Source organism: Rhodococcus mengyinensis, from assembly GCF_048381435.1.
GTDB lineage: Bacteria > Actinomycetota > Actinomycetes > Mycobacteriales > Mycobacteriaceae > Rhodococcus_F > Rhodococcus_F opacus_D.
Window position 1 is genome coordinate 1 of record NZ_JBLWIT010000060.1, and the last position, 43,304, is coordinate 43,304.

Annotated in this window: 43 protein-coding genes and 2 pseudogenes; 20 read left to right on the forward strand and 25 right to left on the reverse strand. The window is 66.0% G+C overall.

Going from position 1 to position 43,304, the window contains the following annotated elements; genetic code table 11:
• The 4 genes from ACNJ7E_RS12360 to ACNJ7E_RS12375 form a co-directional block, all read left to right on the forward strand.
• Window positions 1-965 (forward strand): SRPBCC family protein (locus ACNJ7E_RS12360; RefSeq protein ID WP_418340020.1); only part of this gene is annotated, 965 nt, incomplete at its 5' end.
• Window positions 962-1,345, forward strand: coding sequence for a gas vesicle protein GvpJ (gene gvpJ, locus ACNJ7E_RS12365; protein ID WP_280783769.1), 384 nt, complete (start codon window positions 962-964; stop codon window positions 1,343-1,345). The genes ACNJ7E_RS12360 and gvpJ, both read left to right, overlap by 4 nt.
• Window positions 1,345-2,121, forward strand: coding sequence for a GvpL/GvpF family gas vesicle protein (locus tag ACNJ7E_RS12370; protein WP_280783768.1), 777 nt, complete (start codon window positions 1,345-1,347; stop codon window positions 2,119-2,121). Before gvpJ ends, ACNJ7E_RS12370 begins: the two co-directional genes overlap by 1 nt.
• 4 nt (window positions 2,122-2,125) lie before the next feature.
• Window positions 2,126-2,365 carry a gas vesicle protein GvpG gene (locus ACNJ7E_RS12375; protein WP_105423879.1) on the forward strand — a complete coding sequence of 80 codons (240 nt, stop codon included), beginning with the start codon at window positions 2,126-2,128 and terminating at the stop codon, window positions 2,363-2,365.
• 558 nt (window positions 2,366-2,923) lie between these two features.
• Here ACNJ7E_RS12375 and ACNJ7E_RS12380 read toward each other — a convergent pair.
• From ACNJ7E_RS12380 to ACNJ7E_RS12430, 11 genes are all read right to left on the reverse strand, one after another.
• The gene (locus tag ACNJ7E_RS12380) at window positions 2,924-3,724 is read right to left on the reverse strand and encodes an SDR family NAD(P)-dependent oxidoreductase (protein ID WP_280783767.1); all 801 of its coding nucleotides are present in this window, start codon (window positions 3,722-3,724) and stop codon (window positions 2,924-2,926) included.
• 25 nt (window positions 3,725-3,749) lie between these two features.
• Window positions 3,750-4,772 carry a sugar ABC transporter substrate-binding protein gene (locus ACNJ7E_RS12385; protein WP_280783766.1) on the reverse strand — a complete coding sequence of 341 codons (1,023 nt, stop codon included), beginning with the start codon at window positions 4,770-4,772 and terminating at the stop codon, window positions 3,750-3,752.
• Window positions 4,769-5,782 carry an ABC transporter permease gene (locus ACNJ7E_RS12390; RefSeq protein WP_280783765.1) on the reverse strand — a complete coding sequence of 338 codons (1,014 nt, stop codon included), beginning with the start codon at window positions 5,780-5,782 and terminating at the stop codon, window positions 4,769-4,771. The genes ACNJ7E_RS12385 and ACNJ7E_RS12390 overlap by 4 nt, the downstream gene beginning before the upstream one ends.
• The gene (locus tag ACNJ7E_RS12395) at window positions 5,779-6,777 is read right to left on the reverse strand and encodes an ABC transporter permease (protein ID WP_418340021.1); all 999 of its coding nucleotides are present in this window, start codon (window positions 6,775-6,777) and stop codon (window positions 5,779-5,781) included. Before ACNJ7E_RS12395 ends, ACNJ7E_RS12390 begins: the two co-directional genes overlap by 4 nt.
• Window positions 6,770-8,323, reverse strand: a complete 1,554-nt coding sequence (locus tag ACNJ7E_RS12400) for a sugar ABC transporter ATP-binding protein (protein WP_418340022.1) — start codon at window positions 8,321-8,323, stop codon at window positions 6,770-6,772. The genes ACNJ7E_RS12395 and ACNJ7E_RS12400 overlap by 8 nt, the downstream gene beginning before the upstream one ends.
• Window positions 8,324-8,582: 259 nt before the next feature.
• The gene (locus tag ACNJ7E_RS12405) at window positions 8,583-9,365 is read right to left on the reverse strand and encodes an SDR family NAD(P)-dependent oxidoreductase (protein ID WP_120661805.1); all 783 of its coding nucleotides are present in this window, start codon (window positions 9,363-9,365) and stop codon (window positions 8,583-8,585) included.
• Between the two features lie 75 nt (window positions 9,366-9,440).
• A complete protein-coding gene (locus tag ACNJ7E_RS12410) occupies window positions 9,441-9,830 on the reverse strand; it encodes a nuclear transport factor 2 family protein (RefSeq protein WP_418340023.1) in 390 nt (129 codons plus the stop codon).
• 49 nt (window positions 9,831-9,879) lie between these two features.
• On the reverse strand, window positions 9,880-10,956 hold the full coding sequence (locus tag ACNJ7E_RS12415; RefSeq protein WP_489686833.1) for a maleylacetate reductase: 1,077 nt from the start codon (window positions 10,954-10,956) through the stop codon (window positions 9,880-9,882).
• Entirely contained in the window at window positions 10,953-11,849 is an 897-nt protein-coding gene (locus ACNJ7E_RS12420; protein ID WP_280783760.1) for an intradiol ring-cleavage dioxygenase, read from the reverse strand. Before ACNJ7E_RS12420 ends, ACNJ7E_RS12415 begins: the two co-directional genes overlap by 4 nt.
• Window positions 11,850-11,863: 14 nt before the next feature.
• The gene (locus ACNJ7E_RS12425) at window positions 11,864-12,589 is read right to left on the reverse strand and encodes an SDR family NAD(P)-dependent oxidoreductase (protein WP_280783759.1); all 726 of its coding nucleotides are present in this window, start codon (window positions 12,587-12,589) and stop codon (window positions 11,864-11,866) included.
• A 44-nt stretch (window positions 12,590-12,633) separates the two neighbouring features.
• Entirely contained in the window at window positions 12,634-13,485 is an 852-nt protein-coding gene (locus tag ACNJ7E_RS12430; protein ID WP_280783758.1) for a sugar phosphate isomerase/epimerase family protein, read from the reverse strand.
• A gap of 256 nt (window positions 13,486-13,741) precedes the next feature.
• On the opposite strand from ACNJ7E_RS12430, the gene ACNJ7E_RS12435 reads away from it, so the two are divergent.
• Together ACNJ7E_RS12435 and ACNJ7E_RS12440 are read left to right on the forward strand one after the other, a co-directional pair.
• Window positions 13,742-14,392, forward strand: coding sequence for a cupin domain-containing protein (locus tag ACNJ7E_RS12435; RefSeq protein WP_280783757.1), 651 nt, complete (start codon window positions 13,742-13,744; stop codon window positions 14,390-14,392).
• A 993-nt stretch (window positions 14,393-15,385) separates the two neighbouring features.
• The gene (locus ACNJ7E_RS12440) at window positions 15,386-15,589 is read left to right on the forward strand and encodes a DUF8462 domain-containing protein (protein WP_280783756.1); all 204 of its coding nucleotides are present in this window, start codon (window positions 15,386-15,388) and stop codon (window positions 15,587-15,589) included.
• A gap of 488 nt (window positions 15,590-16,077) precedes the next feature.
• Here ACNJ7E_RS12440 and ACNJ7E_RS12445 read toward each other — a convergent pair whose 3' ends face one another.
• From ACNJ7E_RS12445 to ACNJ7E_RS12460, 4 genes are all read right to left on the reverse strand, one after another.
• On the reverse strand, window positions 16,078-17,115 hold the full coding sequence (locus tag ACNJ7E_RS12445) for a YihY/virulence factor BrkB family protein (RefSeq protein WP_280783755.1): 1,038 nt from the start codon (window positions 17,113-17,115) through the stop codon (window positions 16,078-16,080).
• A gap of 658 nt (window positions 17,116-17,773) precedes the next feature.
• The gene (locus ACNJ7E_RS12450) at window positions 17,774-18,574 is read right to left on the reverse strand and encodes a ZIP family metal transporter (protein WP_418340024.1); all 801 of its coding nucleotides are present in this window, start codon (window positions 18,572-18,574) and stop codon (window positions 17,774-17,776) included.
• A gap of 686 nt (window positions 18,575-19,260) precedes the next feature.
• Window positions 19,261-19,461 carry a hypothetical protein gene (locus ACNJ7E_RS12455; RefSeq protein WP_280783754.1) on the reverse strand — a complete coding sequence of 67 codons (201 nt, stop codon included), beginning with the start codon at window positions 19,459-19,461 and terminating at the stop codon, window positions 19,261-19,263.
• Between the two features lie 166 nt (window positions 19,462-19,627).
• A complete protein-coding gene (locus ACNJ7E_RS12460) occupies window positions 19,628-20,176 on the reverse strand; it encodes an STAS domain-containing protein (protein WP_280783751.1) in 549 nt (182 codons plus the stop codon).
• A 372-nt stretch (window positions 20,177-20,548) separates the two neighbouring features.
• Here ACNJ7E_RS12460 and ACNJ7E_RS12465 point away from each other — a divergent pair, with 372 nt between their 5' ends.
• The 3 genes from ACNJ7E_RS12465 to ACNJ7E_RS12475 all read left to right on the forward strand — a co-directional run bounded on the left by ACNJ7E_RS12465 (window position 20,549) and on the right by ACNJ7E_RS12475 (window position 22,284).
• Window positions 20,549-21,067, forward strand: coding sequence for a MarR family winged helix-turn-helix transcriptional regulator (locus ACNJ7E_RS12465; RefSeq protein WP_280783750.1), 519 nt, complete (start codon window positions 20,549-20,551; stop codon window positions 21,065-21,067).
• A gap of 5 nt (window positions 21,068-21,072) precedes the next feature.
• Window positions 21,073-21,915 (forward strand): EamA family transporter, encoded by an 843-nt coding sequence (locus ACNJ7E_RS12470; protein ID WP_280783749.1) that lies wholly within the window; start codon window positions 21,073-21,075, stop codon window positions 21,913-21,915.
• A 120-nt stretch (window positions 21,916-22,035) separates the two neighbouring features.
• Window positions 22,036-22,284: a DUF6480 family protein gene (locus ACNJ7E_RS12475; protein WP_005256658.1), complete on the forward strand. Its 249-nt coding sequence runs from the start codon at window positions 22,036-22,038 to the stop codon at window positions 22,282-22,284.
• A 32-nt stretch (window positions 22,285-22,316) separates the two neighbouring features.
• Here ACNJ7E_RS12475 and ACNJ7E_RS12480 read toward each other — a convergent pair whose 3' ends face one another.
• The gene (locus tag ACNJ7E_RS12480) at window positions 22,317-24,671 is read right to left on the reverse strand and encodes an ATP-dependent DNA ligase (RefSeq protein ID WP_280783748.1); all 2,355 of its coding nucleotides are present in this window, start codon (window positions 24,669-24,671) and stop codon (window positions 22,317-22,319) included.
• Between the two features lie 592 nt (window positions 24,672-25,263).
• Between ACNJ7E_RS12480 and ACNJ7E_RS12485 the strand changes: the two genes are divergently transcribed.
• A complete protein-coding gene (locus ACNJ7E_RS12485; RefSeq protein ID WP_280783747.1) occupies window positions 25,264-25,911 on the forward strand; it encodes a superoxide dismutase family protein in 648 nt (215 codons plus the stop codon).
• Between the two features lie 183 nt (window positions 25,912-26,094).
• Here ACNJ7E_RS12485 and ACNJ7E_RS12490 read toward each other — a convergent pair whose 3' ends face one another.
• The 4 genes from ACNJ7E_RS12490 to ACNJ7E_RS12505 are packed head-to-tail and all read right to left on the reverse strand — an operon-like array spanning window position 26,095 to window position 30,090.
• Window positions 26,095-26,925, reverse strand: a complete 831-nt coding sequence (locus ACNJ7E_RS12490; protein ID WP_280783746.1) for a glycosyltransferase family 2 protein — start codon at window positions 26,923-26,925, stop codon at window positions 26,095-26,097.
• Window positions 26,922-27,926: a glycosyltransferase gene (locus ACNJ7E_RS12495; protein ID WP_280783745.1), complete on the reverse strand. Its 1,005-nt coding sequence runs from the start codon at window positions 27,924-27,926 to the stop codon at window positions 26,922-26,924. The genes ACNJ7E_RS12490 and ACNJ7E_RS12495 overlap by 4 nt, the downstream gene beginning before the upstream one ends.
• Window positions 27,923-29,041 carry a glycosyltransferase family 4 protein gene (locus tag ACNJ7E_RS12500; RefSeq protein WP_418340025.1) on the reverse strand — a complete coding sequence of 373 codons (1,119 nt, stop codon included), beginning with the start codon at window positions 29,039-29,041 and terminating at the stop codon, window positions 27,923-27,925. Before ACNJ7E_RS12500 ends, ACNJ7E_RS12495 begins: the two co-directional genes overlap by 4 nt.
• On the reverse strand, window positions 29,038-30,090 hold the full coding sequence (locus ACNJ7E_RS12505) for a glycosyltransferase family protein (RefSeq protein ID WP_418340026.1): 1,053 nt from the start codon (window positions 30,088-30,090) through the stop codon (window positions 29,038-29,040). Before ACNJ7E_RS12505 ends, ACNJ7E_RS12500 begins: the two co-directional genes overlap by 4 nt.
• A 736-nt stretch (window positions 30,091-30,826) precedes the next feature.
• On the opposite strand from ACNJ7E_RS12505, the gene ACNJ7E_RS12510 reads away from it, so the two are divergent.
• The 3 genes from ACNJ7E_RS12510 (at window position 30,827) to ACNJ7E_RS12520 (ending at window position 34,734) form a co-directional block, all read left to right on the forward strand.
• Window positions 30,827-31,276, forward strand: a complete 450-nt coding sequence (locus ACNJ7E_RS12510) for a hypothetical protein (RefSeq protein WP_418340027.1) — start codon at window positions 30,827-30,829, stop codon at window positions 31,274-31,276.
• A gap of 159 nt (window positions 31,277-31,435) precedes the next feature.
• The gene (locus ACNJ7E_RS12515; RefSeq protein ID WP_418340028.1) at window positions 31,436-32,710 is read left to right on the forward strand and encodes an ATP-grasp domain-containing protein; all 1,275 of its coding nucleotides are present in this window, start codon (window positions 31,436-31,438) and stop codon (window positions 32,708-32,710) included.
• Complete coding sequence (locus ACNJ7E_RS12520) at window positions 32,710-34,734, forward strand: CocE/NonD family hydrolase (protein ID WP_280783740.1); 2,025 nt, start codon at window positions 32,710-32,712, stop codon at window positions 34,732-34,734. Before ACNJ7E_RS12515 ends, ACNJ7E_RS12520 begins: the two co-directional genes overlap by 1 nt.
• Window positions 34,735-35,125: 391 nt before the next feature.
• On the opposite strand, the gene ACNJ7E_RS12525 is transcribed toward ACNJ7E_RS12520, so the two are convergent.
• Complete coding sequence (locus tag ACNJ7E_RS12525) at window positions 35,126-36,058, reverse strand: NADP-dependent oxidoreductase (RefSeq protein ID WP_280783739.1); 933 nt, start codon at window positions 36,056-36,058, stop codon at window positions 35,126-35,128.
• Window positions 36,059-36,356: 298 nt separating this feature from the next.
• Between ACNJ7E_RS12525 and ACNJ7E_RS12530 the strand changes: the two are divergent.
• A pseudogene (locus tag ACNJ7E_RS12530) lies at window positions 36,357-37,170 on the forward strand (SDR family NAD(P)-dependent oxidoreductase).
• Window positions 37,171-37,274: 104 nt separating this feature from the next.
• Here the strand turns inward: ACNJ7E_RS12530 and ACNJ7E_RS12535 are convergent.
• A complete protein-coding gene (locus ACNJ7E_RS12535) occupies window positions 37,275-37,631 on the reverse strand; it encodes a glutamate--cysteine ligase family protein (protein WP_280783738.1) in 357 nt (118 codons plus the stop codon).
• 383 nt (window positions 37,632-38,014) lie between these two features.
• Between ACNJ7E_RS12535 and ACNJ7E_RS12540 the strand changes: the two genes are divergently transcribed.
• On the forward strand, window positions 38,015-38,344 hold the full coding sequence (locus tag ACNJ7E_RS12540) for a helix-turn-helix domain-containing protein (protein ID WP_280783737.1): 330 nt from the start codon (window positions 38,015-38,017) through the stop codon (window positions 38,342-38,344).
• Between the two features lie 182 nt (window positions 38,345-38,526).
• On the opposite strand, the gene ACNJ7E_RS12545 is transcribed toward ACNJ7E_RS12540, so the two are convergent.
• On the reverse strand, window positions 38,527-38,766 hold the full coding sequence (locus ACNJ7E_RS12545) for a hypothetical protein (RefSeq protein ID WP_418340029.1): 240 nt from the start codon (window positions 38,764-38,766) through the stop codon (window positions 38,527-38,529).
• Between the two features lie 214 nt (window positions 38,767-38,980).
• Window positions 38,981-39,068, reverse strand: a pseudogene (locus ACNJ7E_RS12550) (Hsp70 family protein); the annotation flags it as partial.
• A gap of 352 nt (window positions 39,069-39,420) precedes the next feature.
• Between ACNJ7E_RS12550 and ACNJ7E_RS12555 the strand changes: the two are divergent.
• Window positions 39,421-39,615: a hypothetical protein gene (locus tag ACNJ7E_RS12555; RefSeq protein WP_283331766.1), complete on the forward strand. Its 195-nt coding sequence runs from the start codon at window positions 39,421-39,423 to the stop codon at window positions 39,613-39,615.
• A gap of 89 nt (window positions 39,616-39,704) precedes the next feature.
• The gene (locus tag ACNJ7E_RS12560) at window positions 39,705-40,031 is read left to right on the forward strand and encodes a hypothetical protein (protein ID WP_418340030.1); all 327 of its coding nucleotides are present in this window, start codon (window positions 39,705-39,707) and stop codon (window positions 40,029-40,031) included.
• 154 nt (window positions 40,032-40,185) lie between these two features.
• Here ACNJ7E_RS12560 and ACNJ7E_RS12565 read toward each other — a convergent pair whose 3' ends face one another.
• Window positions 40,186-40,707, reverse strand: a complete 522-nt coding sequence (locus tag ACNJ7E_RS12565) for a MerR family transcriptional regulator (RefSeq protein ID WP_280783732.1) — start codon at window positions 40,705-40,707, stop codon at window positions 40,186-40,188.
• 127 nt (window positions 40,708-40,834) lie between these two features.
• Between ACNJ7E_RS12565 and ACNJ7E_RS12570 the strand changes: the two genes are divergently transcribed.
• The 3 genes from ACNJ7E_RS12570 to ACNJ7E_RS12580 all read left to right on the forward strand — a co-directional run bounded on the left by ACNJ7E_RS12570 (window position 40,835) and on the right by ACNJ7E_RS12580 (window position 42,445).
• The gene (locus tag ACNJ7E_RS12570) at window positions 40,835-41,257 is read left to right on the forward strand and encodes an Hsp20/alpha crystallin family protein (protein WP_105419949.1); all 423 of its coding nucleotides are present in this window, start codon (window positions 40,835-40,837) and stop codon (window positions 41,255-41,257) included.
• A gap of 69 nt (window positions 41,258-41,326) precedes the next feature.
• Window positions 41,327-41,650: a hypothetical protein gene (locus tag ACNJ7E_RS12575; protein WP_280783731.1), complete on the forward strand. Its 324-nt coding sequence runs from the start codon at window positions 41,327-41,329 to the stop codon at window positions 41,648-41,650.
• 405 nt (window positions 41,651-42,055) lie between these two features.
• Window positions 42,056-42,445 carry a J domain-containing protein gene (locus ACNJ7E_RS12580; RefSeq protein WP_280783729.1) on the forward strand — a complete coding sequence of 130 codons (390 nt, stop codon included), beginning with the start codon at window positions 42,056-42,058 and terminating at the stop codon, window positions 42,443-42,445.
• Window positions 42,446-43,304 lie beyond the last annotated feature (859 nt).

Below are 43,304 nucleotides of genomic sequence, written 5' to 3' on the forward strand. Positions count from 1 at the left end.
GCGGTAAGGGCAAGAAGCTCAAGTTGACCAATATCGTCGAAACGATCGATGTCGGTGTCCCGGTCCAACTGGCGTATAACCAGTGGACCCAATTCGCCGACTTTCCCTCCTTCATGAAGAAGGTCGAGCGGGTGGAGCAGGAGGCGGACGAGAAGCTCGAGTGGAAGGCTCAGATCTTCTTGTCGCACCGGACCTGGGAAGCGTCGATCATCGAGCAGGTTCCGGATGAGCGGATCGTGTGGCGCTCGAAGGGTGCCAAGGGTTTCATCGACGGGGCGGTGACGTTCCACGAGGTGACTCCCGATCTCACGCGCATCGTTCTGATCCTCGAGTATCACCCGAAGGGCTTGTTCGAGAAGACGGGAAACCTGTGGCGTGCACAGGGGCGACGAGCACGGCTGGAATTGAAACACTTTGCACGCCATGTCATGACGCAGTCCATTCTCCATCCTGACGAAGTCGAGGGCTGGCGCGGGGAGATCCGGGACGGCAAGGTAGTCGAACCCGAGGATGCCGAGGACAACAACGAGGAACCCGCTGACGACGAGACCGACGAGTACGAGGAGGAGGAGCCGGAGGAGGAGACCGGCGAGGACGAGGAGGAGGAGCCGGAGGAGGAGACCGGCGAGGACGAGGAGGAGGAGCCGGAGGACGAGACCGGCGAGTACGAGGAAGACACCGCCGAGGCGGAGGAGGAGCCGGAGGACGAGACCGGCGAGTACGAGGAGGAAGAACCCGAGGAGGAGCCCGCGCCGCGCCGGCGTCCCGAGCCGCGGCGGCGTCGTCCCCGGAAGGCCGCAGCAAAGAAGGCCCCCGCGAAGAAGGCCCCCGCGAAGAAGGCCCCCGCAAAGAAGACCACAGCGAAGAAGACCACAGCGAAGAAGACCACAGCGAAGAAGACCCCTGCAAAGAAGACCGCAGCGAAGAAGGCAACGCCGCGGCGTAGGAGAGGAGCACGCGCATGACCACGGCCGGTGGACCCAGCTCGAGCAGTCTCGCCGACGTCATCGACACCATCCTCGACAAGGGCCTGGTGATCGACGCGTACGTGCGAGTCTCGCTGGTCGGCATCGAACTGCTGACGATCGACGCCCGCGTTGTTGTCGCCAGCGTCGACACCTACCTGCGGTTCGCGGAGGCGGTGAACCGGCTCGAGATCGGCAGCGAGCCGAAGGGGCTGTCCGAGATCGTCTCGGGTGCCACCGAGGGCGGTGCCAAGCACAAGACGAAGGGGGCGCTCGAATCGGCGGGGGAGAAGCTCGGCGGCCTCCTCGGGGGCGGGGAGGAAGAGGAAGAACCAGAGCGAGAACGAGTGTCGCGCAGGTCGACGCGAGGTGACCGGTGATGGCTACCTCGGAGCAGACGAAGAAGACGACCGGTGTGTATGTCTACGGCATCGTCCCGGCCGACGTCGAGGTCGCCGAGGATGCGACCGGGGTCGCGGACGGCACCGTGGAGGTGATCACTCAGGGTGACATTGCCGCCCTGGTGAGCGGACTGTCGGTGGATCGGGCGCTCGGGGCGCCCGGGGACCTGCGGGCGCATGCGGATCTGCTGGACGGGGTGGCCGGGGTGGCGCCGGTGCTACCGCTGCGGTTCGGTGCGGTGCTCAGTGACGCCGACGCCGTGCAGGAGGAACTGCTGTCGGCGCACGCGGACGAGTTCAGTTCTGCGCTCGAGCAATTGGCGGGCAAGGCCCAGTACATCGTGAAAGGCCGGTACGTGGAGAAGGCGATCCTGCGGGAGATCCTCGACGAGGACGATCAGGCGGCGGCGCTGCGCGAGGAGATCCGCGACAAGTCGGAGGACGCGAGCCGGCAGGCACGGATGGCCTTGGGGGAACTGGTGAGCAACGCGATCGCAGCCAAACGCGAACAGGACACCCGCAGGGTCGTCGAGGCGCTCGACGATCTCGCCTCGTCCGTGAACGTGCGCGAACCCACGCACGAGGAGGAGGCCGTGCAGGTGGCGCTGCTCGCCGATGTCGAGCGTCAGGACGAGCTCGAACAGGTGCTCAGTGCGCTGGTCCAGGAGTGGGACGGGCGGGTGGAGATGAAGCTGCTCGGACCGCAAGCGGCATACGACTTTGTGGTCACCCCGAAGCCTGAGGGGCAGGGCTGAAGGCATGGGTCTGTTCTCGTTCATCGTCACCTTGCCACTGCAACCGGTCAAAGGGGTGATCTCGCTGGCGGAGTTGATCCAGCGGCAGGTCGAGCAGGAGTTGCACGATCCGGCGCGCGCCCGCCGGGCGCTCGAGGAACTCGAGGAGGCCCGGGAACGTGGTGAGATCACCGAGGAAGAGGAAATGCAGGCGCAGCAGGCGATCCTCGACCAGATGACGGGCGGTGGCGAATCCATCCCCTGACTGAGTAGGGCAAACACGGCAGCACCGAGACCCGATCCGCCGCAACGGCGGAAACGAAAGACGGCTGCCAGCCTTATCAGAGGGTGAGGGGAAGGCCAGCCGCTTCGGCGCACCGGATCCGTTCCTCGATACTGCCAGGATCGTCACCGCGCGCGAGACCGGTGCTGATGGCGGCGGCAATGGCGCGGGTGCGTCCGTGGTTGTCAACACACTTCTCGTGCAGGTCACGCCTGGCAAGAATCCGACCCTCCTGTCCTCGACCGTCGGTCAGTCGATGCGCTCAGCGAGCCGGTATGGACGAGAAACGTTTGTGTGAACCGTAAATCGTGTCAGTCCTGCGGGGTTCCGCGTTCACGCGGACGCGGTCGAAACGACATCGCGGAGTAGCACGGACCGAGTGGACGAGCCGGTTCGCCATGCGCACACAACTTTAGTGAGAGTAAATATCGGGAGGGCGACGTGGAGCGCAGAACCCAGCCCAGGAAGGTGGCGACACGACGAATCGGGGCCTGTCGATGTTCTGACAGGCCCCGATTCGGTGCGCGTGTGCGCTGTGGGTCAGGTGATGCTGCGGAATGATCCGCCGTCGACGCCGTAGACCGAGGAGGTGACGTACGAGGCTAGGTCGGAGGCGAGGAAGACCACCACGTTGGCCACTTCCTCCGGAGTTCCGATGCGCTGCAGAGGAAGTCCGCGATGTTTCATCTCGACGTCGATGGACACCTCGCGGTGCACGCCGTGGACGGCGGCGAAGGTGTCGGCGAGGCCGCCCTCCATCAGCCACATCGGCGAGAGAATGGGGCCGGGTGCGACCGCGTTGACTCGCACGAGTGGCCCCTCGCTGATGGCCAGCGAGCTGGTGAACGACAGGATGGCTGCCTTGGACGCGGCGTAGTCCGGTCCGGCGGCGATCGGCTGGCGGCCCAGGTCCGAGGCGTTGTTGACGATGACACCGCGTCCGGCGGCCCGCATGGCCGGCAGCACGTGGGTGGTGGCGCGGACCTGGCTGAGGAAGTTCAGTTCGAGGGTGGAGACCCAGTCGGTGTCGGTGAGGCTGTCGAAGGTTCCCAGGCTGCCGGCGCCGACGTTGTTGAACAATACGTCCACCCGGCCGTCGTAAGGGGCGAGGACCTCGTCGAGGCCGCCGGTCACTCCGGTCTCGGTGCTCAGATCGGCTACGGCGTAGTGCACCTCGGTGACCTGCTCGAGTTCCTTGACGAGGATGTCGAGGCCGTGCCGGTCGCGGTCGAGCAGGGCGAGGCGGGCGTTTTCCGCGGCGAAGGCGCGTGCGGATGCGGCTCCGATTCCGGAGCCGGCGCCGGTGATGACGACGACCTTGTCCCCTAGTCCGGTTTCCATCGTGATTCCTCTCGGGCGTGGGTCGTTAGTTGGTGGCGGGTTCGGAGTACCCCCCGGGCAGGCAGCCGTTGGGGGTGAACTCGTCGAGGTTGTCCTTGGTGACCACCGGCAGCGGCATGTAGCTGACCGGCGGCACGTCCTTGCCGGCGAGGACGTCCGTCATGGTGGTCAGGGCGTGGGTGGAGTCCCAGCATGGTGACTGGAACAGTGTTGTCGCCATGGAGCCGTTCTCGAGCAGTGACCGGGCGACCGGGGCGTAGTTGTGGCCGAGGAGTTTGACCTGTCCGGCCATCCCCGCGGCATCGAGGGCCTGGGCGGCGCCGGAGGCCATGATGTCGTCCGGGGTGACGAGGGCATCGATCTGGTTGCCGAATCGGCTGATCAGTGAGCTCGCTGCGGTCTGGGCCTGGTTCTTGTCGAAGTTGCCCGGCTGGGAGCCGAGGAGCTTGATGTCGGGGTGGTTGGCCATCTCGCGTTCGAGACCGATCTGACGGTTGATCGCGGCCGCGTTGCCCGGGGTGCCGCCGATGTAGACGTAGGTTCCCTTGCCGCCGAGCAGCTTCGCGAGTTCCTTGCCCTGGAGTTCGCCGATTCGTTGGTCGTTCGGCCCGGTGAACGCGTGGTACAGGCTGGTGTCGAGGTCCTCGGGGGGCTGGGAGTTGCTGATGTCGACCGGAATTCCTGCCCGCTGGGCCTGGATCAGCATCGGCTGTTCGGCGCCGTAGAGCGCGGGCCAGATGACGATGCCGTCGACCTTCTTGGCGATCGCGATCTTCATCTGCGACGCCTGTACCGAGGCGTCGTAGTTCGAGTTCATCACGAACGCGTTGACGTGGTGTGCTTCGGCTGCCTTCCGCAGGGACGAGACGTAGTTGCGGCCGTACTCGTGGTTGCGGTCCATCGGCACGAGGAAAGCGATCGTCGGCCAGTCCTCGTTGTCGGTTGCCGCGCCGGGAGCGCCGCACGCGGTGCCGGTCAGCACGGTGGCCGCGCAGACGGCGATCGCGAGTGCGGCCCGGCGGAACAGTGAATTCTTGTGCGCCATCATCGTGCCTTTCCTGCTGCGGCAGCTGTGTGGTCCGAGGATGCACCGGTGAGGGGACCGAGCAGCGACGGCAGCCGCAGGGCCCGCACACCCTCCTTGGTCAAGACGATCGCGGCGAACAGGATCGCGCCGATGGCGATGCTCTCGACGCTCGAGTCCAGCCCGCTCATCTGCAGGCCGATGCTGATGCCGCCGAGTGCGACCGCCCCGATGACGGCGCCGATCACGCTGGCGCGGCCACCGGACAGGCTTGCACCGCCGACGACGGCGGCCGCGATCGCCAGCAGCATCACCGTCGATCCCAGGGTGGGTGAGGCGGCGACCAGGTTGAGGGTGTCGACGACACCGGCGAGGCCGGCGACGCAGCTGCAGATGATGAAGGCGAGGATCTTGCGGGTGTCGATCGAGATCCCACCCGACGCCGCGGCTTCGGCGTTGCCGCCGATGATGTAGAGCTCACGGCCGGTACGCATCTTGGTCATGAAGAACCACAGGGCGGCGGTCGCGGCAACGGCAATGACGATGTCCGGGGTGATCTGCCCGATCAGCGGGACGCTGAATTCCAGCGCCCGGGTGGAGTCCTGCAACGGCACCGGGGCGCCGTCGGTGATCGCCAGGGCGAGACCTTGCAGGGTGATCAGCATGCCGAGGGTGGTGATGAAGGAGTTGATGCCGACCTTGACGACCAGGAGACCGTTGATCAGTCCCACCACCGCACCGGTGATCAGCGCGAGGGGGATCGAGACGGCGAGGTTGCCGGAGACCTGCGCGGCGACGGCCGCGGTGACGGCCATGGTCGATCCGACGCTGAGGTCGATCTCGCCGAGGACGAGGACCGGGACCAGCGCGATCGCCACCAGCCACACGTCGACGATGCGGGACAGGGCGATGCCGTAGGAGCCGAGTGCGGTCGGCTGTACCGCCAGCAGCACCACGACGACCAAGGCAAGCAGGATCACCGCCCGGAATGCGGTCCAGCTCTTGAACTGGGTCAGAAGAGTGTGGCCGTTCATTTGAGACCTCCACGTCGGCGCAGGATGGCGTCCGCCGCGAGGGTCGCGACGATGATGAAGCCCTGCACGAACTGTTGCCATTGGAACGGCAACCCGGCCAGGGACAGCACACTGAGCAGCACCTGGACGAACGCGACACCGAGGACGGTGCCCAGGATCGACCCGCGGCCGCCGAAGAGGCTGGTGCCACCGATGACAACGGCGGCGAGGGCGTTGAAGTCGTAGCCGGCGGACATCGTCGAGACAGCACTCGAGCTGTAGCCGGCCAGCGCCATGCCCGCCGCGGCGGCCCCGAGCGAGGAGACGGCGAAGGTGAGGGTGAGGGTGCGGGTGGTGTTCAGGCCGGCGATCCGGGCGGCACCGCGGTTGGTGCCGGTGGCCCGCAGCGAGTACCCGAAGCTGGTGGCGGAGAGCAGGTTGTGGGCGAGCACCGCCACGACGGCGAAGATCAGGAACACCACCGGAATGCCGGCGACGGAGGCGTTGCCGATCCACGACAGCAGCGTGGTGTTTCCGGAGTACTGGGCCCCACCGGTGATGTAGTTGAGCACGCCCATGCCGGCGGTGGCGGTGGCCAGGGTGACGATGACGCCGTTGCCGCGCATCAGTCCGGCGCCGATGCCGTTGACGATCGCGAACCCCAGGCACGCCAGGATCGCGGCCGGTGCGGCCACGGCGATGCCGTGCGGGCTCAACGCGATCACGACGATGGCGGCGAGGGCGATTTGCGGCACCACCGACAGGTCGATGATCAGGCCCGAGACGACCACGAACGTCATTGCCAGTGCGACGAATCCGAGGAAGGCGCTGTTACGCAGCAGCGTGCCGAGGTTCTGTGCGGACCAGAAACCGTCGAGTCCGACCGCGGCGAACAGCAGTAGTGCGATCAGCGCCCCGGTGACCACGATGGCGGTGGGGTTCTCATCGAATTTGCGCCGCAGGGGCGGCAAGTAAGGTGCGACCTTCCCTGCCGGCGCGATCTGGGTGTCAGACATGTGCGGCTTCCTTACGTTGGTGCGTGGTGTCGTGATGGGTGCCGAGCCGGACGATGGCCTGTTGGTCGGCCTCGGCGGCGGACAGTTCGCCGGTGATCGTGCCGTCACGCAGGACCGCGATCCGGTCCGACAACGACAGCAGTTCCTCGAGGTCGGAGGAGACGACGATGACGGCGGTGCCCTTCGCGGTGAGGTTGCGGACCAGTTCGTGGATTTCGGCCTTGGCTCCGACGTCGACGCCGGCGGTCGGCTCGTCCAGGACGAACAATCGCGGATTGGTGGGCAGCCACCGGCCGAAAGCGACCTTCTGCTGGTTGCCGCCGCTGAGCAGTTTCACGGTGGCCGAGCTGTGGGCGGGGCGCAGGTTGACCTCGCCGGCGAGGCCGGTGGCCATCTTTTTCAGTGCCTTGGTGCGGATCTGTCCGAACCGGCTCAGCGCGGTCAGCGAGGGCAGCGCCAGGTTCTCGCGCACCGACCGGGCCAGCAGCACCCCTTCGGTGCGGCGGTCTTCCGGGACGAAGGCGACGCCGGACCGGACCGCGGAGCGGTAGGAACTGATGGTGCGGCGGTGGCCGTCGTAGCTGAGGGTGACCGATCCGCGGGAGCGGGGTTCGAGGCCGAGGATGGCCCGAACCAGTTCGCTGCGGCCCGAGCCCATCAGACCGCCGAGACCGAGGACCTCGCCGGCACGGACCTCGAGGCTGGTGCCGAACACCCCCGGCGCCCAGAGGTTGTCGACGGACAGCACCACCTCACCGAATGAGTCGGTCTTCTCTTCCCGCTCGTGTTGTTCCTGGTCGAGCAGTTTCTGCCCGACCATGCTCTCGACCAGCCGATCCGTGGTGGTCTCGGCGAGGTCGAGGTGCTCGACCAGGCGGCCGTCGCGGAGCACGGTGGCGCGGCTGCACAGTTCGAAGATCTCCCGCAGCCGGTGCGAGATGTACACGATGGTCACACCCTGATCGCGCAGGGACTCGAGCAGTTCGAGCAGCTGGTCGGTCTCCTGGGGTGTCAGGGAGGCGGTGGGCTCGTCGAGGATGAGGATCTGCGGGTCCAGGCGCAACGCCTTGGCGATCTCGACGAACTGTTGCAGGGTCGCCGGCAGCTGACCGACGAGGGTGTCGGGGTCGATGTTCACGCCCAGCCGCGCGCACAGTGCGGCGGCGATCGAGCGCATGGCTTTGCGGTCGACGAGTCCGTGTTTGGTGGGAGTGGTTCCGACGCAGATGTTCTCGGCAACGGTGAGGTCCGGGCAGAGGCTCAGTTCCTGATGGACCAGTGCGATGCCGGCGGCCTTGGACGCTACGGTTCCCCCGGACAGCGGTTGCCCGGAGACCAGCACCTGCCCCTCGTTGGGGCTGTAGAGGCCGGCGAGCACCTTCATCAGCGTGGATTTGCCGGCGCCGTTCGCGCCGACGATGGCGTGGCAGGTACCCGAGTCGATGCGGATGCTCACGTCTTTGAGCGCGTGCACACCGCCGAAGTGCTTGCTGACCCCGGTCGCCTCGATGGCAGCGGGTGACGAAGCGGGAATCTGTGAGGTCACGGGAGGGCTCCTGATACAGGCTGGGAAATAACGCGGTACTGCGGGGCTCGGGGGTAGAGACGCCCCAGACGGCTTTTCATCGTTACTTAACCGTGTGACGCACACCCTAGCATCTAGTTCAGTGTGACTGTCAACACTAGGGGACTTTAGAGTTATACCGGGAAAGATTCACTACGGCTGAATGCAGACGCGGTGGTAACCGATCGGGTGAATCCCGACCGGTTACCACCGCGGTGTCTGCGCAGGGGCGGCCGGAGGTCTAGAAGAAGACCTGCTCGCCGCCGGTGAGGTTGAGGGCGGAACCGGTGGTGAACGAGGCCTCGTCGGAGGCCAGCCAGGCGACCATCCTGCCCATGTCCTCGAGAGTGCCGAAACGTCCTGTGGGAATCTTGGCGTCGAGGTAGTCCTGCAGCTTCTGCTCGAGCGTAATTCCCTCGCTCTGAGCGATTTCCGCGAACGACTTCTCCATCATCTCGGTGTGCATGCAGCCGGGGCAGATGGCGTTGACGGTGATGTTGTAGGGCGCCAGTTCCAGCCCGAGGGCCTGCGTCATCAAGATGACGGCCGCCTTCGATGCGGAGTAGACGCCCTCGTTGGGGCGGGCGAGCTTGCCGAGCTGGGAGGCGGTGTTGATGATCCGCCCCGACTTTTGCTCTTTCATCACCCGGGCGGCCGCACGGGATCCGTTGAAGACGCCGCCGATGTTGACATCCATGGTGCGGCGGAAGTCTTCGTCGGTGACGTCGGCGATTGCACCGTAGGTGTAAATGCCGGCGTTGTTGACCATGATGTCCAGGCGCCCGTGCGTCTCGACAGTGGAACCGACCAACTCGTCCACCGACGCCGCGCTGGACACGTCGACCTTGGCGGAGCTGCTCTTCGGGCTGCCGGCGGACTGCAGCGTGGCGGCGGTGTCCTCGGCGCTGTGCAGGTCGGCGCAGACGACGGTGGCCCCGCGCCGGGCGAGTTCGACGGCGATGCCCTCACCGAGTCCGCGGCTGGCTCCGGTGACGATGGCGATCTTGTTCTCGAGGGTGGACATGGGGAATCCAATCTGGTGTTCGGGTGGGGTGAGCTCCGCCGGCACACCGGTGCACGGGGGAGTCGGGTGGGGGGGTTACGCGGTGGGCACCGGGGTGGGCTGGTAGGCGAGGAATCGCCAGCCCGCATCATCGGTGTACTTCCATACGGCCAGGCACCGGTTACGCAGCTCCTTCTCGCGTCCGCCGGCGGTGATGCTGGCGTTCATCTCACCGATGACGAGCGCGACGTCGTCGACGATCCGGATGAACTCGATCGGGTGGTCGATGTCGTGATAGACGTAGTAGCCCGACCGCACCTTGTCGAGGTAGGAGTCGAGGCTGTCCGTGTCGCCGGAGGAGTGCGAGTAGGCCAGGTCGGGGTGGCTGAGCTCGGCGAACCGGGCCAGGTCCTGGTCGACGATCGCCCGGTACCGGGCGTTTTCGAGATCCCGGATGGTAATCGTCGCGTCGTGGGTAGCTGTCACGTCGGCTCCTGTGCTGTTCAGGGTGGGTGAGGGTGGGTGTCGTACCGGGTCATCGGCGGGTGGGCCGATCGCCGCGCAGAGCCTGGCCGAGGAGGTGGCGCAGCCCGTCCTCGGTGACCGGGGTCGGGTTCGAGTAGGGGTTGGACAGGACCTCGTCGATGACGGCAGGGAGTTGGGTTTCGCGCACGCCCAGTTCTTCGAGCGAGTGCGGGATCTGCAGTTGCTGTTCGAGGTCCCACAACGCGGTCGACGGGTCACCGTCGGCGCCCAGGGCCCGCTGCAAGGCGGCCCGCGCTGCCGGGGCGTGGGATTCGTTGTAGGCCAGCACGTAGGGCAGCACGATCGCGTGCGTCTGGGCGTGCGGCAGGTCGAGGGATCCGCCGAGGACGTGGCAGAGCTTGTGGTGCAGCGACATCGTGGTCGCCCCCAGGCAGGCGCCGCACAGCCATGCCCCGTAGAGGGCTTTCGCTCGGGCGTCGAGATCGTTGCCGTCGGCGACCACCGCGGCCAGAGATTCGGCGAAGGCGCGTACTCCCTCTTCGGCCATCAGCGAGATGATCGGCGAGGCGTCCGGGGCATAGAGCGCCTCGACGGCATGCGCGACCGCGTTCAGACCGCTGGCGGCCGAGATCTCCGCCGGCAGCGTGGCGGTCAGCTGTGGGTCGTAGATGACGCTCTGCGGCAGCACCTTCGCATCGCGCCCAGTCTGCTTGCGCCCGTCGCGGGTCAGACCCCAGATCGGGGTCATCTCCGATCCGGCGTAGGTGGTGGGGATCGCGATGATCGGTAGCCCGTGTTCGAGGGCGATCGCCTTGCCGAGGCCGATCGAGGAACCACCGCCGATCACCACGCAGCTGTCCGCGCCGAGCTCACGGGCCCGGTCCCGGGCGCGGTCCGCGGTCTCGACCGGCACGTGCATGCGAGCCTGGTCGAAGATGCCGGCACCGCGGTCACCGAGATGATCCATGACGAGATCGGCCAGATGCTTCTGCTCGGGGGTACACAGCACCAGCGCCCGGCTCAGCCCGAGTCGGTCGAGTTCCTCCCCGACCTTGGTCACCGCGCCGACTTCGAAGCTCACCCGCATCGGCAGGGCCTGATAGTGGAAGGAGCTGGTGAAGGTCACAGTCCGGCCGCCTCTCGTACCTCGGATTCAAGCAAGGTCACATCGAAATGGACCGTGCGAAAAGGATTGTCGAACCCGAGCTCGCGGGCCCGTTCCGGGTCATCGACCACCGGAAACTCCCGGATCAGGCTTTCCTTGACCCCGAACACGACATCGGAGTCGATATAGGGGGTGCCGTCGACGAACAGGTGGGTGGTGACCGGTTCGTGGCCGGGTGCGGTGACGATGAAATGCACGTGCGCCGGCCGGTTGGGATGGCGTCCGGTGATCGCCAGCAGTTCCCCCACCGGTCCGTCGTCGGGGATGGGGTAGTACCGGGGAACGATCGAGCGGAACCAGAACTTGCCCTCGTCGTCGGTGGTGAATAACCCGCGCAGGTTCAGTTCCGGCTGGATGCCGGGTTGCTGGACGTCGTAGAAGCCTTCGGCGTTGGCCTGCCACACGTCCACGCTCGCCCCGGCCAAGGGGGTGCCGTCCGCGCTGCGGACCTGCCCGGTCACCAGGCACGGCTCACCACCGTCGTCGAGGGCGATGGTGTCGCCGAGCTCGCGCGGCGGGGAGTCGACCATGTGGAACGGGCCCAGAACGGTCTGCTCGGTGGCGTGATCGAGGGCGCGGTGGTTGATCGTCTCGACCAGCATCGATACCCCGAGGACGTCGGAGAGCAGGATGAATTCCTGACGTACGTCGTTGCAGGTGTGCCCGGTGCGGGTGAGGAACTCGATGCCCTTCTCCCACTCGGACTCGGTGAGCTGGACGTCCTTGACGAAGTCGTGCAGGTGCTGGATCAGGGAGGTCAGAATCTGCCGCAGCCGGGGATCGGTGTCGGCTCCGAGGCTGTCGATCACCACCTCGGCTGAGCGGCCTTCGGTGAACAGTCCACGATCGGTCATCGGTTCAACTCCTTTCACGGTGCGGTGTAGCCGCCGTCGACCGGCAGTTCGATGCCGGTGACGTAACTGGCCTCGTCGCTGGCGAGGAACAGTGCGCCGTAGGCGATTTCGCGGGGATTGGCGGCACGCTTCATCGGGGTGGCGGCGATCACGTCGGCGGTGATCGCCTCGTCCTGAGCGTCGATCATCGGGGTGCTGGCCAGACCTGGGTGCAGGGAGTTGACCCGGATGCCATCGTCGACGTACGACAGGGCGGCGTTCTTGCTCATCATCCGCACCGCGGCCTTACTGGCCTGGTAGGCCGAGACCCCGGCGGCGCCGACGATGCCCCAGATCGACGAGACGTTGACGATCGAGCCGGCGTGCTGGGCCTGCATCGTCGGCAGGACCGAGCGCATGCCGTAGAAGACCCCGGTCTGGTTGACCGCGATGATGTTGTGCCAGTCGTTGAGGTCGATCTTGGCGATCGCTTCGTAGGAGCCGACCAGGCCGGCGTTGTTGACCAGGATGTCGATCCGCCCGTGCGCGGCGATCACCGAGTCGACGAGCCCCTGCCAGCTGTCGAGTTGGGTGACGTCGAGGGGCGTGAAGGTGATGTTCGGGTGATCGAACGGCTCCGGCTCGCGCAAGTCGCCGACCACCACCCTCGCGCCTTCCTCGGCGAACAGGTCCGCCGTGGCGCGGCCGATACCGCGAGCTCCGCCGGTGACGATAGCTACCTTCTGATCCAACCGCGCCATTGCGATGTCCTCTTCTTTCGGTATTCGATCCGTATCAGGCCAGGTCAGCGCAGGTACTTCATCGACGCTTCATAGGCGGCGGGAACGGCCTCGCCGATCGGGAGCTTGCGGTACGCGGCGGACAGGATCTCCACGCCGTAGATTCCGTCGTAGCCGGTCTTACGGATGGCGTCGACGAAGCCTTGGACGTCGAGTTCGCCCTCACCGGGAAGCCGGCGACCGTTGAAGGTGTCGGCGATGAGGTCACCTTCGAACGTCAATGGAGCATCGTCGAGTTCGACGTCGAAGATATACTTCGCCGGGATGTCGGCGAGAGTGTCGAAGTCGACGCCGGCGCGGGCGACGTGCCAAATGTCGATCAACAACCCGCCAGCGGGATGATCGGCCTTGGCGATGAACTCGAGTGCCTGCTGCGGCGTCTTGACGTTCACGAACGGCATCGGCTCGAACACCACCGTGGTACCGGCATTTGCAGCGTCGGTGCAGAGCTTCACGAACTCGGCCGCCATGTGGTCCGCATCGAATTCACCACCGCTGAAGTCGCCGCCGACCTTGATGTGGCGGGCGCCGAGGGCCTCGGCGGCCCGGAACATGTTCGCGCGAATCTCGTCCGCGGCCGCCCGGCGGTCGTCGGTGAGAAACCAGTTCTCCAGGAACTCGAGCTCGAGGTGAGCGATGCCGTTGTCGGCGAGCATGGTCTTGACGGTGGGCAACCCGTACTGCTGCTCGGCGTCGAGAAGATCCAGGTAACCAATGCCCACGCCGGTGAATCCGGCCTTCGCGGCAACCTCGATGCGCTCCTGGAAGCTGTGCGGACTGCGATCGTTCTCAGCGTTGCCGGCGTCGGCGTCACCAGCGGTCGTCCACGTTCCCGCGATCAATTCGATCTTGCTCACTATCAATTCTTCCTTCCAGAGGGGGTTGGGTGGGTTGCATCCTGCGACGTAGCGCAGGTTCACGACGATGCCAGACCGACCAACTCAATAATTCATCCTGGCTTAAATCTGTGACTCCAATCATGCAAGTCGTGTAGTGTGAATGTCAACATCGGGCGATGAACTGCGGTGTTGCACCACTGCCGGAGTTAAGCCAGAGTGGATATCGAGCGTCAGACACACAGAACGGGGCACAGTGGTGGAAGAGGAAATCGGCGTGGCCTTGAAGCGGGCCCGCCTGGCCAAGAAACTGTCACTGCGCCAGATCGCCGATCAGCTCGGCATCTCCACCAGTCTGCTCTCGCAGGTCGAGAACGGAAAAACCCAGCCGTCGGTGAAAACGCTCTTCGGTCTCGCGACCGTGCTCGAGGTCTCCCTCGACAAAATCCTTTCCGGTCGCAGCGGTCTCGACATCGAGCTCCCGCAGAACCGCGACGCCGCGGCCGGTATCCAGCGCGCCGCAGACAATCCGGTCATCGAAATGGAAAACGGGGTCACCTGGCAGCGGCTGGCCACCGGGGGGCGCACCGAGATCGAACCGCTCTACGTCACCTACGAGGTCGGCGCCTCCAGCTCGGTCGACGGCAAACAGATGCGCCACGACGGAGCCGAGTTCGCGTACATCCTCGAAGGCACGCTGCGGCTCCGGCTCGACTTCGACGAACACGATCTGGGCCCCGGCGATTCGTTCTGCTTCGACTCGAGCCGGCCACACCTGTTCTACAACCCGGGCACGGTACCCGCCCGCGGCGTCTGGTTCGTCTTCGACAGCGCGACCCACACCGCCGACGTCAAATCGCTACTCGACGCGATGCGAACCGCCAACGGCAGCGGCCAGGGCCGCACCCATCTGCCCACGTTCAGGTAAACCCGCCAGCCTGTCCCCCCAACACCCCAGCGATCACCTCCGCCTGATCGCTGCCTGCCGGTGAGTCGCCTGCACCGCCCCTGAGGGCGACCTCTGGGCTGCGTGGTGCGCGCACCACCTTCCGTGAATAACTGCTGGTGGCCGAGTCGATGCGACGCAACGTCAAACTCCGAGTAGTCGCCGAGGAGATGCTTGCCGAACTGCGCACCCGGTGAGGGGCGGCTACACCAGCTCGACGGCTGAACCGGTGCGGCCTGAGCGCACAACTGGTGATCCGGAGCACCAGAGCGCCTGGCGACCGATTACCCCCAGCGCCGCTTGGTACGCAGCACGATTGCGCGTGCTCAACTCGCCGACGGAAACAGCCGGGTCACCGCTAGTTTCCTGCCGCCGATATCCTGTCGTGTCCGTCGGTCCTCGCTCGACGGATCCGGCTAGGCGTGACACCCAAACGGGACACAGAGATGAGACGGCGCCATCCCCTGGTTGCTCGTGGTTGGGCACCGACGCTTCTCTGCGCGGCCGAGGAACTCGCCACCAAGCTCGCCGCCAGCCTGCGGGCCGTGACGCGACGATTCGACCTACGCACGCTCACCCCACGGTTGGGTGTGCTCGAGTCGTTCACGGTGTCGCTGAATCTGGGCGTCGTGACGCTCGGGGTCGATATCGATCCTGCTGCGGGTTTTGCGGACACCGGCCGATTGTCCACCGACCTGACCGATCTGTTCGTCGTTCTCGGTGAGACCGTGCGTGAGCTGGGTATCGGTGCGCTCATCCTGATCGACGAGCTGCAGGAAGCACGGCCGACGAGATGGCGGCGGTCAGCACCGCCATCCATCAGATCAGTCAGACCTCGCCGGTGGTGCCCCTATTCCTTGTCGGCGTGGGGCTGCCGTCGAGGACGCGCAGGTCGGCACCGAAATCGCGCGAGAGGAGGTGGATGCTGGTCTTGCCAATCGCGCTGGGACCGTGCGACACCCGGCACAGAAGGACTTGCTTAGTGCCCTGGCGGAGGGAGGCGACGGCGATGGTGTCGTCGTGCGGGACCTGGCCAGGGCCATGGGCAAGTCGAATGCGTCGGCGCTCTCCGTGCCGCGCGACGAACTGATCAAGAAGGGCCTGGTCGACGCGCCCGAACGCGGAGTCCTCGCCTTCACGGTTCCGGGCTTCCACGAGTTCATCCGCGAACACGACTGACCTGATTGCCCGATGTGGCCGCGCCGCCGTCGCGCCGAGATCGGCCTACGTTGCCCACCGGTTTGCTCGGGGTACGACGACGAGGTGGTCCCATTCGTGATCGCGTTGATGGGTCTCGATCCCGTTGGTTGCGGCGCGCTTACGCGTTCGGTGTGGTGGTGGCTGGACTGGGTCTGCGGGATCGACCTGCCCGCATTCGCGCTGGTGTTCGCCCTCGTCTGGGCGTCTACCTGTAGCCCGGTGCGGTGGTGCTGGTGTCCATTCGATCCGGGCACCTGGACCGGAATCACATCACGGATGTCGGTCGGCGGTTCGGGTGGCATCGGTGGACCGTGCATCGGCAGGCTGGAACGGGCAATTCATTCAGGTTCGGCGATTCGACGCGGCACGATCCTCGAGTAGCTACCGGTATTTCGACAATCCGTTCATAGGCGGCCGGAGCGCGCTCGTCATCACGGCACGGGTAACCAACCCTGTTCACTCGGCAGTCAGTGCTTCGGCGGGCGTTCTGGGAGGTCGGTAGGTTCTTCGTGGGGATGCTCGGTCGGGTCGGTTTCGTCGAGTGGTTGGCGGTCGGCCTCCGGGGCGAATGCGACGTCGACGGTTTCCTCGGGGCGTCGTTCCTCCATCTTCGCCAGCAGCACCATCGCGGTTTTGTCCTGCGGGGTGAACGGGGGCTGGGTCATCGATCGGGGCCACAGCCGGTAGCGGAGGACGACGTTGATCTCGGCGGCGAGCAGGGTCAGCCGGGCACCGAGATACAGCCAGGACAGCAGGCCGAGGACGATGGCGAAGAATCCGTACACGTCGGTGGAGTGGCTGATGGTGTAGCGGACGAACCAGTCCCCGACGCGTTGCAGGATTTCCCAGAACGCGGTGGCGACGACGGCGCCGACGGCCACGTCGCGCACCCGCACGGTCGCCGAGGTCAGCACCGTGAATGACACGAGGAAGACGAGAAAATTGACACCGGCAGCAGCCACAGACGCCCAAGCGTCGGACAGGGGGCCGAAGCGGGGTGCGAATCCGATCAGGGTGGTCGAGACCAGGACCCCGATCCCGAGGAGCACCAGAATCGTCAGTCCCCGCACCCGGCGACCGACGAATCCTGGCCAATCCTTGAACGGCACGTTCCAAACCGTGTTCATCGCGTTCTGCGCGGCCTGCCCGATGCCCTGGGCCCCGTAGAGGGCGCCGAGCACACCAAGGACGAGGGCCCAGCCGTTGCCGCGCAGGGGGTGGGTGGAGCTGCGGAGTTGGGTGCCGAGGATGGGGAAGTCGGCCAGAGCGGAGTTGATCATGCGTTGTTCGAGGTCGGGGTGTCCGGCGAGGACGAAGCCGAGGATCGTCGAGAACAGCAGCAGGAGGGGGAAGACGGCGAACAGCCCGTAGAAGGCGATGATGGTGGCCTTGCCGCCGGCCTGGTCGTTGCCGAACTTCTGCACCACCGCGAACGGGACGGCAAAGATCGCGTGGCGTTGCTGGAAGCGGTCGATTCGGCGGACCGCGGTTTCCGCCCGATTCATCGGTCCGCCCCTTTCGGCCGGTGCGGGGAATCTGGTTCCATTGTCCGCGCCGAGGCGGCAACCGGCTTCCGGGTCGGTGTGCCGATCAGGTGGGATGGGCCGGTCGTCGGGCTGAACACCGGAATGTGCCAGCCTGACGGTGTCGACTCTCACGCCGGCTCGTCCCATGGTCTCACGCAGATCGACCGCCCCGGGAGGCCGCACCGTTCGCGGGGTGCACACCCCCGCGTCGGCGGTGCAGGGCCCACGCAGGAGGGATGAGTTGCGGGGGACCGGGTCGAACGGGTGCCGCCTGCGGTGTGCCGCCGTTCGGTCCGCCGTCGTGGTCCGGGTCGTCTCTGATTTCGGTGACGCCGTGGTCTTCGGAATCGCGCTGCCCGATGCCACGACCAAAGCGAAGGTCGCCGGTTTCGCCGCGGCGTGGGGAGCATTGTGCGCCTACAGCGGACGCCACACCGGATGGCGGTGACGGGCACGGCAGCCGGGACCCGGTCGGTGACGCTACCTTCGTCCGGGGATCGTGTCGACAGTCCACCGGCACAGTTGCTCGAGGAAGGTGTCGGTGCTGATCGGTGTCGAAGGGTTGGTACTGCGATACCGTCCACCCCAGTTCGAGACCAGACTCTTGCCCACATCGTGTCGTGGGCCATGTACTTCGTCACAACGTCGCGAGGACGTAGGAGAGGACGAAGCCGGCGGCGGTGCTCAACGCGACCGTCGGGCCGCCTTTCTCGTAGGCCTCGGGCATGAGGGTGTCTGCGAGGGACGCGAGGACCGCGCCGGCAGCGAAGGCGAGCGGCAGCGAGATTGTCTCGGGTGGACTCGATGCGAGGGGTCCGGCGCCGACGACCACGGCCAGGGTGAGGAGCATGGCGCAGATCAGCCACGTGCCGAGGATGAAGGTCTGGGATCGGCCCTGCGCGCGCATGGACGCGCTCCCAACGAGGGCCTCGGGGAAGTTGGAGACGAAGATCGCCACGAGCAGAGTCACGCCGCCCGTACCTTCGCCGAGGGACACCCCGAGGGCAACGTTCTCCGGGACTCCGTCCAGGGTGACCGCGGCGAGCAGTGCGAGTCCGGCGGCACCGCTCACGGATGCGGTCGAGGGCGCCTTCTCCGTCGCGGCGGCGTCGACGTCGAGTTTCTCGCTGCCCTGCGGTTCCCGGTGTCTGCCCTCGGCCATGCGGTCCAATTGCTGGCTGAGGAGGGTGAAGACGACGGCGCCGACAATGAGTCCGAGCGCGGCCCGCCAGATTCCGCCTTGCTGATATGACTCCTCGAACAGCTCGAAGGTCAGCGCGGTGATCAATGCGCCTGCGGCGAACGCCAGCATGCCGGCGAGTACTCGTTTGGGGAGGGTGAACCGCCCGCCGACCAGGGCCCCGATGACCAGGGCGCTGGAGGCGATCACTCCGAAGATCAACGACTCGATGATGACGTCACCCTCACTCTCTGCCACGGGAAGGCCAGAACTACCGTCTCAGTCGGGTTCCGAGTACCCAGTTTTCCGATGCCGGGGTAGGGACAGACAGACGGAACTCTGCCCGCCTGACGAGGACTCGCGCGGTTCCGTTCACTGGTAGGCGCATCGCTGGGGCCGCGCGGGCGATAATTTCGTGTGATCCGTCAAACGACGACACGGGTTCACCTGAGAAGGCCACCGGGGGCCGGGCTGTCGACGGTGAGCAGGTCGCAGTCGGTGGTGAGACCCGGGATCAAGCCCCGAGGGCAGTTTCCGTTTCGTGACGGGTCCCGAGAAGACGAGCTTTCGCAGCCGCGCCGCGGCCGAGCGTTCGCCGAGGACGGCACTCGTACCATGCGAGGGCTCTCGGATTCCGGCGACGAGTTCCCTGATCACCGATTCGGCGTCGTGGTGTGGGTGCCATCCGAGGTCTGTTCGGGCTCGGGAGCACTGAACGAGGGGTGTGGCATAGGCGAGGTCGATCCAACCCCGGTGTACGGGGGAAAGATGCAGCGACCATGCGAGATTGGTCCGTCTAGTCCTTGTAGGATTGTGCGACTTTCCGCCTGACTGTCCGATATTCTTGCGGCCACGACTCGCTGCAGCATTGGAGACGTGGGTCGCCTTCCTTCGTTCGAGTGGCCTGCCCGTGCCCCGGGCACCTCAAACCACGGCGAGGCTTCTCAGGTGGCCAGCCACACACGTCGTCGCGCGACGGCCTTCATCCGCTCGAGCAGGTCGGGGCGCAGGGGGGTGGGCGGGGAAAGTTCCAGATATTCGGCCAGGTACCGGAAGAACGCCGCGGCGTCCATGCCGAAGTCGGCCATGATCGTCTCAGCGGGGCCTCCGCCCAGGGCGCACCACCGAACTTCGAACGCCACCATCCGATTCACCGCAGTGGTCCCCACGGTTATCGCAGTTTCTGCGAGGGGCGTGCCGCGTCCGCTTCCATGTTCCCGACCTCGCTGCCGCCGTCGCCGTGCTCCATGCGATCGAGGTGGTGCTTGATCCATGCGGTCGACCACGCTGGCGGGTTTGAGTTCTGGTTCGTCATCGGGCGATGCCTTTCCGGTTGAGCGCTGTAGGGGAGGGGAGGGTCGCGAGAGAGCAATGCAGCGAACGCGATCGGTCGAGGACCGGAAATGTCGGTGTGTGATCTGCGGTGGAAGCAGAGTAGGCGAGTGCTGCGTGGAACGCTTCGGCGACGGTGTCGAAGCAGGGCGCCGCCGTGCTGAGCCCGATTCGGTCCAGGACCGCGTGCAGGCCGGCCGGAGCGGCGACGGTCAGACGGCATCGTTGCTCGGACAATCGGGTGGCGGCGTAGTCGAGTGCAGCCAGTCCGGCGCAGCCGACGAACGGGACGCGCAGAAGGTCGACGACGACGCTGTGGCCGGTGAGCACCGCCTCGGCGAGGCACGCGCTCAGCACCGGGGCGGTGACGACGTCGACGTCGCCGCGCACCCGGAGCACCCCGGGGCCGCCGGTGGGTTCGTCGATGTCGATGCGGAAGCCGTGATCGGCGTTGCTGCACAGGTCGGTCCCGGACAACGATGACCGCGTCAGACCGGGAGAATCGAAGATGGAGCGAAAATTGGCCATGGGTGGCTCCCGGTGTGTGACCGGCCGCGGAACCGAACCAAACCCTGGAATGAAGGGTCTTCGACACACAAGTCGGCGATCCCAAACCGGTGGCGGCGTTGTCTGCCAGGCTGTGATCTCAACCTCTGATCAGAAGATAACGCGTCTTCGCGCGGAAGGAAACCCTGCACACGCGTCGGGGTCCTGCGGTCCGGTGCACGAGGTCGGGAGTGCGCGCACGGTCTCGCCGAACCGGATTTGCGCGGCAGAACTGCGCAAGCCCGCCCCGGTCTCGGATAGGTGCATCAGTACGTTGTGGAACGACCGGGTAGGTCTGTGGACCCCCGTCGTGAGGTCTGGACGGCCACCCTCACCGAATGGTATGCATGAGTCATGCATGGAAGCCGCACGGCCAACCTCCTCGGGGCCGCGGCGCTGGCTGTGAGCGATCTCGTTCTCACGAGGGCCACCCGCGTCAGCCAGGTCAGCCCGAGCGGTGCTGCCGCGCTGGTGGTCTTGTCGGCCACCCCCGACCTGAGCGTGACAGAACTCGGCCGGCGCGTGGGCCTGACTCAATCGGCCGCGGCACGCATGGTCGAGTCACTCGAGGGCAAGAACTTGGCGCAACGGAAACGCGGTGCGGGACGGGAAAGGGCTGTCGCCCTCACTTCGGAAGGGCAGCGGGCAGCGCGTGCCGCCCTCGGGGCCCGCGGGGATGGACTGGCCTCGCTGCTGGCGGCACTCGACGACGAAGAACGCGAGGCGCTGGCCGGTGTGCTGGACAAATTGCTGGCCCGGATTTACCAGGATGTCCGTGACTCGGAATTGCTCTGCCGGCTCTGTGATCGCCGGGCATGCACCACCGACGCGGTCTGTCCGGTCGGCAACGCCGAAAGAGCGACCGAAAAGTAATCCGGATGGGACCTCTCCTCGCGCTCACCTCGGCACTCCTCTACGGCATCTCGGACTTCACCGGCGGTCTGCTGTCCCGTCGCGCCCATTTCGTGGTTGTCGCGGCCGTGGGTCAGGTCGGTGGGCTCCTGTTCGCCGTCGTCGCTGCCACAGCGGTCGGCTCCTCCGGTGTGCCGGCGCCGGTCGACCTGGCCTGGGGCGCCCTGTCGGGGGTCGGTACCGGAGTGGGGATGTTGTTCCTGTTCCGTGGCCTCAGTCATGGGGCGATGAGTGTGGTGGTTCCGATCAGCGCGGTCGGCGGTATCGCCTTGCCGGTCCTGATCGGAGTCGCCGCTCTCGGTGAGCGCCCGTCCACGCTGTCCTGGCTCGGCATCGTGATCTCGGTTCCCGCACTGTGGCTTGTCGCGGACACCGGTACTCGCGCTGGACCCGCGCTGCCGGCAGCCGCTCTCGATGGTCTCATCGCAGGAATCGGCATTGCCGTGCAGTATATTTCGCTGGCGCAGGCCGGGTCGGGGGCAGGATTGTGGCCCGTTGCCGCCGGGCGGGTCGCGGCGATCCTCACCATCGTGCCGCTGCTGTCGACCGTGGGACGCGCACACATGCGGCGGTCTCTTCACACCGTGCCGGCGGCAGCCGTCACCGGGGCGGCAGCAGCACTTGCGCTCATCGCGTATCTGCTCGCCACGAGGGAGCAACTCGCCGTCGTCGCCGTCGTGTTGTCCTCCCTCTACCCCGTCGTCCCCGTCGTGCTCGGTGTCACCGTTCTTCGAGAACGCCTGATCCCGAAACAGTCGGTCGGCCTTCTCGCAGCCGCGTCCGCGGTGGCACTTCTCGCCACCAGCTGACCCCTTGGCGCGAAACTCGGTATACGCGTCCGGCGTGTGGGGGTGGGAAATCCGGGTACCCGCTTGTCACAGCCGTCCGCTCGAACGCCGAGCAGCCGTATTCCACGGAGGGCCGTTACTATGACCGCTCAACCTCCGGACCCTGATCCGGCGAACACTCCCGATCTCGAATCGGGCGGCGGTGTCCGACCAGGTTCGACGCCTCCGGACTCCGCCCAGACGTCGGGGTTGTCCGAGCACGAACCGCGCACCAGTTGGTCGTTTCCACCGACAGGCATTGCCACGATGGTGGTCATCGGTGTGATCGTCGTGGTGTTCGTGGCGATCGCGGTCCTGCTGGTGCTCGATATCGTCGGGGTCTTCGACTGAGTTCGGTTTCCCCTTCGGGCGCCGCCCGATGATCATTCCCGCCGCACGTCCTCGGGATTCTTGTCCGTGCGCAGGCCACGCCAGGTCGGGTGCCGGAGAAGGTTCGCCGTGGTCCATTCGGTGAACCCGACCTCGCCGACCAGCCGGGGAGTGACCCAATTCGCGTCCTTGCGTTGGGCGGTCGTCAGGGTGTCGGTGAACGGGCTCGTCTTCCGTGAGAGCCGTTCGAGTTTTCGCGTCAGGGACTCGAGCATCGGTTCGGTGAATCCGGTGCCGACCCTGCCGACGTACCGGAGCCCGTCCGTGTCCGGGATGCCGAGCAGCAGCGATCCCAGCGTGTCGCTGCGTGATCCCTTGCCGCGTCGCCAGCCACCGACGATCACCTCCTGAGTGCGCTGGTTCTTCACCTTGATCCAGGCTTTGCCCCGCCGGCCGGTCAAGTAGGTCGAGTCGTTCTTCTTGCCGACGATTCCTTCCCACCCGCGTCGACGGCTCTCCGCCAACGCCTCGGCGGCATCGCCGCGCAAACGGGCGGGGACGGTGAGACCGGTGCTCGACGCCAATTCCTCCAACACCCGGCGCCGATCCGCATACCCGTGACGCAGCAGCGAGGCGCCGTCGAGGTAGAGCACGTCGAACACGTAGAACTCGGCCGGATACTTCTGCGCGGCAGCGGTGATCGCCGCCGGCTTCTGCAGCCCGGACCGGTTCTGCAGGGCGGCGAAGCTCGTCACGCCCGCCGAGTCGAGGGTGACGATCTCGCCGTCGAGGACGACATCGTGATCGGCCAGTGTGTCCCCGATCGAGGCCAGTTCCGGGTAAGTCGCGGTGAGGTCGCGACCGGACCTGCTGTGCAGGTGGACCTTCCCGTCGGAGATCTCGGCAATCGCCCGTATCCCATCCCATTTCCCCTCGAACGACCAGAGGTCGGCGGGCATGTCGGGGAGATCCTGATCGGATCCGAGTGTCGCGAGCATGGGTTTCAGGTCCCGCGGCATCGGTTTTTCGTCGGCGGGCTTCGACGGGGCGCTCGCGGGTTCCTGGTCGGATTCGCTGTGCGGCAGCGGCCGTTCCTTGTCCTTCTTGATCTTGTGCATCAACCACTGGTCGTCTTTGGTGCGGATCAGCACGTACTGCCCGTGAAGGCGTCGGCCCCGGAGTTCGAACAGAATCTCGTCGCGTTCCCACTTGATGGGGACGTAGGTTCCCTCGTCGAAGATGTCCACTCGGCCGCCGCCGTACTGGTCCTTCGGGATGGTCCCGGAGAACGTGCGGTAGTCGAGGGGATGGTCTTCGGTCTGGACGGCGAGGCGATTCTTCGACGCAGAACGTGGGACGCCTTTGGGTACCGCCCACGAGACCAGTACCCCGTCGCGTTCGAGGCGGAAATCCCAATGCAGGTTGGTCGCGTGGTGCTCGTGGACGACGAAGCTCAGGGCCCGGCCCGAGTCCGCTGATGGTGAATCGGCTGTGGGAGCGGGGACCGGTTCGGGTGTCTTGCCGCGCTTTCGTTTGGATCGGTACGTCCGAAGGGAGTCCAGGGACGCCGAGAGTAGGTCGCCTTCGCTGCGGTATCGGTCGAGTACCTCGTCGAACCGCAATTGACGCAGATCGGTTGCCTCGAGCTCCTTCCATTCCCGTGGCGCGGCGACCGTCGGTTCGGAGCGCCCGCGCAACGAGTACGGAGTAACGGTGGTCTTGGCGACGTTGTTCTGACTCCAGTCGAGGAAGACCTTTCCCCGGCGGTCGGTCTTGGCCATGGTGGCGGTCACCGATTCCGGCGAGTCCTTCTCGAGTCTCTTTGCGAGCGTCCGGGCGAACGGAGAGGGGTCGATGTCGTTCTTCGCGGTGAGCGACGCGTAGACGTGAATACCCTTGCTGCCGCTGGTGACCGGGAACGACGTCAGCCCGGCGTCGTCGAGTTGCTCCTTGACCGCCAGGGCGACACGGGCACAGTCGGAAAGGTCCATACCTTCACCGGGATCGAGATCGAACACCAATCGTGTTGCCGGTCCCGGTTTGCCGTCGACCACCGTCCATTGCGGCACGTGCAATTCCAACGCGGCGAGTTGCCCCATCAGCACCAAACCTGCGGCGGAGTCGATGAGGGGATAGTCGACGCTGCGGTCCTTGTGCTGCACGGTCAGTCGCGGAACCCATTTCGGCGTCGACGAGGGGAGGTTGCGTTCGAAGAAGGAGTCCGAGTCGACACCGTCCGGCCACCGCTTCCGGGTCACCGGGCGTTGCGCCAGGTGCGGCACCATCGCGGGAGCGATCTCCGCCAGGTAGTCGATCACCTCGCCCTTCGTCGTTCCCACGGACGGGTACAGAACTTTGTCGAGATGCGTCAGGTGCAGTCGGTGCCCATCGATCGTCCTGGTCGACATGGGTGTGGTGCTCCCTTCGAAGGTCTCGGATGAATTTTCGTGGGGACATCGTCAGCGGCGACATCGACGACGGCGAAAGGTTGTGTTGGGACCAACCCACCCGGCGCAGCACCGCGAGGCACCGACGGCCTCGGCGACAGCAGCGTCTGTGCTCGACCCCGCAACGACACCAGTTCCGACGTTGCCGGTCGGCTGCCGACGACCTTCAGACCCCGTTCATGACTCACGACGACCGAATACCCTGCCGTACCGCCCCGCCAATCGTCCGGCTGCCTACGGACCGACTGCCGACCCCGCACCGCAGTCCGCTGCGCGGGTCCGAGACCAACTGATGGCAGCGCCGTGATGTACCAGTAGGTTCCGCGGCCGAGGACGACGATGGGCCGCCGCAACAGAGCAACGTCAGGTGATCGGAACGGCGACCGGCAGGAGTATCGGAGCAACGTCGAAATGCTGTCTGAGTTGACAGGACGCAGAGAACCGCAGTTCAACCCCGTACGGGGTTGACCGTCTCGGCGAGAACCTGCAGCGTCGGGGGACTGAGCCTTGTCGTGGGTGATTCAGCACCCCACCCTGGGGGTAATGCCGAATCATGCACACACGACACGTAACCCTGATCGTCGGCGTATCCCTCACCGTCCTCGCCGCAGCCGGATGCGGCAACGACGATTCATCGACGGATGTCTCGGCCACCGTGCAGACGCCCCCCGACTCTGTCGAAACGACGACCACCGGCATGCCTATCTTGCCCGGGTCTGAAGGAGCCTTCCAGTTGCCGGGCGACAGCGCCGGCGACGACAACGCCTTCACCTATGACGAAGCCGCTGTTCCGGTGGGTTCCTCCGTGAACATTGAATCCGAGGAGGAGGGTGGCCGCACCACCGTCACGTTCAACGCAACCGGCCTTGCCCCCAACCGCGACTTCGGTGTCCACGCGCACACGGCACTGTGTGGGCCGCAGCCGTCGGATTCGGGGCCGCACTATCAGAACGATGTCGACCCGAAGGCCACGCCGAATGCTCCGTCGTCGGATCCGGCCTATGCGAATCCCCAGAACGAGATCTGGCTCGATGTCACCACCGACGCGAACGGCAACGCACAGGCGTCGACGACCGTCGACTGGGAGTTCCGTGACGGCGAGGCCAACTCGGTGGTACTGCACGCACAGCACACCATGACCGGTGCCGGACAGGCCGGAATGGCGGGTGATCGACTGGCCTGCATCGATGAAGACTTCTGACGGCATCCGTTGCCCCGCGACCGAGATCCGGATCGATACATGACAACGTGACCGGCCTGCCCTGAGTGCTGCCGGCCCCCCAGCGACTGTGGAATGCGGGTATCCGGATTCGCGACACCCGAATTGGCAACGGCAAGCCTCGCCGTCCGTGGGGGACGATTGCACACCAAGGAAATCCCAGACTCACACCGCTTCGACCCACCGCCGGTGGATGGGATCGTAAGTGATCAGCCCCAGTTCTTCGAACGAATGCAACCATCCTTCCATGGGCCATCGGTGCCAGCGTCGATGAAACAGTTCAGCGTTGGCGAGGATGTCAGCGAGGTGCTCGACGGGGGGATCGGACACGGGATGGTACTGGTGGAACGCGTCGGCGCCGCCCACCCACCGCAAACCCACGCCCGCGGCGGCGGCGGTCTGCGCGAGATCGGTGTCCTCCCCGCCGTAACCGGTGTATTCGGTGCAGAATCCACCGATCCGATTCCAGGTGGCGGCGGTGACGGCGAAGGACAGTGACCAGAACAGGTCGTAATCGGTCCCGGTCAGCACAGTCCCTGCCGGCGGTGCCGGACGCGCCGGATGTGGGCGGCGTCGTTCGTGGACATGGTCGAGGTCGTAGCCCAGCGGTCCGGGTGGCGGCAGATAGGTGACCGGGCCGCACAACAGAGCATGGCGATGGCGCCGCTGCCGAGCCGCGTCGACGTACCGCTGGAGCATTTCGGTACCGGCGATGCAGTCCACGTCCAGGAAGACCAGCAGTTCCGCCCCCGCAGCCAGAGCGGCCGCAGCACCGGCGTTGCGGGCGTAGGCCAGCGGGAGCGGGCCCCGATCGTGCTCGATCCACAACGGCCGGGTGGTGCTGCCCTCGGAGGCCACGACGTCTGCCACCGCGGGGTCTCCGATCGCGACAACCACGTGTTCGTCTGCGGCCACTGTGCTGCGTTCCAGAGACCGCAGGTGAAACCGCAAATGGGTGTCTCGGTTCGCGGCGATCGTAATGACCGCGATCCTCACCGCGAAGCCTCGGATTGCTTTGCGAGCGTGTCGATGACCGCCGCGGCGCGTGCGGCCGCCCCCGCGGTTTGCCAACGCGGCCACCGCTGACCACCGCGCTTCAGCGCCGCCTCGATCAGGTGTGGCCACGCGGTCACCGATGGCCACTGCGGCACCGACACTGCTAGCCCCTTGTCTGAGAGTGCCGCCGCGGTGGCCTGTTGTTCGTCGAACGGGCGTGGTTGGGCGATGATGATCGCCGGACGGCGGGCGGCGGCGATGTCGGCCACGGCGTTCTGACCGGCGTGGGAGACCACGACGTCGGCGCCGCTCAACTGTGGCCACGGGTCACCCACCCAGGGACCGCCCGGGACGCCGAGCGCCTGCCACCGGTATCCGGGGTGCCGATGGGCGCACAACCGAATGTCGTCCATCGACAGATTCGATCCGCCGGTGCCGCTGAGCACCAACACCTGGGGACGCCCGGATGGCGGGGTGTCGTCACACTCGCGGCCATCGAACCGGCTGATTCCGCCCACAAAGGTGGTCTTGTGCGCAAATTCTTGGAGCCAGACCGGGTCGTACATCTCTTGCGGCCACGCCGCGATGATGTGCTCGGCAAGCTGATATCCCAGACGATGCGCCGAATCGGTGCGAACTCCCGGCATGGCGATGACCACGACCGGAACCCCCAGAAGCCGGACGAAGGCGGCTACTTCCACCGAGACGTCCACCACCATAAGACTCGGCCTGGCGGATTCGATCCAGGTGGCCACTCGGCTCATCCGCGATGCCAGACCCCGATCGTGCAAGGGCGCCCAGTGCAGTGTCCCGTTGGCCGTCGGGTCCAGGGGCGGACCACCGTGGTCGTCCCGGGCGAGGCAGATGACGTCGGCGAAGCACTCCGCCCCGGCCGGCGGCGCAGAGGACAGAGCGGTGACTGCAGTGGCGAGGGCGGAGCAGATACTCGTCGCCCGCACCCGGTGTCCCTGCCCGTGGTGATGAATGTAGTAGCCGATCACCGCGACGCCCTGGTGTGTCGGAACGACTTTCCGCTGTGGTGCGCCCGCGTCAGCCGCCGATAGGTAGCCACGTACGCGTCGACCATGGTGCGTTCGGAACAGTGTTCAGCGGCGCGGATACGGGCCGCCGGACGGGAGAGTCTCACGGTTTCCGGGATCGCCCGCACCAGGGCATCGAGGTCGTCCGGGGGTACCAGTCGGCCGCAGTCGGGGGTGAGCACTTCCGGGATCCCACCCCGGGCGAACGCGACCACGGGCGTGCCGCAGGCGAGTGCTTCGGCGACCACCAGACCGTAGGGCTCGTCCCATACCGGTGTCACCAGCGCCGCAGCCGACCTGCCGATCGCGGTGGCCAACGCGGACTGGCCCAGGTGACCGAGGTAGACGACGTCCCGGTTCAGGAGAGGTTTGATGGAACGTTCGAAGTACTCCTTGTCGCTGATCGGGCCAGCCAGTACGAGAGGAAATCCGGCACGTCGGGCGGCGATGATCGCGAGGTGAGCCCCCTTCTCGGGCACCAGACGGCCGAACCAGATCAGGCGCCTGCCCCCGCTGCCGACCGGCCAATCGGCGAGATCGACCCCATTGGGGATGACATCGATGTCACCGACCGCGTGCCGCCACGAGGCGGCGGTGTGTGCGCTCACCGCCGCGAACTGGGCGCCCTGCCCTGTGCCGACCGTGATGGCCGACTCGAGCCACGGTGTGGGCGGGGTGTGCAGCGTGCACAGAATCGGGGTGGGGACAGTGGCAGCCATGGCGACCGGCAAATAGTGCAGGCTGTGGTTGTGTATCACGTCGAACGCTCCCGCCAGAGGGCCGCCGAGATCGAGCATCAGCTGCAGATAGGCGTGATGTTCGGCCATGAACTCGATCGACGGCATCGATGGATCGGTTCGGGCCGCCGCGCTCATCTCGAGAGTCCGGACTTCGAGGTGCGTGCAGCCCAGTGCCGGATCGGAGTCCGGACCGGCGAACAACGTCACCCGGTGACCGTCCGCAGACAAGGCGCGGGCCAAGTACCACACATGCGATTCGAGACCCCCGGCGAACGGTTGCCGGATCGGGAATCGGCAGGACGCCAGAAGTGCGATCCGTAGCGGTGCCCCGGTCACGACAGTGCCTTCTCGTAGAGGTTGTGGTGTTCGCGGGCCAGCGCTTGCCGCTGCGACGCACGTTCGTCCCACGTCGCCCGCACCGGGTGGCCGCCATGGAGTGCGCGGATGCACCGGTCCAGTGACGGCCCGTCGAAATGGGTTTCGTCGAACCCGAACACCGCGCAGTCCTGCTGCTCGCCGTAGAAACCGCAGTTCGGGGCCGCGACCGCGGTGCCGAGGTCGTAGCAGGCCTCGAGCCAACCCGAGTGGGTACCGAAGCGGTACGGAAGTACCGACACCGACAGCGACGACAGATAATCCCACAGTTCCTCGTCCGAGAAATACGGGTGGACTCGGACTTCGACGCGGTTCCGGTTCCCGTAGCGCAGAAGACGCGCACCGGCGTCGGGGGCATACCAGTGATTGGCGGGATCGAAGATCTCGTCGTGGACGTCGACCTGCAACCGAGCACCCTCGAGCCCTTGTACGGTCTCGGACAGTGCATCGAGGACAGGGAACGGATCCATGTTCGCGCGAAGACTTTTCACGTGCACCCCGATGACGAACTCGTCGTTGCCGGGCCGTGGGCGGTCGATCAGCAGGCGCTCCACCACGTGCGGGTGTCCGAGCGCCGTGGCCGCACGAGACCACTGTCGATCGATCACCGCCGCGGCTCCCGGGGTGAGGGTGACGACCTGTGCGGCTGCCGGCACCAGCGCATCGAGCAGATCGAGGTGCGGTTCGGGATCGGGTTGGTGCGGGTTGCGCAGATCGTGGACGGTGTACACCAGGGGGATATGACGAAAGGACAATTCGTGGAGAATCGCCTCCATCAGGGCAGGGTCGATGGCGTCGAAGCCGAAGTGGATATGAAACACATCGAATTCCCTGTAGTGCCGGCTGATCCACATCGGGTCGAGCATCAACGGCGGCCACCATCCTCCCGGTACCGTGCGTCCATCTGCGGGGATCGGGTCCGGGAGCCGGACGACGTGATCATTGCTTCTCGGATCAGTGAGATGTCGAACATAGACGTGCGACGCCGGCACCGAGGCGACCCGGATCATCTGCGCTTCCTCTCCATGAGTGTTGGTTGACGAACTTTCCTTGCTTGGAATCCAATGCTGTCGAGGGCGTCCGGGGGACACTGGCGAAGTCGATCTATGCCACAACGGGGATCGACGAATCTTCGTTCCGCCACGGAAAGCTCCTCGCCGCGGATGTCAATCATGTTGCAGCGAGGCGCTCACCCCGCTGGCAACAGGTTCTGTCCGCACCTTCGACAAGTGGCACGGTTACAGTGCGCAGCGCGGCAGCCCGCTGACCGAGCCGGGGGCAATGCTCGGGGGGGATCCGGGACTCGGCGATAGCTGGGGACCTGATCGGGATCGAGGGAATCGGCGGACTCTGTCGGGCACGGCGTAGCTCCTCGCTGGCAATTCAGTGGGATGGAGCCGCATCGCTGCTGTACGGATTCGCTCTTCTCTGTATGCCCAGTCGTTCCCAAAACAAATCAGTCGCCCTGCCGAGGCACGTGCTCGATGCGGCCGCTCGACGACCACGGCATCATCCCGGAAGACCCGGTGATCGACGACTTCGGGACACCAGACCTCGCCGAGACGAGCAGGTCAGGGCAGATGCGCCCTGGTGAGGTTTGCGTCGCGCCAGGATGGGCGCAGTGCCAAACCTTGCCCACCCGAGAGATGCGGTTTCGTGTCCGTGTTTCAGGGCATAGCTACAGCAGATGGCAACCACGAACGAAGCCGAGAATACGGCGTTCTGGTTCATCAACGAGGAGTGATCATGGGTACCGAACCAGGCAAACAGCTACACGAAGAACCACAGTCCGATCGCGGCCCCGAAGGCTCACGCGACGCGGGCCCGGACCAGGCTGGAGCAGGCCAGACGGACCGCAAGCCGGGGTCCCTGGATCAGGAGGAGGTCACCTCCTCCGCGGAGCAGGGCACGAACCCGGCGCCCGCTGGCGGCTCGCTGCCTCCCGGCGGCGCGGAGCCGGCGACACCGCCATACGACGGCCGGACGACCAGCACGAAGGAAGGGCGCCCGGAGCACGACGACCATGTGGACGCCACCGGAATGCAGTCGCCGACACCCGGGGAGACCCCACGCGGCGCGGTGGCCTCTCCGGCTGAGGAGAAGCCCGCTGTACACGCGGCCGAGACCGAGGGCAGCGACTCCGGAGTGGGACCCGCGCATCAGGGAGGCGTCGGCAAGGGCGAAGACAAGAAATGACAGACCCCGGCAGCGCCGCTGGGGATGTCTCAGAGGGGGGCGCTCGTTGCCTGCCCGGCACCCCACCAGGCGCCCCGATATGTGTCTGTGCCGCGTTCCCAGCGGCTGGACTGATTGCGGGTCTGGCGTTATCGAGGGCGCCGGCAGGGAGGGTGAGGTATGCCCGAGAACGTGTTTGTCCTGGGACTGGATCAGCACAACAAGCGGATCCTGGAGCGGATGCCGGACGCGCGAGGGTGCCGGTTTCATTCCTTGCTGTCGTGGGAGGAGATGTTCGGCGAACGCATCGCATTCGATGACCTGCTGAGCTCAGCGCAGTGCCAACTCGATTCCTTCTCCGGATCGGTTGATGCGATCATCGGATTCTGGGATTTCCCGGTCAGTGCGATGCTGCCACTCTTGCGCAATTGGTGTGGGCTCGCCACAGCCTCCGTCGAGGAAGTGGTGATGTGTGAGCACAAGTACTGGAGCCGGATCATCCAACAACGTGTGATCGAGGAGTACCCGCGGTTCGGGCTCGTCGACCCGTCCAACGACCGCGAACCACCAGCGAACGTGCATTTTCCGATGTGGATCAAGCCGGTGAAGTCCTTCTCCTCCTTACTGGCCTTTAGGGTCACCAACGTCGACGAGTTCCGTCAGGCGTTGGGCAAGATCCGCGAAGGGATCGGCTGGGTCGGTGACCCGTTCGATGCGCTCCTTGCCCGGGTCGAGCTCCCACCCGAGATCGCCGGTGTCGGTGGCAGCTTCTGCGTGGCAGAAGAGGCTGCGGCGGGGCGGCAGGTGACGGTGGAGGGGTTCCGCTACCGTGGCGAAGTCGTCGTCTACGGGGTGGTCGACTCGGTGCGAGCAGCCACCTGCCCGAGTTTCCTTCGCTATCAGTACCCTTCGTCGCTACCCGATTCCGTCTGCATCCGTCTGGCGCATATCACGCGCCGTGTCGTCGAGGCTATCGGACTCGAGCGGATGACGTTCAACGTCGAGTTCTTCTGGGACACAGTCACAGACACGGTCATGTTGCTAGAGATCAATCCGCGGCACTCACAGTCGCATGCGACGCTGTTCGAGGACGTGGACGGGGCCGCCAACCATCAAGTGGCGTTGCGGCTGGCGCTCGACAGAGACCCCGAACACCCGAGTGGCAAAGGTGCTTTCGCAGTAGCGGGCAAGTTCTTTCTTCGTCGCTACACCGACGGCATCGTCCGTCGAAGTCCACGCCGGGACGAAATCGACGCGATCGAGGCAGTGGTGCCCGGGACCTTGATCGATATTGCCGTCCATGCGGGGGACCGGCTGTCGGACCTGCGCGGGCAGGACAGTTACAGCTTCGAATTAGGCCGCGTCTACATCGGGGCGTCCAACGAGGTGGCGTTGACCCGCAAATTCGCACGTGTGGAAGCGGCGTTGCCCTTCGAGTTCGAGGCGGTCGGCTGATGCGCACGGTGACCGTGTTTCCGTCCATCGTCCGCGAGGACCGGCACGTCTGGATCCCGATGCGCGACGGAGTCCGGCTGGCCGCGCGCATCTGGCGTCCCGAGCGGTCCGACACGGCGCCGGTTCCGGCGATCCTGGAGATGATTCCGTACCGACAGGGTGACCTCACGGCTCGGCGGGACTCGATCCACCATCCCTACCTCGCCGGGCACGGCTATGCCGGGGTGCGGGTGGACTTGCGGGGCAGCGGGAACTCGGAAGGGATTCTCACCGGTGAATATCTGGAACAGGAGCTGACCGACGCCGAGGATGTGCTGGCGTGGCTTGCCGAGCAACCGTGGTGCACGGGTCGGTGCGGGATGATGGGCATCTCCTGGGGTGGGTTCAATGCGCTGCAGGTGGCGGCCCGCCGCCCACCCGAACTCGACGCGATCGTGACAGTGAGTTCCACCGATGACCGCTACACCGACGATGTGCACTACATGGGCGGATGCCTCCTTTCGGACAACCTGTCGTGGGCGTCGACGATGTTCGCGTACAACTCGTGTCCACCGGACCCGGCCGTGGTGGGGGACCGGTGGCGGCAGATGTGGCACCAGCGGCTGACCGGGAGTGGGCTGTGGATCGAGGACTGGCTGCGTCACCAGCGGCGCGACGACTTCTGGCGGCACGGTTCGATTTGTGAAGACTATTCTGCGGTGACCTGTCCGGTCCTCGCGGTCAGTGGGTGGGCCGACGGCTACACCAACTCCGTGTTCCGGCTGCTCGCCCACCTCGACGGACCGCGCAAGGGGCTGATCGGACCCTGGTCGCACAAGTATCCGCATCTGGGAGAGCCGGGTCCCGCGATCGGTTTCCTCCAAGAAGTGGTGCGCTGGTGGGATCACTGGCTCAAGGATGTCCCCAACGACGTCATGGACGAGCCGATGCTGCGGATCTGGATGCAGGAGACCGTTCCGCCACTCACCGCATACGAGGATCGGCCCGGCCGTTGGGTGGGCGAGCCGAGCTGGCCCTCACCCGACATCCACTGCAGCGAACATCCCCTCGAACGCAACCGTGTGGGCAATCCAGGGGAGAAGGTAGGGGTCGAGGAACTCACGATCGAATCACCACTGTCGGTCGGCCAGTTCGCCGGAAAATGGTGCTCATACAACGCCCCTCCAGACCTGCCCTACGATCAGCGCGAGGAAGACGGTGGCTCACTGGTTTTCGACACCGACGAGTTCACCGACCGCTACGAAATTCTCGGCTCTCCCACAGTCGAGCTCGAGCTCGCCGCGAGCAAGCCGGTCGCGATGATTGCGGTGCGCCTCTCGGACGTCGCACCCGACGGCCGAGCAACCCGCATCAGCTACGGCCTACTGAACCTGACCCACCGAAAGAGCAACGAGGACCCCGAACCGCTAGTTCCTGGAGACCACTACACGGTCAGTGTGCAACTCAACGCCATGGCACAGGCCCTGCCAGCAGGGCATCGCCTCCGGGTTGCCCTCTCGACTTCCTACTGGCCACTGGTATGGCCGCCGCCGGAGCCGGTGCGGCTGTCGGTATTCACCGGCTCGAGCAGACTCGTCCTGCCCCTCCGCCCGACCATCAATCGCGATGAATTGCCGTTGCGTCCGTTCGACGATCCGGAAGGGGCTCAACCGATCCCGGTGACGCAACTCGTGCCCGGTGAAGAGCACTGGACCGTCTCACGGGACCTGGTGCGCTATATCTCCGCTCTCGAGGTCGTCAAGGACCTCGGCGTCATCCGTTTCGACAACAGCGGACTCGAGGTCGCGCGACGGGCGTACGAGCGCTACAGCTGGGTTGGTGACGACTTCGGGTCGGTTCGCGGTGAAACGGAGTGGACGGTCACCTTCGAGCGGGAAGACTGGAAAGCGTCGACGACCACCCGCACCGTACTGACGTCCACCGCGGAAAACTTCCGCATCCAAGCCGAGCTACGCGCGTATGAGGGCGGCCAGTGCGTCGCCACCCACGAATGGGACCGCACGGTACCCCGTGACCTCGTGTGAGAAATGCGGCATGTCATCTCAGAAGGCAGCAAACTCTGAATATGATGCTCCGGAACGGTAATCGGCCTGGTCCGCGTCCACCTGATCCCGGATGGCCAACGGTGTGTTATCCGAATTCCTTGGTTCCCTTCGTGACCCTCCACACGACAGCAGGATCCGGCGCATTCTCGGCCATGAAACGCGCTCGCGACATGCACGCTCATGGAGTGCCTGCCCGGCCCATCGACGGAGCACAATCGACCGCGTCCCGGCTCTGATCAGCAGCCTGGCGTCGGATGCCGCTGCTCGACTTGTCATCGGCATCATGAACGTCCGACCAGAACCTGCCCACCTCAACGCTGTTGTCAATCAGAATCTTTCACCGCGAAATCGGGATGTGTCCCTCGCCGGGTCACGCCCGCGTGGTCTGTTCCAGGTCGATCACGATCTTACCGAGCACGTGCCCGGACTCCATCGCGCGCAGGGCTTGCGGCGCTTCATCGAAGGGGTAGGTCTGCAAGATCTTGGGGTCGACCTTGCCCTCGGCGACCAGGCGGGCGACGCTGGGAACCCCCGCGGTGCCCGATACAAGGAACGTGCCACCGAGTTCGTCGACACCGGGATCGACGATGGAGACGATGCGGGCAGGGTTGGTGATCAAAATGGCGACCTGCCGCAGGGGTCCGCCGCCGACAAGGTCCAGGATGGCATCGACACCACCGGGGAGCAGTTCCCGCATCTGCTCGACGACGTCGCCACTGTCGTACGGCACCAGCGTCGCTCCGAGGCTCTCCACCAGCGGCCGCTTGGCCGCGCTCCCGACACCGAAGACCGCGGCACCACGGTCCCGCGCCAGCTGTGCCCCCATCACGCCGACCCCGCCACCGATGCCGTTGATCAGCAGCGTCTGGCCCTCGACGATGTCGAGTCGCTCCAGCACCTCCCAGGCGGTCCCGCCAGCCACCGGAAGCGCCGCCGCCTGCAAGAAACTCAGCTGCGGGGGCTTGTGCGCGGTCGCCTCGGCGAGCAGCACCGCGTGCTCGGCGTAGCTACCGTGCTCCGGTGCGGACCTGCCCATCACCGCGTCGCCCTCGGAGAAGCCGGTGACGTCGGATCCGACCGCCACCACGACACCCGACGCTTCGACACCGAGAACCAGGGGGAAGGCCGGGGTGGCTTGCGGGTCGGCCATCGCTCCGCTGCGGATCTTGTAGTCGATCGGATTGACCCCGATGGCCTTGACCCGGATCACCAGCTCGCTGGGACCCGGGGCCGGCTCCGGCCGGTCGAACCAGGTCTCGGTCTCGGGACCGCCGTAGGAGGTGTAGCCGTAGGCCCTGCTCATCCTGGTGTCCTCCTGAACGTTGCGGCACGTATCCGTTCCCATCCTGCCTCTCCCAGCCCTGCGGCCGCAGGGCGATCGCGAAGGCCGGAAATGTGCGTTCGTGGTCCGGGGTGCGCACGGCCACGACGGCCCAGGGACCACCGAGTTGGATGCGCAAGGTCATCGCGAATTCTTGGGCGACGAGCGACGGCGTGGGGGCTACGGCAGCCGCACACTCCTCGAGAGGGTGGCGGGGTGTACGGGCGGGCCGTCGGGGTACTCGAGTCCGCGACCCGGAATCCGACGAAAGGCAGGGGACGTGACCGAAAAACCGGACACCACGCAGGCACCGCGACCACTGGCCCTCGTCACCGGCGCTTCGCACGGCATCGGTCTGGAACCGGTGAAGCTGTCCGTGCAGGACGGGTACGACCTCGTCGTGGTGGCGGACTCCGACGCACTCGACTCCGCGGTCGCTGACCTCGCCTGCACGGGAGCGACGATCATTTCCGTGCGCGCCGACCTGAAGACCGAGGAGTGCGTGACCACGGTGTACGCGGCCGTCAGGAAGGACGGCAGGCCTCTGGCCGCGGCGGTTCTCAATGCCGGTGTGGGACGCGGTGGTTCATTCGTCGATACCCACTCGCCGACACACTCGCCGTCGTCCACCTCGACGTCCGCTCCACCGTGCACCTGGCCAAATTGGTTTTCGACGACATGACGCGACGGGGCGTGGGCAAGGTGCTCGTCACCTCGTCGGTGGCGTCGACGATGCCCGGCCCCTACCAGGCGGTGTACAACGCCTCGAAGCCCTTCGTGGAGTCGTTCAGCGAGGCGTTGCACAGCGAACTGACGGGCACCGGCGCGTCACCATCACCGCGCTGATGCCCGGGCCGACGGACACCCACTTCTTCGCGCGGGCGAGATTGGGCGACACGGCGCTGGGGCAGGGCCCGAAGGATGATCCCGCCGCGGTCGCGAAGCAGGGGTACGACGCGATGTGGCGGGGCGAGCGGAAGGTAGTCGCCAGTTCCGTGCTGTCGAAGGTGATGGCTACGCTCGGCGCCGCCACGCCGGACGCGGTCAAGGCGGCCGCACACAAGGTCCTCGCCAAACCGGGATCGGGACGGTAGCTCGGCCGCACCATCGCCACGGTGAGCGCCGACAGTCGAATATGCTCCGGGGCAATAAAAATAACCCAACTCTGATGTGCAGATTGGTGGGCGAGGGTGGTCCGTTATGTCGAGCGGGTCCGGCGGTGTGCCTGTTCCGAAGGTGCGGCGTTGCTGGATGGCGCCGGTGCCGCGGGCGAGGACCGCTGGTGGGCCTGGTGCGCCCGGTGGTAGTCGCTGGTGCGACCCAGGGCGGGGCGAAGATGGTCGAGCAGGCGCAGGATCGGGTCGGTGGCTGGGACCAGATGCCCGGAGACCGGGTCGATGCCGTGCCCGTCGATTCCGTCGCGGGCGGCGCGCCAGTACGCCGCGTGCGTATCCACCGGGCTGGGGGTGTAGCCCCGGAGGAGCGCGGTTGGCGGTGACGACAGACCCTGGATCAGGGTCGCCACTACCGCGGCGTCGTCGTCGGTCGCGGGCACGTCGGCGATTCGGGCTTCGATGGCAGTGGCACGAAATTTCTGTAGTGCTCACTGTAGACTTCCTCCAGTCATCGGCATAATATTGACCGCAGATCGGCGGAGACGACCCCTCCGGGGGCCGCCCCGACAAGACACCGGCGGGAGCGGAACTCTTCCAGATGCGGGTTCCGTACCCGGAACCCGCATCTGACGAATGAGACTGTTCATCCGTAGGCGCGGGGTCTCGAGTCGAGAGGCAGGTGTTGCGTAACTCACGAGATCTGAAAGCTGTGCATCGAATGTCGGGGTACCGGCGGCCGCTGACACCGTGGTGAACGCGGGCGGGACCCCGGTACCGCAGGCGCGCAGTCCCGCCCCGACCATGAAGAAGCACCGAGGTATTCGTGGACGAGAACCCTGACCGTGAAACACCGAGGAACGAACTCGACAATGACGACTATCCGGCGTTCAGCATGGGCCGCGCCGTCGACACCCTCGGTGTCACCGCCGCCTTTCTCCGCAGTCTCGACGACATGGGTTTGGTGGTGGCGCAACGTTCTCCGGGTGGGCATCGCCGGTATTCGCGGAATCAACTCCGCCTCGTCTCCCGCGTACGCGAGCTGGTCAGTAACGGCACCGCCGTGGAAGCCGCGTGCCGCATCGTCTCGCTCGAAGAACAACTCGCCGACGCGCGGCGCGATCTGCGGGATCGGACCGCCGACGACCGTTCCTGACGGCGATGCAGGATCAGGGATTTCGAGTACAGCCAACCGGCGGGCGCCGTTACCGCGCTTTCAATTGGTTAGTCATGAGCACAATGCCTGAAAGAGGTATGTGAGATGGCGTCTGAAAGAGGTATGTGAGATGGCCGCCGAGCTAGTTGGTGACATGTCGGCGACCAATGCATTGGACGTCGTCATCGAGGGGGTGGCAGCACTGCGGGGTGAGGCGGCGACGCAGAATCTCGAGACGGTGCTGGGTCGGCCTGCCCGCACTGTTCATCGTCGTCGACGAATTCTCCGGAATCGGCGAGCACCGCCCGGAGCGTCCTCGAGCAGTTGCCCAGCGCGATCTCGACTTTGTTCAGTGCGACCGCGACCGCGACCACGTACGCACTGATGTCCGAGGGGTCGGCGGCGCCGGCGCGATGCTTCATCGAAGAACTCTTTCTCTTTCGCGGAACACCCGACCACCGTGGTGATGTCGATGATGCTCCATTGGGCCTGGTCAGCGCGCAAAGAGCGGGGCGATCCCGCCGGTGTGGATGGGTGTGTCGGACCGGTCAAATGTGGGGGATTCGATCTGCCGGTGCGACCGGCAAAATCCGCAACCGCGGCTTTGCGCTGTCGCGCTTGGGATGGTCACAGTCAGGAGGCGACCACCACCGGGTCGCCGCCCCTCCAGCACGCACACCACCGAGTTCGTGGTGCCGAGATCGATCCCGACCGCCCGTGCCACAACTCCCTCCTTACACCCCGGGCGCACCCTCGGCGCACCGCCGAAACCCTCCCGTTGACAGTTCAATTTTCCCTCCGTACAACAACCAGCGTCAAGAAAATATGCCGCAATTGCAGGATGTTTTCTCCTGCCGCGGTAGGACCTACGACGGTGCTGGCTACCGCCCCGCGCAACGCGTGGGTGGGGTCAACCCAAGGCCGGCGGTGCGGTAGCCGCCCAGGCAGCCACTCGCCGCCTCGCACCGCCGAGGGCGAGATTTTCTCTCCCAGATGCACGAGGTTTGTGGCAGAATGTAACCGCTCGGACAGGCGCGGGCGGTGGACGCCCGCACATATGGTCGGTGGCGGTGACGATGACAGATGAAACACTGGTGGCGCTGAAGAACTACGAATACCTGATCCTCGAGCACGGCTGCGAGAACGTCAGCCTGGTCTGGCATACCGACTCGCTGGTGTTCGGCGAGGCCGGCTGCGCCGACATCGACATGCTCGCCCAACCCGGTTTCACCCCGGCCACCGAGTGCTTCGCCCGCCGCGAGGACACCTGAGACGGCCGCGGAGCGGAACCGCGGGGCGGACCGGCACCCGCCATCCCCGCGATCGGATGCGATCCCCAGCAGCGAGGAGGTCGATGACGATGACAACTTCACCCCGCATCACCACCGCACACGACGAGATCCGCCGGTGGATTCAGGCCCATCGCGGCGCACCGGCACGCGATGCGACGGGTGCTCTGCGGATCGACTTCCTCGGTGTCACATCCGGACTCGAGCACCTGTCCTGGAACGAGTGGTTCACCGCCTTCGACGAGCAGGGCCTGGCCCTGTGCTATCCGCACCCCCATATTCGCGGCGGAACCAGCGCCTGGTGCGAACTGGTGCCCCGCGCACGGACCGGTGCCGGTTCGGCGAGAGATGAGCACCTGGCACAGTCACTATCTCGGCCCGGGACCGAACGGAGCTGAGGTGGTGGCGCGACAGCTGTCACAGCAGTCTCCGGCGCACATCGCCTGCTGCGGCACACATACGGTGAGCGAGCAGACTCGCCGCCCGTAACCGGTCATGCCCGCGTTGACGAGTGTCCCGGCACGCCGGTGCCGAAACGGTGTGCCGGGTGCGTTAGTGGTGTTCGCGTTCGCCGGCGCTGTGGGTGCGGGTGGGGCCGGCCCGCAGGCGGGGATTCTGCCCGGAGGCTGACCGCCGTCGGGGCCTTCCGGGCTGCGCCGCATCACTCGCGGACCGGTCCTCGTCAGCGTCGACCTCGGGGGCACGGGAGGCACCAGTGTGGTCTGTACTGGTCACGGGATCCTGCTCGGCGCGCAGTTGCGCGTTGTCGGCTTGCAGGCGGCGGTTGTGGCGTTCGAGTTCGTCCGTGCGGTGCTCGAGGTCGAGAACCCGGCCGATACCGACGAGGTTGACGCCGGCCTCGATGAGTTCGGCGATGCGCCGAAGCCGGGCCAGGTCGTAGTCGCTGTAGCGGCGGGTGCCGCCGTCGGTGCGGCCCGGGGTGATCAGCCCGTAGTCCTCGTACAGGCGCAGCGCCGCGACCCCGAACCCGGACAGCTCTGCGGCTACCGAAATGCCGTAAACACCGCGCAGCGACGGTGATTCGGAGTCGTACCGCTCGGATTTTTCGGGCACTTTTGCTCCGATCGGGAATTTTCTCGCACAACCTCTTGTCATGGTCTACGACAGATGCTATACCAAACCTACAGCATCTGCTGGAGTTTACCTGGTGGAATAAAGAGGGTTTCAGGAGGTGGACACGATGTTGATGCGTACGGATCCGTTCCGCGACCTCGACCGTTTGACGCAGCAGTTCCTCGGCACCGCGGCTCGTCCGGCGGTGATGCCGATGGACGCCTGGCGCGAACAGGACCGGTTCGTGGTGGAGTTCGATCTACCCGGTGTCAATGCCGACTCGCTGGATCTGGACGTCGACAAGAACACTCTGACGGTGCGCGCCGAACGGTCCGCGCTCGACGAGAACCGAGAGATGGTTGCAGCCGAGCGTCCGCGCGGGGTGTTCAGCCGACAGTTGTTCCTGGGGGAGAACCTCGATGCGGACAAGATCGAGGCGAATTACGACGCCGGGGTGCTGCGGTTGACGATTCCGGTCGCCGAGAAGGCCAAGCCCCGCAAGATCGAAATCAGTAGTGGGCATTCGGAGAAGAAGGCGGTCAACGCCTGAGGCGCGATCGACAGGGCGACCGTCAACGCTCGACCGAGGTGACAAGGCTCGGGAGGGGGTGAATTGTCGATGACATTGGCGAACATGGTCACCGAGTTGAACGCCACCGTAATTCCGGAGCGCAGCGAACGCCAAGTGGTGTGGCCGTGGCACGAGCTCGACTACGCAGTGCTCGAGGCCGATTCGGATCACATCCTCGCCGACGCGCTGACGCCGCAGGCCGTGGTCCTGCTCGCTCGGTTGGCGACTACGCCGGCCGGTCCGCCGCGGCCATCCCCTCCCGCTTCGATGGGGTGGACGGTGTCGGCTCCTCCGGTCCCGGAGATCCAGGCCACACAGCGTTCGCCACCGACACCCGGAAAGTCCCTCCGCAAGAGTATGTTTCGTATGTGATGCAACTCGGAAAAGGGGTGATGAATCAGACGAGTGCACCAGCTCGCGGGGTTCGACCGCTGCCGCCTCCTTCACCTGTCAATCCTTCGCGCGCGGCGCGCCGAACCCCGGGCACGCCGCCCGGTGCCGCCGATCAACGAAAAGACCACACGACGGCGCCGACCGCGCACCCGACAACAATCCGTGGTGGTTGTGTCGGATCGACCGGGGCGCACGGCCATCAGTGGCGGACGGGGTCTTCGTCGGCCGTTCCGGGCGGGGAGTGCCCACCCCAGACATCTGGAGAATCAGGAAAAGCGCGGGCGGACCTTCCTGCGGTTCGGGCCCGCCCCGTCCTGGTGGTTCCGGCACCCCGAACGCCCGGAACCACCTTTCTCCTGCGCATCACACGAAAGGGGTGAGGTGATGGCCACCGCGCGGGATCCATATCGGGTGCTGGGCCTTTCCTCGTCGGCGTCCCAGGCTGACATCGCCAGTGCCTTCCGGCGGTTGCTGCGTGAACACCACCCCGACACCCGCACCCACCAACAAACCCCCGACCCGGCGGCGGACGAACGCCTCCAGCGCATCCTTTCCGCCTACACTCTGCTGCGCGACCCCGCACACCGCGCCGCCCACGACCGGGCAGTCACCGACCGCGCAGCGGCCGAACCCGGTGTCCGGCCTCCCCGATCGCCGCGGGCTCCGACCCAGCCTGCCACCCCGGTCCACATCCCGGTCGTCGTGCGCGGTACCCCGCCGCGGCGCCCACCCGCGGCCGGGTTGTGGGTGAGTCCGGTGCGATGGCACCACTGACAGGTGCACTTATCCGGCTGAGGCCCGGTCGAACGCCAGACTGGATACACCTTTCCCGGTTGAGCACATTTTCTCCCGAATTGCAGCCCGAACCGCCCGAGCGGCCGGTATGAATCAGCGATTCTCGCAGCATGTTTGGTGGCTCAACCGAGTCCCGCGGGATGCGGAGGGCGGTGGTTTGGACCCGGTGGCGGCGCGGCGGGACAACCGCGCCGGCCACCCCGGTGGTGCCTTCGCGACGGGCGACCGTTCGGCCGTCTCGAGCGGAAGGCGAAGAGAATTGTGACGGCGACATCGCCGTCGAGCGAATCCTCGGCCAGTACGAGAGGGCGGCCAGTCCACGGCGGCCGGTGCGCGGAGATCAACCAGAACCCAGTTTTCTCACTCCCGGTACGTTCGCGAGTGAACGTGCGCGGTCGCCGCTCCGCCCCCGCGGGTGGGAGAGGTGGCCCGTCGACATGAAACCTTGCATCTCCGAAATATCTGTAGTGAAGACTGTAGACATTGCGATGTCGCCGTTGTAGAGTTCCTCTTGTCGCAAGGAAAGAGTTCACGAGGTGCGGGAGAGGATGAACTGCCCGCAGAGAAGTACCGCTAGACCAGGATGTGCTGGGTGAGGGTTGATGTGAGTGTGTAAGGCCCCGGCACATCCGGCGGCTGCCGGGCGGCACGAAGAGCCCGACAGCCGGAAGAAGTGCAGTAAACAAGGAAGTGAAACCCGCTCCGGCCCCCGGTGCCTCACGGCGCCGGGGGCCCTGTCCGTTGAAAGGTGTCACCCCATTCCGGAAGATTCGCCCGACCGAAGCGCGGCCGGGAAGCTCGACGACGAGGACTACCCGGCCTACAGCATGGGTCACGC

Coding starts and splice junctions, on each gene's coding strand:
- gvpJ (WP_280783769.1), top strand. CDS start 962: ATGACCACGGCCGGTGGACCCAGCTCGAGCAGTCTCGCCGACGTCATC.
- ACNJ7E_RS12370 (WP_280783768.1), top strand. CDS start 1,345: ATGGCTACCTCGGAGCAGACGAAGAAGACGACCGGTGTGTATGTCTAC.
- ACNJ7E_RS12375 (WP_105423879.1), top strand. CDS start 2,126: ATGGGTCTGTTCTCGTTCATCGTCACCTTGCCACTGCAACCGGTCAAA.
- ACNJ7E_RS12380 (WP_280783767.1), bottom strand. CDS start 3,724: ATGGAAACCGGACTAGGGGACAAGGTCGTCGTCATCACCGGCGCCGGC.
- ACNJ7E_RS12385 (WP_280783766.1), bottom strand. CDS start 4,772: ATGATGGCGCACAAGAATTCACTGTTCCGCCGGGCCGCACTCGCGATC.
- ACNJ7E_RS12390 (WP_280783765.1), bottom strand. CDS start 5,782: ATGAACGGCCACACTCTTCTGACCCAGTTCAAGAGCTGGACCGCATTC.
- ACNJ7E_RS12395 (WP_418340021.1), bottom strand. CDS start 6,777: ATGTCTGACACCCAGATCGCGCCGGCAGGGAAGGTCGCACCTTACTTG.
- ACNJ7E_RS12405 (WP_120661805.1), bottom strand. CDS start 9,365: ATGTCCACCCTCGAGAACAAGATCGCCATCGTCACCGGAGCCAGCCGC.
- ACNJ7E_RS12420 (WP_280783760.1), bottom strand. CDS start 11,849: ATGACCGATCGTGGACTGTTCACCGAAGGCCGCTCAGCCGAGGTGGTG.
- ACNJ7E_RS12425 (WP_280783759.1), bottom strand. CDS start 12,589: ATGGCGCGGTTGGATCAGAAGGTAGCTATCGTCACCGGCGGAGCTCGC.
- ACNJ7E_RS12445 (WP_280783755.1), bottom strand. CDS start 17,115: ATGAATCGGGCGGAAACCGCGGTCCGCCGAATCGACCGCTTCCAGCAA.
- ACNJ7E_RS12455 (WP_280783754.1), bottom strand. CDS start 19,461: ATGGTGGCGTTCGAAGTTCGGTGGTGCGCCCTGGGCGGAGGCCCCGCT.
- ACNJ7E_RS12460 (WP_280783751.1), bottom strand. CDS start 20,176: ATGGCCAATTTTCGCTCCATCTTCGATTCTCCCGGTCTGACGCGGTCA.
- ACNJ7E_RS12465 (WP_280783750.1), top strand. CDS start 20,549: ATGCATGGAAGCCGCACGGCCAACCTCCTCGGGGCCGCGGCGCTGGCT.
- ACNJ7E_RS12470 (WP_280783749.1), top strand. CDS start 21,073: ATGGGACCTCTCCTCGCGCTCACCTCGGCACTCCTCTACGGCATCTCG.
- ACNJ7E_RS12475 (WP_005256658.1), top strand. CDS start 22,036: ATGACCGCTCAACCTCCGGACCCTGATCCGGCGAACACTCCCGATCTC.
- ACNJ7E_RS12480 (WP_280783748.1), bottom strand. CDS start 24,671: ATGTCGACCAGGACGATCGATGGGCACCGACTGCACCTGACGCATCTC.
- ACNJ7E_RS12485 (WP_280783747.1), top strand. CDS start 25,264: ATGCACACACGACACGTAACCCTGATCGTCGGCGTATCCCTCACCGTC.
- ACNJ7E_RS12505 (WP_418340026.1), bottom strand. CDS start 30,090: ATGATCCGGGTCGCCTCGGTGCCGGCGTCGCACGTCTATGTTCGACAT.
- ACNJ7E_RS12510 (WP_418340027.1), top strand. CDS start 30,827: ATGGGTACCGAACCAGGCAAACAGCTACACGAAGAACCACAGTCCGAT.
- ACNJ7E_RS12515 (WP_418340028.1), top strand. CDS start 31,436: ATGCCCGAGAACGTGTTTGTCCTGGGACTGGATCAGCACAACAAGCGG.
- ACNJ7E_RS12520 (WP_280783740.1), top strand. CDS start 32,710: ATGCGCACGGTGACCGTGTTTCCGTCCATCGTCCGCGAGGACCGGCAC.
- ACNJ7E_RS12525 (WP_280783739.1), bottom strand. CDS start 36,058: ATGAGCAGGGCCTACGGCTACACCTCCTACGGCGGTCCCGAGACCGAG.
- ACNJ7E_RS12545 (WP_418340029.1), bottom strand. CDS start 38,766: ATGAAGCATCGCGCCGGCGCCGCCGACCCCTCGGACATCAGTGCGTAC.
- ACNJ7E_RS12555 (WP_283331766.1), top strand. CDS start 39,421: ATGACAGATGAAACACTGGTGGCGCTGAAGAACTACGAATACCTGATC.
- ACNJ7E_RS12560 (WP_418340030.1), top strand. CDS start 39,705: ATGACAACTTCACCCCGCATCACCACCGCACACGACGAGATCCGCCGG.
- ACNJ7E_RS12570 (WP_105419949.1), top strand. CDS start 40,835: ATGTTGATGCGTACGGATCCGTTCCGCGACCTCGACCGTTTGACGCAG.
- ACNJ7E_RS12575 (WP_280783731.1), top strand. CDS start 41,327: ATGACATTGGCGAACATGGTCACCGAGTTGAACGCCACCGTAATTCCG.
- ACNJ7E_RS12580 (WP_280783729.1), top strand. CDS start 42,056: ATGGCCACCGCGCGGGATCCATATCGGGTGCTGGGCCTTTCCTCGTCG.